53 protein-coding genes and 1 tRNA gene (2 of these 54 cut by a window edge) are annotated in these 56,473 nt (G+C 63.3%); 28 read left to right on the top strand and 26 right to left on the bottom strand.

The window, feature by feature from the left end:
• From J3E64_RS11540 to rpmE, 7 genes are all read left to right on the top strand, one after another.
• On the top strand, window positions 1–427 hold the 3' portion of the coding sequence (locus tag J3E64_RS11540; RefSeq protein WP_253342935.1) for a phosphatidate cytidylyltransferase. Its footprint begins 350 nt before the window's first position; the window shows 427 of its 777 coding nt (coding positions 351–777); its start codon lies off the left edge, out of view; the stop codon is at window positions 425–427.
• Window positions 427–1,584, top strand: a complete 1,158-nt coding sequence (locus J3E64_RS11535; protein WP_253342933.1) for a 1-deoxy-D-xylulose-5-phosphate reductoisomerase — start codon at window positions 427–429, stop codon at window positions 1,582–1,584. Before J3E64_RS11540 ends, J3E64_RS11535 begins: the two co-directional genes overlap by 1 nt.
• Window positions 1,581–2,714, top strand: coding sequence for an RIP metalloprotease RseP (rseP, locus tag J3E64_RS11530; RefSeq protein WP_253342931.1), 1,134 nt, complete (start codon window positions 1,581–1,583; stop codon window positions 2,712–2,714). Before J3E64_RS11535 ends, rseP begins: the two co-directional genes overlap by 4 nt.
• A gap of 89 nt (window positions 2,715–2,803) precedes the next feature.
• Window positions 2,804–5,518 carry an outer membrane protein assembly factor BamA gene (gene bamA, locus J3E64_RS11525; protein ID WP_253342929.1) on the top strand — a complete coding sequence of 905 codons (2,715 nt, stop codon included), beginning with the start codon at window positions 2,804–2,806 and terminating at the stop codon, window positions 5,516–5,518.
• Window positions 5,518–6,162, top strand: a complete 645-nt coding sequence (locus tag J3E64_RS11520) for an OmpH family outer membrane protein (protein WP_253342928.1) — start codon at window positions 5,518–5,520, stop codon at window positions 6,160–6,162. Before bamA ends, J3E64_RS11520 begins: the two co-directional genes overlap by 1 nt.
• A gap of 7 nt (window positions 6,163–6,169) precedes the next feature.
• Complete coding sequence (gene fabZ, locus J3E64_RS11515; protein WP_253343027.1) at window positions 6,170–6,649, top strand: 3-hydroxyacyl-ACP dehydratase FabZ; 480 nt, start codon at window positions 6,170–6,172, stop codon at window positions 6,647–6,649.
• Between the two features lie 109 nt (window positions 6,650–6,758).
• The gene (gene rpmE, locus J3E64_RS11510) at window positions 6,759–6,983 is read left to right on the top strand and encodes a 50S ribosomal protein L31 (RefSeq protein WP_253342926.1); all 225 of its coding nucleotides are present in this window, start codon (window positions 6,759–6,761) and stop codon (window positions 6,981–6,983) included.
• Between the two features lie 93 nt (window positions 6,984–7,076).
• Here the strand turns inward: rpmE and aroB are convergent, their stop codons facing one another.
• A complete protein-coding gene (aroB, locus tag J3E64_RS11505; RefSeq protein WP_253342924.1) occupies window positions 7,077–8,183 on the bottom strand; it encodes a 3-dehydroquinate synthase in 1,107 nt (368 codons plus the stop codon).
• The gene (locus tag J3E64_RS11500) at window positions 8,174–8,722 is read right to left on the bottom strand and encodes a shikimate kinase (protein ID WP_253343025.1); all 549 of its coding nucleotides are present in this window, start codon (window positions 8,720–8,722) and stop codon (window positions 8,174–8,176) included. Before J3E64_RS11500 ends, aroB begins: the two co-directional genes overlap by 10 nt.
• A 94-nt stretch (window positions 8,723–8,816) precedes the next feature.
• Between J3E64_RS11500 and J3E64_RS11495 the strand changes: the two genes are divergently transcribed.
• The 5 genes from J3E64_RS11495 to J3E64_RS11475 all read left to right on the top strand — a co-directional run bounded on the left by J3E64_RS11495 (window position 8,817) and on the right by J3E64_RS11475 (window position 14,288).
• Window positions 8,817–9,005 carry a hypothetical protein gene (locus J3E64_RS11495; RefSeq protein WP_253342922.1) on the top strand — a complete coding sequence of 63 codons (189 nt, stop codon included), beginning with the start codon at window positions 8,817–8,819 and terminating at the stop codon, window positions 9,003–9,005.
• A gap of 5 nt (window positions 9,006–9,010) precedes the next feature.
• Window positions 9,011–10,849, top strand: coding sequence for a hypothetical protein (locus tag J3E64_RS11490; RefSeq protein WP_253342919.1), 1,839 nt, complete (start codon window positions 9,011–9,013; stop codon window positions 10,847–10,849).
• Window positions 10,849–11,778, top strand: a complete 930-nt coding sequence (locus tag J3E64_RS11485) for a tyrosine recombinase (protein WP_253342917.1) — start codon at window positions 10,849–10,851, stop codon at window positions 11,776–11,778. The genes J3E64_RS11490 and J3E64_RS11485 overlap by 1 nt, the downstream gene beginning before the upstream one ends.
• Window positions 11,779–11,789: 11 nt before the next feature.
• Complete coding sequence (locus tag J3E64_RS11480) at window positions 11,790–12,734, top strand: acetyl-CoA carboxylase carboxyltransferase subunit alpha (RefSeq protein ID WP_253342915.1); 945 nt, start codon at window positions 11,790–11,792, stop codon at window positions 12,732–12,734.
• Window positions 12,735–12,815: 81 nt separating this feature from the next.
• Complete coding sequence (locus J3E64_RS11475; protein WP_253342913.1) at window positions 12,816–14,288, top strand: M48 family metalloprotease; 1,473 nt, start codon at window positions 12,816–12,818, stop codon at window positions 14,286–14,288.
• 64 nt (window positions 14,289–14,352) lie between these two features.
• Here the strand turns inward: J3E64_RS11475 and J3E64_RS11470 are convergent, their stop codons facing one another.
• Window positions 14,353–14,514, bottom strand: coding sequence for a Flp family type IVb pilin (locus J3E64_RS11470; protein WP_253342911.1), 162 nt, complete (start codon window positions 14,512–14,514; stop codon window positions 14,353–14,355).
• Between the two features lie 138 nt (window positions 14,515–14,652).
• Complete coding sequence (locus J3E64_RS11465; protein WP_253342909.1) at window positions 14,653–14,838, bottom strand: Flp family type IVb pilin; 186 nt, start codon at window positions 14,836–14,838, stop codon at window positions 14,653–14,655.
• Window positions 14,839–14,920: 82 nt separating this feature from the next.
• On the opposite strand from J3E64_RS11465, the gene J3E64_RS11460 reads away from it, so the two are divergent.
• On the top strand, window positions 14,921–15,328 hold the full coding sequence (locus tag J3E64_RS11460) for a (deoxy)nucleoside triphosphate pyrophosphohydrolase (RefSeq protein WP_253342907.1): 408 nt from the start codon (window positions 14,921–14,923) through the stop codon (window positions 15,326–15,328).
• Window positions 15,329–15,374: 46 nt separating this feature from the next.
• Here J3E64_RS11460 and bfr read toward each other — a convergent pair whose 3' ends face one another.
• The 3 genes from bfr to J3E64_RS11445 form a co-directional block, all read right to left on the bottom strand.
• Complete coding sequence (gene bfr / locus J3E64_RS11455) at window positions 15,375–15,854, bottom strand: bacterioferritin (RefSeq protein ID WP_253342905.1); 480 nt, start codon at window positions 15,852–15,854, stop codon at window positions 15,375–15,377.
• Window positions 15,855–16,001: 147 nt separating this feature from the next.
• Window positions 16,002–16,172: a bacterioferritin-associated ferredoxin gene (locus J3E64_RS11450; RefSeq protein ID WP_253342903.1), complete on the bottom strand. Its 171-nt coding sequence runs from the start codon at window positions 16,170–16,172 to the stop codon at window positions 16,002–16,004.
• 64 nt (window positions 16,173–16,236) lie between these two features.
• Window positions 16,237–17,454, bottom strand: coding sequence for a DUF418 domain-containing protein (locus tag J3E64_RS11445; protein WP_253342901.1), 1,218 nt, complete (start codon window positions 17,452–17,454; stop codon window positions 16,237–16,239).
• A 59-nt stretch (window positions 17,455–17,513) separates the two neighbouring features.
• On the opposite strand from J3E64_RS11445, the gene J3E64_RS11440 reads away from it, so the two are divergent.
• The gene (locus J3E64_RS11440; protein WP_253342899.1) at window positions 17,514–18,296 is read left to right on the top strand and encodes a methyltransferase domain-containing protein; all 783 of its coding nucleotides are present in this window, start codon (window positions 17,514–17,516) and stop codon (window positions 18,294–18,296) included.
• Here J3E64_RS11440 and purT read toward each other — a convergent pair.
• The 3 genes from purT to J3E64_RS11425 all read right to left on the bottom strand — a co-directional run bounded on the left by purT (window position 18,284) and on the right by J3E64_RS11425 (window position 22,154).
• Complete coding sequence (gene purT / locus J3E64_RS11435) at window positions 18,284–19,453, bottom strand: formate-dependent phosphoribosylglycinamide formyltransferase (protein WP_253342896.1); 1,170 nt, start codon at window positions 19,451–19,453, stop codon at window positions 18,284–18,286. The genes J3E64_RS11440 and purT overlap by 13 nt on opposite strands.
• Window position 19,454: 1 nt before the next feature.
• A complete protein-coding gene (gene purL / locus J3E64_RS11430; protein WP_253342894.1) occupies window positions 19,455–21,632 on the bottom strand; it encodes a phosphoribosylformylglycinamidine synthase subunit PurL in 2,178 nt (725 codons plus the stop codon).
• Window positions 21,633–21,770: 138 nt separating this feature from the next.
• Window positions 21,771–22,154, bottom strand: coding sequence for a hypothetical protein (locus tag J3E64_RS11425; protein ID WP_253342892.1), 384 nt, complete (start codon window positions 22,152–22,154; stop codon window positions 21,771–21,773).
• Window positions 22,155–22,320: 166 nt separating this feature from the next.
• On the opposite strand from J3E64_RS11425, the gene J3E64_RS11420 reads away from it, so the two are divergent.
• The 5 genes from J3E64_RS11420 to queA all read left to right on the top strand — a co-directional run bounded on the left by J3E64_RS11420 (window position 22,321) and on the right by queA (window position 25,912).
• Window positions 22,321–22,575 (top strand): exodeoxyribonuclease VII small subunit, encoded by a 255-nt coding sequence (locus J3E64_RS11420; RefSeq protein WP_253342889.1) that lies wholly within the window; start codon window positions 22,321–22,323, stop codon window positions 22,573–22,575.
• A 6-nt stretch (window positions 22,576–22,581) separates the two neighbouring features.
• The gene (locus tag J3E64_RS11415) at window positions 22,582–23,496 is read left to right on the top strand and encodes a polyprenyl synthetase family protein (RefSeq protein WP_253342887.1); all 915 of its coding nucleotides are present in this window, start codon (window positions 22,582–22,584) and stop codon (window positions 23,494–23,496) included.
• A gap of 3 nt (window positions 23,497–23,499) precedes the next feature.
• Window positions 23,500–24,012 (top strand): pantetheine-phosphate adenylyltransferase, encoded by a 513-nt coding sequence (gene coaD / locus J3E64_RS11410; RefSeq protein ID WP_253342885.1) that lies wholly within the window; start codon window positions 23,500–23,502, stop codon window positions 24,010–24,012.
• A 100-nt stretch (window positions 24,013–24,112) separates the two neighbouring features.
• The gene (locus J3E64_RS11405; protein ID WP_253342883.1) at window positions 24,113–24,856 is read left to right on the top strand and encodes a peptidylprolyl isomerase; all 744 of its coding nucleotides are present in this window, start codon (window positions 24,113–24,115) and stop codon (window positions 24,854–24,856) included.
• Between the two features lie 27 nt (window positions 24,857–24,883).
• Window positions 24,884–25,912: a tRNA preQ1(34) S-adenosylmethionine ribosyltransferase-isomerase QueA gene (gene queA, locus J3E64_RS11400; RefSeq protein WP_253342881.1), complete on the top strand. Its 1,029-nt coding sequence runs from the start codon at window positions 24,884–24,886 to the stop codon at window positions 25,910–25,912.
• Window positions 25,913–25,918: 6 nt separating this feature from the next.
• On the opposite strand, the gene J3E64_RS11395 is transcribed toward queA, so the two are convergent.
• The 3 genes from J3E64_RS11395 to J3E64_RS11385 form a co-directional block, all read right to left on the bottom strand.
• On the bottom strand, window positions 25,919–26,257 hold the full coding sequence (locus J3E64_RS11395; RefSeq protein WP_253343023.1) for a DMT family protein: 339 nt from the start codon (window positions 26,255–26,257) through the stop codon (window positions 25,919–25,921).
• 262 nt (window positions 26,258–26,519) lie between these two features.
• Window positions 26,520–29,123 (bottom strand): TonB-dependent receptor, encoded by a 2,604-nt coding sequence (locus tag J3E64_RS11390; RefSeq protein WP_253342879.1) that lies wholly within the window; start codon window positions 29,121–29,123, stop codon window positions 26,520–26,522.
• 55 nt (window positions 29,124–29,178) lie between these two features.
• Window positions 29,179–31,500, bottom strand: coding sequence for an arylsulfatase (locus J3E64_RS11385; RefSeq protein WP_253342877.1), 2,322 nt, complete (start codon window positions 31,498–31,500; stop codon window positions 29,179–29,181).
• Between the two features lie 95 nt (window positions 31,501–31,595).
• Between J3E64_RS11385 and J3E64_RS11380 the strand changes: the two genes are divergently transcribed.
• A complete protein-coding gene (locus tag J3E64_RS11380; RefSeq protein ID WP_253342875.1) occupies window positions 31,596–32,906 on the top strand; it encodes a TetR/AcrR family transcriptional regulator in 1,311 nt (436 codons plus the stop codon).
• 108 nt (window positions 32,907–33,014) lie between these two features.
• On the opposite strand, the gene J3E64_RS11375 is transcribed toward J3E64_RS11380, so the two are convergent.
• Window positions 33,015–33,641 carry a hypothetical protein gene (locus J3E64_RS11375; protein ID WP_253342873.1) on the bottom strand — a complete coding sequence of 209 codons (627 nt, stop codon included), beginning with the start codon at window positions 33,639–33,641 and terminating at the stop codon, window positions 33,015–33,017.
• A gap of 65 nt (window positions 33,642–33,706) precedes the next feature.
• Entirely contained in the window at window positions 33,707–35,155 is a 1,449-nt protein-coding gene (locus J3E64_RS11370) for a sigma-54 dependent transcriptional regulator (protein WP_253342871.1), read from the bottom strand.
• Between the two features lie 151 nt (window positions 35,156–35,306).
• Here J3E64_RS11370 and J3E64_RS11365 point away from each other — a divergent pair, with 151 nt between their 5' ends.
• The 5 genes from J3E64_RS11365 to J3E64_RS11345 all read left to right on the top strand — a co-directional run bounded on the left by J3E64_RS11365 (window position 35,307) and on the right by J3E64_RS11345 (window position 39,190).
• Window positions 35,307–35,432, top strand: a complete 126-nt coding sequence (locus tag J3E64_RS11365) for an aa3-type cytochrome c oxidase subunit IV (protein WP_253342869.1) — start codon at window positions 35,307–35,309, stop codon at window positions 35,430–35,432.
• Between the two features lie 36 nt (window positions 35,433–35,468).
• Window positions 35,469–36,590, top strand: a complete 1,122-nt coding sequence (locus J3E64_RS11360; RefSeq protein WP_253342867.1) for an NAD(P) transhydrogenase subunit alpha — start codon at window positions 35,469–35,471, stop codon at window positions 36,588–36,590.
• Window positions 36,591–36,676: 86 nt separating this feature from the next.
• Window positions 36,677–36,961 carry an NAD(P) transhydrogenase subunit alpha gene (locus J3E64_RS11355; protein WP_253342865.1) on the top strand — a complete coding sequence of 95 codons (285 nt, stop codon included), beginning with the start codon at window positions 36,677–36,679 and terminating at the stop codon, window positions 36,959–36,961.
• A complete protein-coding gene (locus tag J3E64_RS11350) occupies window positions 36,961–38,415 on the top strand; it encodes an NAD(P)(+) transhydrogenase (Re/Si-specific) subunit beta (RefSeq protein WP_253342863.1) in 1,455 nt (484 codons plus the stop codon). Before J3E64_RS11355 ends, J3E64_RS11350 begins: the two co-directional genes overlap by 1 nt.
• A gap of 85 nt (window positions 38,416–38,500) precedes the next feature.
• A complete protein-coding gene (locus J3E64_RS11345) occupies window positions 38,501–39,190 on the top strand; it encodes an aspartate/glutamate racemase family protein (protein WP_253342861.1) in 690 nt (229 codons plus the stop codon).
• A gap of 16 nt (window positions 39,191–39,206) precedes the next feature.
• Here J3E64_RS11345 and J3E64_RS11340 read toward each other — a convergent pair whose 3' ends face one another.
• From J3E64_RS11340 to J3E64_RS11305, 8 genes are all read right to left on the bottom strand, one after another.
• The gene (locus J3E64_RS11340) at window positions 39,207–39,626 is read right to left on the bottom strand and encodes a DUF2147 domain-containing protein (RefSeq protein WP_253342859.1); all 420 of its coding nucleotides are present in this window, start codon (window positions 39,624–39,626) and stop codon (window positions 39,207–39,209) included.
• A 132-nt stretch (window positions 39,627–39,758) separates the two neighbouring features.
• Complete coding sequence (locus tag J3E64_RS11335) at window positions 39,759–40,748, bottom strand: type II secretion system F family protein (protein ID WP_253342857.1); 990 nt, start codon at window positions 40,746–40,748, stop codon at window positions 39,759–39,761.
• Between the two features lie 19 nt (window positions 40,749–40,767).
• On the bottom strand, window positions 40,768–41,766 hold the full coding sequence (locus J3E64_RS11330; protein ID WP_253342855.1) for a type II secretion system F family protein: 999 nt from the start codon (window positions 41,764–41,766) through the stop codon (window positions 40,768–40,770).
• A gap of 46 nt (window positions 41,767–41,812) precedes the next feature.
• Window positions 41,813–43,105, bottom strand: a complete 1,293-nt coding sequence (locus J3E64_RS11325; protein WP_253342853.1) for a pilus assembly protein CpaE — start codon at window positions 43,103–43,105, stop codon at window positions 41,813–41,815.
• A gap of 1 nt (window position 43,106) precedes the next feature.
• Complete coding sequence (locus tag J3E64_RS11320; protein WP_253342851.1) at window positions 43,107–43,766, bottom strand: CpaD family pilus assembly protein; 660 nt, start codon at window positions 43,764–43,766, stop codon at window positions 43,107–43,109.
• A gap of 16 nt (window positions 43,767–43,782) precedes the next feature.
• Entirely contained in the window at window positions 43,783–45,285 is a 1,503-nt protein-coding gene (locus J3E64_RS11315; RefSeq protein ID WP_253342849.1) for a type II and III secretion system protein family protein, read from the bottom strand.
• Window position 45,286: 1 nt separating this feature from the next.
• Window positions 45,287–46,300, bottom strand: coding sequence for a Flp pilus assembly protein CpaB (gene cpaB / locus J3E64_RS11310; RefSeq protein WP_253342847.1), 1,014 nt, complete (start codon window positions 46,298–46,300; stop codon window positions 45,287–45,289).
• Window positions 46,301–46,351: 51 nt separating this feature from the next.
• Window positions 46,352–46,825 carry a prepilin peptidase gene (locus J3E64_RS11305; RefSeq protein ID WP_253342846.1) on the bottom strand — a complete coding sequence of 158 codons (474 nt, stop codon included), beginning with the start codon at window positions 46,823–46,825 and terminating at the stop codon, window positions 46,352–46,354.
• A 51-nt stretch (window positions 46,826–46,876) separates the two neighbouring features.
• Here J3E64_RS11305 and J3E64_RS11300 point away from each other — a divergent pair, with 51 nt between their 5' ends.
• The 3 genes from J3E64_RS11300 to J3E64_RS11290 are packed head-to-tail and all read left to right on the top strand — an operon-like array spanning window position 46,877 to window position 49,131.
• Window positions 46,877–47,830, top strand: a complete 954-nt coding sequence (locus tag J3E64_RS11300) for an alpha/beta fold hydrolase (RefSeq protein WP_253343021.1) — start codon at window positions 46,877–46,879, stop codon at window positions 47,828–47,830.
• Complete coding sequence (locus J3E64_RS11295) at window positions 47,827–48,930, top strand: FAD-binding oxidoreductase (RefSeq protein ID WP_253342845.1); 1,104 nt, start codon at window positions 47,827–47,829, stop codon at window positions 48,928–48,930. Before J3E64_RS11300 ends, J3E64_RS11295 begins: the two co-directional genes overlap by 4 nt.
• A gap of 24 nt (window positions 48,931–48,954) precedes the next feature.
• Window positions 48,955–49,131 (top strand): DUF1508 domain-containing protein, encoded by a 177-nt coding sequence (locus J3E64_RS11290; protein WP_253342844.1) that lies wholly within the window; start codon window positions 48,955–48,957, stop codon window positions 49,129–49,131.
• 118 nt (window positions 49,132–49,249) lie between these two features.
• Here J3E64_RS11290 and rpoC read toward each other — a convergent pair whose 3' ends face one another.
• From rpoC to rpoB, 3 genes are all read right to left on the bottom strand, one after another.
• Window positions 49,250–53,503 carry a DNA-directed RNA polymerase subunit beta' gene (gene rpoC, locus J3E64_RS11285; RefSeq protein ID WP_253342843.1) on the bottom strand — a complete coding sequence of 1,418 codons (4,254 nt, stop codon included), beginning with the start codon at window positions 53,501–53,503 and terminating at the stop codon, window positions 49,250–49,252.
• A gap of 48 nt (window positions 53,504–53,551) precedes the next feature.
• Window positions 53,552–53,630: transfer RNA gene (locus J3E64_RS11280), tRNA-OTHER, on the bottom strand.
• Window positions 53,631–53,638: 8 nt separating this feature from the next.
• Window positions 53,639–56,473 carry the 3' portion of a DNA-directed RNA polymerase subunit beta gene (gene rpoB / locus J3E64_RS11275; RefSeq protein WP_253342842.1) on the bottom strand. The gene runs 1,329 nt beyond the window's last position, so only the last 2,835 of its 4,164 coding nucleotides appear in the window; its start codon lies beyond the right edge, outside the window — the gene reads right to left on this strand; its stop codon occupies window positions 53,639–53,641.

Below are 56,473 nucleotides of genomic sequence, written 5' to 3'. Positions count from 1 at the left end.
TCTGCGCGGGCAGGAACCCAATCTGTTCGGCCTGTTGCTGGCCTTCTGGACGTTGGCGCTGGTGTGGGCGACCGACATTGGCGCCTATTTCGCCGGTCGCGCCATCGGCGGGCCAAAATTGGCGCCGCGCGTCAGCCCGTCGAAGACATGGGCGGGATTGGGAGGTGGTGTGCTCGCTGCCTTGATCCTGGGCTTCCTGCTGCACCGGTTTGCCGGCCTGCCGATCCAGTTGGCCGCCGCCAGCGGACTGCTTGCCGTCACCGCGCAACTGGGGGATTTGCTGGAAAGCTGGATGAAGCGGCGGGCCGGCGTGAAGGATAGCGGGACGCTGCTTCCCGGCCATGGCGGGGTGATGGACCGGCTGGATGGCGTCGTTGCGGCAGCGCCGCTCGCCGCCGCGCTGTACATGCTGCTGGTGGTGCCCTGATGCGCCGGGTGTCGATCTTCGGTGCGACCGGATCGGTCGGGGTTTCCACGCTTGACCTTATCGGGCGGGAACAGGGCCGGTACGAGGTTGTCGCGCTGACGGCCAACCGCGATGCGCAGGGATTGGCAGCGGCGGCGTTGGCATGCGGCGCACAAATGGCGGTGGTGGCCGATCCCGCTTCCTATCCGGCACTCCGGGATGCACTGGCCGGTTCCGGTATCTCTGCGGCCGCCGGCGAGGACGCCCTGGTGGAGGCCGCGCGCGCGGGCGCCGACTGGACGATGGCGTCGATCGTCGGCTGCGCGGGGCTGCGTCCTACCATGGCCGCGCTGGAAGCCGGCGGCACCGTAGCGCTCGCAAACAAAGAATCTCTGGTATCCGCCGGGGATCTGATGATGCGGACGGCGACGGCATCCGGCGCGACGCTGTTGCCGGTGGACAGCGAGCATAATGCGATCTTTCAATGTCTGGCGGGCAGCGCGCTGGATGAGGTGGCGCGCATCATCCTGACCGCCAGCGGCGGACCATTTCGCACCCGCAGCCAGGCGGAAATGGCGGAAATGACGCCCGCACAGGCGGTCGCCCATCCCAACTGGTCGATGGGAGCGAAGATCAGTGTCGACAGCGCCACGATGATGAACAAGGGACTGGAACTGATCGAGGCGGCGCACCTGTTCCCCGTGGGGCTTGATCGCATCGAGATCCTCGTTCACCCGCAGTCCGTAATCCATTCGATGGTCGAATATCGGGATTGTTCGACTTTGGCGCAACTGGGCTCTCCCGACATGCGCATACCGATCGCGCATGCACTTGCCTGGCCGGACCGTATCGCTACGCCGTGCCAGAAGCTGGATCTCGCAAGAATTGGCAGGCTCGATTTCGAAGCGCCCGATGAACAGCGCTTTCCCGCCATTCGACTGGCGCGCGCCGCGGCGTCGGCGGGCGGCGCGGCGCCGGCCGTTCTGAACGCCGCGAACGAGGTAGCCGTTGCGGCGTTCCTGAATTGCGGCATCGGCTTCCTTGATATCGCCATGATTGTGGAGGATGTGTTGAACCGCTATAGCGCGCCCACGCCGCTGAGCATCGACGATGTACTCGCGGTGGACGCCGAGGCGCGCGCCGTGGCGGGCGACGTGATGGAAAGAATGACGGTTTGATCCAGAATCCTGGTTTCCTGCTGACCCTCGTCGCCTTCGTGGCGGTCATCGGACCGCTCGTTTTCGTGCATGAGCTTGGCCATTATCTGGTCGGTCGCTGGTGTGGCGTGAAGGCCGAGGCCTTTTCCCTGGGGTTCGGCCCGGAACTTTTCGCCTGGGTCGATCGCCGGGGCACGCGCTGGCGCGTGGCGGCATTTCCGCTGGGCGGCTATGTCCGTTTCAAGGGCGACATGAATGCAGCCAGCATGACAGACCCTGCCTGGCTGGAAATGTCCGCGCAGGATCGGGCTGAAAGTTTCCCGGCCAAACCCCTGTGGCAACGCGCGGCGATCGTGGCTGCCGGGCCTGCGATCAATTTCATGTTTGCCATGCTGATCCTCGCCGCATTCGCCTTCGCCTACGGCGAAAGCCGTACCCCTGCCGTGGCCGGCATCGTCCAGCCGGGCAGTGCAGCCGAGCAGGCAGGCATCCATGTGGGGGATCGCATCCTGTCCTTCAACGGGCGTCCCATGGCCACCTATACCGACATGGTCATGTATACCCGCATCCGTCCCGACGAACCGATCGAGGTCGTCATAGAGCGGGCGGGGCGGACGATGCAGATCGAAGCCCGGATCGGCTCGGTCATGGAAGATGACGGGTTCGGGCAGAAATTCCGCGTCGGTCGGCTGGGTATCGGTGCGGGAAAGCCCGTCGTGGAACCGGTCGGACTGCTGCGCGCGCCGGTCGTCGCGCTCGAACGCACGGGGCAGATCGTCCGCACTATGGTCGAAACACTCGGACAGGTGCTGGGCGGGATGCGATCGGTCAAGGAACTGGGCGGGCCGCTGAAAATCGCGCAGGTGTCGGGACAGGCCGCTACGCTGGGGCCGGAGAGCTTCATCTTCTTCATCGCGCTCATCTCGATTAACTTGGGGTTCATCAACCTGTTGCCAATTCCGATGCTGGATGGCGGGCATCTGCTCTTTTACGGAATCGAGGCGGTGCAGCGGCGACCGGTGAGCGCTCAGGCGCAGGAATGGGCCTATCGGTCCGGTCTTGCGCTGCTGATGGCGATGATGCTGCTGGTGACTTTCAACGATTTGTCGTCTTTCGGGCTGTGGCAAAGCCTGTCCGGCTTGATCGGTTGACGCGCATGGGGCAGGGAAGCGCTGCCTGACGCCGTCTGTTACGGCGGAAACATATTGCGACTTTTTTTGAGGTGGAGCGGGTGACAGCGATGATGAGCAGCAAGAGGCAGCGTCCGGTTGTCGCGGCCCTGTTGGCAACGACGATGATCGCAGGCCTTTCGGCGATCCCCGCCGTGGCACAGGATGCTGCCGTGTCCGCGTCGCCGGAGGCTGCGTCTCCCGTCGCACCGCAGGGTACGATCAGCCGTATCGACGTTACCGGCACCCAGCGGCTGGAACAGGGGACGATCCTTTCCTACACGAAGTTGCGCGTGGGGCAGGCCTTCACGCAGGAAAGCCTCGATCAGGCCCTGCGCGACCTGTACGAAACCGAATTGTTTGCAGATGTCCAGATCCGCAACGACAGCGGTGTGCTGACCATCGAAGTCAAGGAAAATCCGGTCATCAACCGGATTGTGCTGGAAGGTAACAAGCGCCTGAAGGACGAAAAGATCCGTCCGGAAATCAAGCTGTCGCCGCGCCAGATCTACACCCGCTCGAAGGTGCGCGCCGATGTGGCGCGCATCATCGAACTCTACCGGCGTCAGGGCCGTTTCGCCGCGACCGTCGAGCCCAAGATGGTGCAGCTCGACCAGAACCGCGTCGACATCGTGTTCGAAATTTCCGAAGGGCCCAAGTCCAAGGTCCGCCAGATCAACATCATCGGCAATGAAAAGTTCAGCGACGGCGATCTGCGCAGCCAGATGGTGACCAAGCAGGCCCGCTGGTTCCGCATCTTCTCCTCAGGCACCAGCTACGATCCCGACCGCCTGGCCTACGACCAGCAGAAGCTGCGCCAATATTATCTGACCGAAGGCTATGCCGACTTCCGTGTGATTTCGGCCGTGGCGGAACTGACGCCCGACAAGCAGGATTTCATCATCACCTATGTCGTCGAGGAAGGCGACCGGTACAAGTTCGGCGACGTGAAGGTCGAATCGGATATTCGCGACCTTTCGGGCGAAAGCCTGACCAAGCGCCTGCCGATGAAGAAGGGCGACTGGTACAATGCCAAGCAGGTCGAGGATACGGTCGACACGCTGAGTGAGACGGCCGGCCTGTTCGGCTACGCCTTCGCCGACGTCCAGCCGGACTTCAACCGCAACAAGGAAGATTTGACGATGGGGATTAATTTCCGCATCGCCAACGCACCGCGCGTCTACGTCGAAAGGGTCGACATCAACGGCAACACGCTGACGCAGGACAAGGTCATCAGGCGCGAATTCCGTCTGGCAGAGGGCGACGCCTTCAACAGTTTCCAGGTCAAGCGGTCGAAGGATCGCATCAATTCGCTAGGCTTCTTCCAGGAGAAGCTGGATGTGGAGCAGAAGCCCGGGTCCGCGCCGGATCGCATCGTGCTGGAAACCAACGTTCAGGAAAAGTCGACCGGCGAACTGTCGCTTTCGGCTGGTTTTTCCTCACTGGAGCGCTTCATCGTCGCGGCATCCATCACGCAGCGTAACTTCCGCGGCAAGGGGCAGGAACTGCGGACTTCGGTCAATTATTCGGCCTATTCGAAGTCTGTGGAAGTAGGTTTCACCGAACCCTATTTCATGGACAAGAATATTGCGCTGGGCGGCGACATTTATCGCCGCGATCTCAACAGTTTCCGGTATCTGACCAGCAATACGCGCGATACCACCTATGAACAGAGCACGACAGGCTTCCAGATCCGGGCCGGTGTGCCGCTGACGGAATATATGTCCCTCGCCCTGCGCTACAGCCTCAATTTCGACGACGTGACGCTGGACAAGGACACCTATTATTCCGACACGAACGGCGACGGGACTATCGAATGCGATCCGCTTATCGCCGGACGATATCTGTGCGACGCGATCGGCAAACGCACGACTTCGTCCGTCGGTTATTCGCTGATCTACGACACGCGCGACAACCGCATTCGTGCGACGCGCGGTCATAATGTCGTGCTCAGCCAGGATTTTGCCGGCCTGGGCGGCGACGTCAAATATGTGAAGACGCGCCTGTCCGCATCCAAATACTGGCCGCTGGGCAGTGGCTTCATCTTCTCCCTGTCGGGCGAAGGCGGTTATATCCACAGCCTTGAAGGAAAGCGGATCGACGCCTCCGGCGCGGAAGTGGACAAGGTCCGGCTGACCGACCGCTTCTTCCTGGGCGAACCGCAGATCAGGGGCTTCGACATCCGCGGCGTCGGCCCGCGCGTGAAGCGCTATTATCTGGTCGAGGATCCGGATAACGCGGGCAGCTACATTCGCAACAGCAGCAACAACAATGTCTCCGACGACGCGCTGGGCGGCCGTATCTATTATATGGGCCGCGCCGAACTGGAAATTCCGCTGGGATCGGGCGCGCGGGAAATGGGGCTGCGGCCATCCATCTTCGCCGACATCGGCGCTGTCGCGGGATTGAAGAGTCCGGGATTGATCAACGGGGACGGAAAGTTCGCTGGCTATTGTTCGGTGGTTACCGGCACGATCGCGCCGGGCACCGGGGGTACGCCAGTCAAGACGCCGACATCCTCTACTACAGAGCGCGCGAAGACTCTGGGCAGTTGCAACAGCACCTCCGTATCGACGCCGACGACCTATACCGACGTGACCTATTCGGGCGGCGGCTTTGAGGAAGTCTATCTCGGCGACACGCTCAAGCCGCGCGTCTCGGTCGGCTTCGGTGTCAACTGGAACTCGCCCTTCGGCCCGTTCCGCATCGATATCGCCAAGGCGCTGCTGAAAGAACCAGGGGACGACGCAAAACTCATCACCTTCAATGTAGGAACCCAATTCTGATGAAGATCTTTGTTAATGCCGCAGCGTTCGCTCTTGCGCCGCTGACCGCCATCGCACTGACCGCCGCGCCGGCCGCCGCCCAAACCAAGTCGGGTCTGGCCGTGGTCGATCTGGAAGAAGCCGTCGCCAAAAGCACGGCCTACACCACCGCGATGACGCAGATGCAGACCACCTACAAGCCGCAGATCGATCAGATCGGGACCCGCCGCACAGCGATCGAGGCCGATCTCAAGGCAAAGAATGACGCGCTTCAGGCGGCCTACAAGGCGGCCGGCAACAAGTCGACGCCTGCGATCGAGACCCAGTTCCAGCAGCTTCAGCAGGCCCAGCAAAATGGTCAGGCTGAATTGCAGCGTCTGACCCAGCCGGTGGCTCTGGCCCGCGCTTATGTCGAACAGCAGATCGTCGACAAGCTGGACGATGCGCTGAAATCCGCGACCGCCAAGACCAAGGCCGAGATCGTCTTCAAGAAGGGCGCGACCGAAAGCTTCGCCGCCGGCGCCGACATCACGCCGAGTGTCATTACCGAACTGAACGCGCTCGTGCCGAGCGTCAGCATTACGCCGCCGGCCGGCTGGCAACCCGGTCAGGGCCAGGGTGCGGCGGCTCCGGCTGCCGCAACGCAGGCACCGAAGTCGCGCTGAAACAAGAATGAACGGAGAGTTGGAAAAGGATAGCGCCCGTGGTCCGATGGATGTCCGTCGGATCATGGCCGCGCTCCCGCATCGCTACCCGATGCTTCTTGTTGATCGGGTTGTGTCGCTGGTGCCTGGGCAGTCGATCCATGCGGTCAAGGCTGTCACCATGAACGAGCCTTTTTTCCAGGGGCATTTTCCGTCGCGGCCGATCATGCCGGGAGTCTTGATCGTGGAGGCGATGGCGCAGGCTGCAGGCGTTCTCGCGGTCGATTCGATGGATCTCGCCGACAGCGGAAAGCTCGTTTATTTCATGAGTATCGACGGCGCGAAATTCCGCTCGCCCGTCGAGCCGGGCTGTCTGCTCGACCTGTTTGTTGAAGCGACCCAGTTCCGGGGCGCTGTCTGCAAATTTTCGGGCAAGGCGATGCTGGGCGACAAATTGGCAGCGGAAGCCAATTTCGTTGCCATGATTGCCGATCCGCCCAAGGATTGAGCCGGCACCAACGGACTTGCACTGGCGCGCCGAAACCGCTAACGGCGCGCCTTCGTATATTTTCGCATCCGGCCGTTCGGAAACCGGCCATATAAGGAGCATAGTCGCCATGAAGGCCGATACCCATCCCGATTATCATTTCATCACCGTCCAGATGACCGACGGCACCACCTTCCAGACCCGTTCGACCTGGGGCAAGGAAGGCGATACGATGGCGCTCGACATCGATCCCAAGTCGCATCCGGCCTGGACCGGCGGACAGCGTCAGTTGGAGCAGGGCGGTCAGGTTGCGCGTTTCAACAAGCGCTTTGGCGGCCTGACGCTGAAGAAATAATCGGCCTTTCGGACCGGATGAAGGGGGCGCCTGTAAAGGCGCCCTTTTTATTTCGGGCGCGGGTTCCGATTTCCGGCCAGCCGCGGGAGGCGCTCAGGCTGCGCGTTCCTCGTCCAGAAATGCCGCCACATCGGACAATGCAACGTCCTTGGACAGGAAGGTCTGGCCAATCCCTCGCGCAAGAAGAAAGGGAAGGGTGCCGGCCGCCATTTTCTTGTCGTGGAGCATATGGCCAACCAGCGTCGGTCCGTCGGCGGTGACGTGCGCGCTGGAAAGGTCGTGGGGTAACCCTACCGATTTGAGGTGCGCGGTGACGCGCTCGGCATCGCCGGCGGAACACAGGCCGAGCCGCGCCGAATAGCGGAAGGCAAGCGCCATGCCCGCCGCGACGCCTTCCCCATGCAGCAGCATGTCCGAAAATCCGGTGTCGGCTTCCAGTGCATGGCCGAACGTATGGCCAAGGTTGAGCAGCGCGCGGCGCCCCGATGTTTCCCGCTCGTCGTCGGCGACGATCGCCGCCTTGGCCCGCACGCTCCGTTCGATTGCCCGGGTACGCGCTTCGGGGTCGCCCGCCAGAAGGTCGCCGCCATGCCGTTCGCACCAGGCGAAGAACTCCGCGTCGTCGATCAGCCCGTATTTCACGACCTCGGCATAGCCGGCGCGCGTTTCACGGTCCGGCAGGCTGTCCAGCGTTGTCGGGTCTATCAGCACGAAGGCGGGCTGATGAAAACTGCCGATCAAATTCTTGCCGGCTTTCGCATTGATCGCGGTCTTTCCGCCGACCGAGGAGTCGACCTGTGCCAGCAGGGTGGTCGGCACCTGCACGAAATGGCAGCCGCGCTTGAGGATCGAAGCGGCAAAGCCGACCAGATCGCCGATCACGCCGCCGCCAAGCGCAATCACGTGATCGCCACGCTCGATCTCCAGCGCCAGCAGTGCATCGAGCAATTGTTCGAGATGGTGCCAGCTCTTGGTCTGTTCGCCGGCCGGCAGGAGGATCGGCGCAATCCTTGTCTCGGCCGCTCTCAGGCCGGCGTCCAGCCGTGGCAGTTGCGCGGCGGCCACGTTGTCATCCGTGACCACGACCAGTCGGCCCTTCCGCGCATATTTGGCAAGCAGGGCGCCGGAGCGATCCAGCGACCCCGATTCGATCAGTATGTCGTAACTGCGCTCCCCCAGGGCGACGTTGACTATTGCCATTGGGTCAGTTGCTCCATGATCCGCTCGACCGCCGTTTCGTGCGGCGCGGCTATGCTTTTGACGTGAATAGGGGCGAGCGCGTAGACCGGGTTGCGCAGCGCCGCCAGTTCGGTGAGCACGGCGCGCGGATCGCGATTCTTGAGCAAGGGACGGCCTTCGCGGCGGGATACGCGATCGACCAATATGTCGATGTCGGCGTCCAGCCATATGGCGGTCGCCTGATCGAGGATCAGCGCGCGCGTGTCATCCTGCATGAACGCGCCACCGCCGGTCGCGATGACTTTCGGTGCGCCGTCGAGCAAGCGGGCGATGACACGCCGCTCCCCGTCGCGGAAATAGGGCTCGCCATAGCGTTCGAATATTTCGGTCACGCTCATGCCGGCGGCCTTTTCGATCTCCTCGTCGGCATCGACGAAATGAAGGCCCAGACGGGCCGCAAGCCGGCGCCCCACCGTGGATTTTCCGACACCCATCATCCCCACAAGGACGATGGGGCCGCGCCTGGCCGGGCTCACCGGGATTTTGCTGTTTCGCTGCATGGCTTGCGGGGCTATACAGCCCCCCGTCACGGACGCAAATCGCATCTTTCCGGCTCTTTCAGGCCGTCTTTCGGGTCATCCGCAGTAAGGACATATGAAAAAGAACCGCAGCTACAGCAGTTTCGAAGGCAGCGCGCGGCGTCGCGGCCGGGGACTGCCGATAATCCCCATCGCTCTTCTGATCCTCCTTGTCGCGCTCCTGGCGTTTCTTTGGTCGCGTGGCGGCGAAAGGCCGCAGCAGCCGGTTGAGAAAGTCATTCCCGCCGACAAGTTGGGCAAGTAATCCGCATGCGGCGTTTGGGGGGCAATGCGAAATGGGCGGTGGGCAGCTTCGCGCTGGCGTTGACCCTGCCGGTAATCGCACAACAGGCGCCTGAATCCCTTTTGCCACCCGGCTTCGGGGATCCGCCCGAGGCGCCCGCACCCGCATCGTCGCCAACCGTCCCGCAGCCGGCCCGTCCCGCCGGGCAAGCGCCCGCTGCGCTCAATCCGAGCACGCCGCCGAACCTGGCGCTGACGCAACCGGGTGACGCGGGGGACGAGCCGGATCGGGATGCGACGGCAGAGGAGGAACTGACGCCTGCGGAACTGGCCGCGCAGCGGGCCAAATATGACTTGCCCGATGGCGCGCGCCGGTCGCTCGACCGCATCGGCCCGTTGACGCCCGAGACGCGCGGGTTTGAACCGGACGCTTTCGGACAGCAATCGGGCAAATATCTCGCGACTTTGATGAAGCTGACGCACGCGCCCATCGTGTCGCGCTGGGCATCCATCCTGCTTCGCCGTGCGCTGCTGACCGCGACCGATACGCCGGGCGATATCAACGGCGCTGACTGGGCGGCGGAGCGTGCATGGCTGTTGCTGCGCATGGGCGAGGCGGACAGCGCACGCCTGATCGTGCAGAGCGTCGATCCCGATCAGTATAGCCCGCGTCTCTACGCCATCGCGATGCAGACCTATCTCGCGACCGCGGATCCGGCGGGACTGTGCCCCTTGTCCGATGGTGCGTTGCGAACCAGCAAGGAACCGGGCTGGGACATGACGCGCGCCATCTGCCCGGCCCTGTCGGGGGATCAGGGAACCGCCAGCGGAGCGCTTAATCAGGCGCAAAGGCGCGGTGTCGTCCGCGGGGCCGACTATCGACTCGCGGAAAAGGTGGTGGGCGCCGGTTTCAACGCGCGCCGTTCGGTCACTGTCGACTGGGAGGGCGTCGACCGACTGACCGCGTGGCGCTTTGGTCTGGCGACGGCCCTCAATGTCGAAATTCCCGAAGCGTTGTATGCGACGGCCGGACAGCATGTGCGGGCATGGGAAGCCCGCGCGCCCGCGCTGACAGCGGCGCGTCGCCTGCCCGGTGTGCAGGTTGCCGCGCGACTGGGTGTGTTCTCGAATGCGGCTCTTGTCGGATTCTACGGAGAATTGGGTACGGAAGGGGACGCCCCTTCGGATGCTACTGACCGGATCGATGCGTTGCGGACGGCTTATGCCGGCGCGACCGTGGGGGATCGTATTGCCGCCATGCATCGCTGGTGGGGTGATACGGCCGAGCCCGACTATCTCGGACTGATCGCGACCGCGCGTGCCGCTGCCGCGCTGCCGGTTGCGCAGGCGGACGCCCAGGATGCCGCGAACCTTGTCGCGGCGATGCTGACAGCCGGCTATGATCGCAATGCGGCGCGCTGGGGGCGGGCAATCGGCCGCTTGAGCGGAGACGGCCAAAGCCGTTTCTGGGCGTTGCTGGCCGTTGGTGCGCCCAGCCCCGTGGTGGAGATCACCCCCGGTCGCGTGTCGAGCTTCATCGACGATGCCGGCGCTGAAAAGGGACGCATGGTCATTGCCGCCCTGGCCGGACTGGCGCGGCTGTCCGCCGATCAGGCGGCTTCGCTCGCGCAGGATCAGGGTTTCAGTCTTGCCGCCAACAGCCGCTGGGCGCGCACGATCAACGCCGCCGCGCAGCGGGGCGAGAAGGCGACGGTGGCGCTGCTCGCTGCCGTAGGGATGCAAACGCGCGACTGGGATCGCCTGCCACCCGCGCACCTCTATCATATCGTCGCCGCCCTGCATCGCGTGGGCCTTGATCCCGAAGCCCGCATGATCGCGGCCGAGGCGATCACACGGACGGGCTGATGGATGATGATCGTGCCTTGATCGACCGCTTCCTGGAGATGATGGCGGCCGAACGAGGGGCGTCACGCAACACATTGCTGGCCTATCGCCGCGATCTGGAGGGTGTCCGCGCGACCGTTGGCTCGCTCGCATCGGCGTGCAAGGCGCAACTGGGCGGTCTTGCTGCGGCCTGGGAGGCTTTGGCTGCGTCCTCGGTGGCGCGCAAGGTATCGGCGCTGCGCGCCTTCTATTCCTTTCTGGAGGAAGAGGGCATGCGCGGCGACAATCCGTCTTCCGCCTTGCCGCGTCCGGTTACGAGAAGGCCTCTGCCCAAGATACTCTCCACCGGGGAAGTCGATTCCTTCTTTGCCGTGATTGCCGAACGGATGGCCGTGGAGCACCCGGCACCGCTGGATATACGCCTGTCCGCGCTGATCGAACTTCTCTACGGGTCGGGCCTGCGCGCGACTGAACTCATATCCTTGCCGCGTCGCGCGCTGGCGACGGATCGGCCATTTCTCATTTTGCGCGGCAAGGGGGCACGGGAACGGCTCGTTCCGATTTCGGACCGGGCGCGCGCGGCGGTCGCGACCTGGCTTCCTTATGTTCCCGTCGACAGTCCCTGGCTTTTTCCGTCCGGGAAGTCGCATCTAAGTCGTATTCGCCTTTACCAGATGGTGAAAGCGCTCGCCGCGGCGGCGGGTATTCCGCCAGAACGGGTCAGTCCGCATGTGCTGCGGCACGCGTTCGCGACCCATTTGCTGGAAGGGGGGGCGGATCTTCGCGCCCTGCAATCGATGCTGGGTCATGCCGACATCGCCACCACGCAAATCTATACGCATGTCGATAGCCGCCGCCTGGTGGAACTGGTTAACCGGCGGCACCCGTTGGCCGCGATGACGACGGTCAGGCCGCATCGCCGCGTTGACGGCGACGCACAGGCGCCCTAACGCCATGCGCCATGGTTAGCTTTCTGGAATTTGAAAAGCCCATCGCGGAACTGGAATCGCGGATCGTTGAACTGCGTTCCACCGCCGATGCGAGCGAGATCGATATCGACGGCGAGATCGCGACGCTGGAGCAGCGCGCGGCCAAGATGTTGCTGGATACCTATGCGAAATTGACGCCCTGGCAAAAGACACAGGTTGCACGCCATGCCGACCGCCCGCATTTCAAGGATTATGTCGCGGGCATGTTCGACAATTTCATGCCGCTGGCAGGCGACCGCGCGTTCGCGGACGATCAGGCGATATTGGGCGGATTTGCGACGCTGGGCGAGCGGCGGCTCATGGTTATCGGCCACGAAAAGGGCGACGACACCGCCAGCCGGGTCCGGCACAATTTCGGCATGGCGAAACCGGAAGGGTATCGCAAGGCGATTCGCCTGATGGAACTTGCCGACAGGTTCAATCTGCCGGTCGTGACGCTGGTCGACACATCGGGTGCCTTCCCCGGCGTGCAGGCGGAAGAGCGCGGCCAGGCAGAGGCGATTGCGCGCTCGACCGAAGCCTGCCTGAAGCTGGGGGTGCCCATGGTAGCCGCAGTAGTCGGTGAGGGCGGTTCGGGCGGAGCGATTGCACTGGCTGCGGCGAACCGCGTATTGATGTTCGAACATGCGGTCTATTCGGTGATTTCGCCCGAAGGGTGCGCCTCCATTCTCTGGCGAACCGCGGACAAGGCCAGCGATGCCGCCACGGCGATGCAGGTCACTGCGCAGCATTTGAAGGCCCTGGGCGTGATCGACCAAATCGTCGCCGAGCCGGTCGGCGGCGCCCATCGGGACCCCGTACAGGCGATCGCCAATCTGGGCGCTGCCATCGAAGCGGAACTGGAAGCGCTGGCGAGCATGGACCGCGATGCGCTGCGGATCGACCGGGCTGACAAGTTTCTGGCTATCGGTGCCTGACAGGTAGCGGTAGCGGCTCCGCCCGACGCGGAACGATGCCCCTGCCTGTTTGTTGCTTGTCTGCAACGGTAAGGGATAGGGATGGACTGGAAACATAATATGGGCCTGACGATGGCCAGCTTGCTGGCGCTCGTCGCGCCCGGGGTCATCGGACAACAACGGGCGATTCGGACCGTCTCCTCCATCAGCGCCGCGGACAAGACGAGCGGAGCGAAACAGCATCCGGAATTGCTGAAGGAATTTGGCGGCGCCTATTCTGGAGGTCAGGCCGCCTATGTAGAAACGGTCGGTCGCCGCATCGCCGTCCAGTCCGGGCTATCGAATGCGCAGGGCGACTTTACGGTCACCTTGCTCAACTCTCCGGTCAACAACGCGTTCGCGATACCGGGAGGATATGTCTATGTGACCCGGCAGCTCATGGCCTTGATGAACGACGAAGCCGAGCTGGCGGGAGTGCTGGGTCATGAGGTAGGCCATGTCGCGGCCCGCCATGGTCAGCGGCGGCAACAGGCGGCGCAGCGAAATGCCATAGGCGGAGCCCTGTTACAGGTGCTGAGCGGTGCCCTGTTGGGAGATTCCGGATTCGGCAGCCTGATCCAGAAGGGAATCGGGACCGGCAGCCAGTTGCTGACGCTCAAATTTTCGCGAAGCCAGGAATATGAGGCGGACGATCTTGGCATCCGCTATCTTGCGTCGGGCGGATACGATCCGCGCGCCTTGTCGGACATGCTGGCGTCGCTTGCCGCACAAAGCAGTCTGGACAGCCGGGTAGCGGGCGGCGCTCGGTCTATGCCCGAATGGGCGAGCACGCATCCCAACCCGGCAGCACGCGTCACGCGGGCCGAACGCAATGCCCGCAATACCAGCTCAACCAGCACGGTTCGCAACCGCGATGCTTTCCTGAACGCACTCGACGGCGTTCTTTATGGTGACGATCCGAAGCAGGGCGTGATCGAAGGCAGTCGCTTCCGCCACCCCGACCTGCGGATCAGCTTCGTGGCGCCCGACGGATTTGGCATGGAAAACGGGACGAACGCCGTTTCCATCACCGGTTCGGGCGGGCAGGCGCAATTTGGATCTGCGCCCTATGGCGGCGACCTCAACGCTTATGTCGCGCAGGTTTTCGCGACGCTCGGCGGGAACGGAGCCGTTCCCCCGGGAGAGGTCAGTCGCCTCGTCGTAAACGGCATCCCGGCAGCATGGCGGACAGTGCGTGCGACCGCCCAGTCATCCCAGGTTGACGCAACGGTGTTCGCCTACGACCTTGGTGGCGGGAAAGCCTATCATTTTCTTCTTCTGACCCCGGCGGGACGCGGCATAGGCCCCTTTGCCTCTATGGTTCAGTCTCTCCAGCGCTTGTCCGCGGCGGACGCTGGCGCGATCAAGCCGCGCCGCGTATCCGTCGTCACCGTAAAGGCGGGTGATACGGTGCAATCGCTGAGCAAACGCATGGCCTATCAGGACTATGCGCTGGATCGATTTCTGACGATCAATGCCCTTACGGCCAACAGCGTGCTGCGGCCCGGGCAACGAGTGAAGATCGTCACCTGGTAGGCAGACACGAAAAAGGCGGCGGACATGAAGCCCGCCGCCTTCCGATTTCGACAAAGTGCCGGGCTTACTTCAGGTTGCCCGAAACGTTGTTGAAGGTGCTGCCGAGCTTCGAGCCCAGGCTGGTCATGGCGCCGATGGCGGCGACGGCGATCAGAGCGGCGATCAGGCCGTATTCGATCGCGGTTGCACCCTTTTCATTCTTCAGCATCTTACGGACGAACTGCATGTGACGTCTCCTTGAGATAAAACTATGATCAACTACCCGGCCGCCCCGCATGAATTTTGGTGGTCAGCAAGGACGGCATTAGAGAAAGTCGGTTGAGAAAAGTTTAATGGGGAAGGAGGTATTGTCAGATATTGATGGTTAACGAGCCAATACTTCATTCGATACGTTACCCCACATCCCCGTGGTCTTGTTTGCGACGTTGGTCAGGGCGGTAATCATCGCCAAAACGACCATGGCAAGAATGAGTGCATATTCTACGGCCGTCGCACCGCGCTGACTGCGCACCAGCGCAGATCGGACAAGGATGTGAATGATCCGGCGCATACAGCCCCCATTTCGCTACAGACAGTCCCCATGGGAGATGTAAAGCAGCGAGGGTTAACAAAGCCCTTTCATCAGGAACGATATGACTGCTAATTCTGCCCTGCTTGTCGTTGCCGCCGCTTTGATCGATCCGGACGGCCGCATCCTGTTGCAGCAAAGGCCCCCGGGCACATCCATGGCCGGGCTGTGGGAATTTCCCGGAGGCAAAGTGGAACCGGGCGAAACGCCCGAAGCGGCGCTGGTGCGCGAATTGGAAGAGGAACTTGGCATCGCTACCCATGCAAGCTGCCTTGCGCCCGCCTGTTTCGCCAGCGAACCGATCGGCGACCGGCATTTGCTGCTGCTGCTCTATGTCTGCCGCAAATGGCAGGGGGTGGCGCAGGCGCGCCATGCAACGGCCCTCACATGGGTGCGACCGGCGCAGATGTACGGGATGCAGATGCCGCCTGCGGACTTGCCGCTGATCGGCCTGCTTGAAGCGTTGCTGTAATTTTGCCTGGTGGAGGGAGGAGGCCGGAATGCCTCCCCGCTTACCCTCAGTCTTCCGCCGGTTCGCTCTGAAGCTGGATATAATTATGGATGCCCATACGTTCGATCATCTCGAACTGGGTTTCCAGCGTGTCGATATGCTCCTCCTCGCTTTCGAGGATGTTCTGGAACAGATCCCGGCTCACATAGTCGCGGATCGATTCGCAATAGGCGATCGCGTCCTTGAGCGCCGGCAGGGCTTCATATTCCAGTTCCAGGTCCGCCTTCAAAATCTCCTCGACGGTCTCGCCGATCTTCAGACGGCCCAGCAATTGGAAATTGGGCAGCCCGTCGAGAAACAGAATGCGCTCCGCCAGCTTGTCGGCATGCTTCATCTCGTCGATAGACTCTTCATATTCGAATTTGGCCAGCTTCTTCACGCCCCAATGGCCCAGCATGCGGTAGTGCAGGAAATATTGGTTGATCGCCGTCAGCTCATTCTTGAGCACGTCGTTCAGAAATTCGATGACCTTCGGGTCGCCTTTCATGGCGCATTCTCCGGCTATGGTGAAACACCGGGAGCATAGGCGCTCTGCTGGCCGCTGTTAAGCCGCAAAGCCCATGATTTCAGCGGTTTTCTGCAACGCTAATGCGTCGGCTTCGCGTTTTGGAACGCGGGCACGCAGCGATATTGTTCAGACGGATGCGCGCTCGGCGGCGATGATGCTGCGGGCGAAGGGTACGCATTGGCCGCATTTCGGGCGACGCCCAAAACGGGCATAGGCGCTGCACGGCGTATCCGCGCCATCACGCACGGCTTCCTTCAGATCTTTCTCACGAATCGCATTACACACGCAAACGACCATCGAGCGGCTCTCCTGATGAGCAGGAGATAGCGCGACTGCTAATGGGTCGCAATAGTAAAATCACTTACGGTGCGGTCGGTCTGCCGATGCGGGCCAGCGCCCGCCAAAGGCGCTCCGCCGGCCCCTGGCCGAACCGTGCCGTCCACCAGGGTGACCAGAGCAGCATGATACTCCATGCCGGCAGCACGAACATGGGAAGCAGCGCGGGACGGACATGGCCGAAATTGCCGAGACCCCAGCCGTAGAAGATCGTCGTCATGATCAGGCTGGTGCCGAGATAATTGCTGAGCGTCAGTCTGCCCGTAGCAGCCAATCGAGCGACAAGGGGATGCTCCCGGTAGCGGAGAAAAAGCCACAGGATCAGCGAGGCCCAGGCTACGGTCAGCGGAATGCGGAACGGCAGCGACCATGCCAGCGCGACACCATAGGTCGTCAGGGGAGCGAAACCGCTCAACACCACCCATGAAGCCATGGTCGTCATGGCGATGAGGCCGATGGCGAAGCCGTGCCTTGCCGTGCGTCGATATTCTTCCCTGTCCCAACCCCCGGACAGAAAGCCCGATTTGAGCATCGCCATGCCCAGCAGCATGAAGCCCAGCGTCTCAAACGCGTTGAACAGAAAACCCCAAAGCCAATCGCCGGGTATCGCGAGAAGCTTCTCCCCAAGGATGCCACCGAAGCCGCCGCGATACAGTGCGATTTCGCGCTGATTGGTCGCCGCGTCGGGACTGGACAGCGCGGCCATGAAGCGGGCGAACCCGTCATGTGCGGTGCCGCCCGTGTCATGCCCCCACAGATAGAGACTGGCGACGAAAGCGGCGAGAATCAGGAATTGCAGCAGGAAGCAAAGAAAGGCGCGCTTGACCAGATCGAGGGGGTCAAGCTGGACAAACAATAATGCGATCAGCCCGGCCACCGCATAGACGCGCAGTATATCGCCCCACCAGAGCAGGAAATAATGCGCGCAGCCGATGACGAACAGCCATCCTGCGCGGACGATCTGTGCCCTGCGCCCGTCGCGCCCCGCCATCTCCTCCCGGTCGATCAGGAGCAGCATGGAGGCCCCGAACAGCAGGGCGAACAGGCCGCGCATCTTCCCGTCGAACAACAATAGGCCGATAGCCCAGAACAATATGTCCCCGGCCGAAAGCGATCCGCTGACCGCCGGATTGAAATAGGCGTTCTGCGGCAGGGCGAAGGCGGTGATATTCATCCACAATATGCCCATCACGGCGCAGCCACGCAGCACGTCCATGGCGGGGTTGCGATATGCGGTGGTCATGCGGCGACTTTCTTCAAGGGACTGGTCAGACGTGCGAGGCTCTGCCAAGGGGCCTAGCCATGATTGAGCGTCGCAAGCAACGGATAAGCGATGCGTTCGGCGCAGCGGTCGAGCGGTATGAAGATCATGCCGGGCCACAGCGATTTGCCGCCCGGCTGGTCGCCGACCTGGCCTACAGGCAACGGCCCGACCATGTAGGCCATATTCTGGAAATCGGGTGCGGAACGGGCATCCTTACCCGCGACATTCAGGCGCGTTGGCCCGGAGCCGATCTGATGGTGACCGACCTGTCGCCCGCGATGCTCGCCAGGGCGTCTTCCGGGGGGCTGGTCGCGGGCACTTTCCTGACTATGGATGGTGAGGCGCCGGGTTTCGACGGGGAATGGTTCGACCTCATCCTTTCCAGCCTGGCCTTCCAGTGGTTCGACGATCTCCATAGCGCGATCGCCCGTCTTGCCGGATTGCTGCGCCCGGGCGGCAGCCTGATTTTTTCCACCATGGGGCAGGGGAGCTTTGCGCGCTGGCGTGCCGCCCATGCGGCCTGCGGCCTTGGCGTCGGAGTGCCGGACTATCCCGGCCTGGACAAGCTGCGCACTATGCTGGCGCGCTATGACGATGCTTTCGCCTTCGACGAGGATTATCCGCTCGCTTGCGGCGGCGCGCGCGGGCTGGTCGCGCATCTGAAGGGCATCGGCGCGGTGGTACCGAGCGAGGGCCGCAAGCCGTTGCCGCCGGGGGACTTGCGCCGTGTGATGGCTGCCTTTGACGATGCGGGCGGGGAGGATGGCTATCAGTTGCTGTTCGGCCGCGTGACGCGGGCGCCGTCAACTCACTTCCCGTAAAGGATCCGCACCTTGTCGGCGGCTTGCCTGGCCAGGACACGCGCCTGATCGGCAGTGTCGGCTTGCGCCAGTGCCACGCCCATGCGGCGCCAGGGACGCGTCGCCGGCTTGCCGAAAAGGCGGACGTCGACTTGCCCGCCGGGCGTCGCCAACGCGTCGGCCACGCCATCGTAACTGAATTCCACCGATTCGCGGTCCGCCAATATCACGGCCGAGGCGGAAGGACCGCGCAGCAGGATTTCGGGTAGCGGCAGGCCCATTATGGCGCGGGCGTGCAGGTCGAATTCGCTGAGATTCTGGGACATCAGCGTCACCATGCCGGTGTCGTGCGGCCGGGGTGACAGCTCGGAGAAGATCACGTCTTCGCCCTTCACGAAATATTCGACCCCGAAAATGCCGTAACCGCCCAGATTGTCGACGACCTTGCGCGCCATGTCCTGCGCGGCGGCGAGCGCGGCGTTCGACATGGGCGTGGGTTGCCAGCTTTCCTGATAGTCGCCGCGTTCCTGCCGGTGGCCGATCGGCGGGCAGAAATGCACGCCGTCGCGGGCGCGGACGGTCAGCAGGGTAATCTCATAGTCGAAGTCGATGAATTCCTCGACGATGACCCGCTGCCGGTCGCCGCGCATGTTCGCGACCGCATAATTCCACGCGGTATCCAGTTCATCGGCGGACCGGACGGTGGTCTGTCCCTTGCCGGATGAGGACATGACCGGCTTGATGACGCAGGGCAGGCCTGTATGCGCCGCGCCTGCCAGCACTTCGTCCAGCGTTTCGGCATAGCGATAGCGGGAGGTGCGCAAACCGAGTTCCACGGCGGCGACTTCGCGGATGCGGTCGCGGTTCATCGTCATGATGGTGGCGCGGGCGGAAGGGACGATGGTGACGCCGCGCGCCTCGAAATCGGCCAGGACTTCGGTGCGGATCGCCTCGATTTCGGGCACGACAAAGTCGGGCCGATGCTTCTCGATCGCCTGCGCCAGCAGGTCGGCGTCGAGCATCGGGAAGACTTCGCACCCGTCTGCCACCTGCATGGCGGGTGCACCCGCATAGCTGTCGCATGCAATGACCTGCGCGCCCAGCCGCTTGGCGGAGATCACGAACTCCCGGCCCAGTTCGCCCGAACCGAGGAGGAGGATCTTCGCCGTGAAGGCCATCTTAGAGCTCGGCGTCCATCAGCGCGGGGAAAAAGCCTTCATGCGCGCTGCGCAGGTCGGCCAGCGCGACGCCGGCGACCTTGTCCCCGCCGGTCGTGCCGATGCGGACTGCGCCCGGAATCTCGACGCCTGCCGCCGCAGTGACGATGTAGCGGCCCTGATCCTCGCCAAATGCGCTCGCGGTGGTGAGCGCAATGGCCAGCTCCGCGCCGATCTTCCCGGCCAGCGCCATTTCGGTCACGGCAACGATCAGGCCGCCGTCAGAAACGTCGTGCACCGCATTGACCTTGCCTTCTGCGATCAGCGCGCGCACGGCTTCTGCGTTGGCGCGCTCGGCGGCCAGATCGACCTTGGGTGCCTCGCCCGCTTCACGGCCCGCAATTTCGCGCAACCAGATCGACTGGCCCAGATGCGTTCCTTCCCCGCCGATGACCCAGATTGCGTCGCCCGCATTCTTGAAGGCGATAGTTGCCATCACGTCGACATTCTTAAGCAGGCCGATGCCGCCGATCGCAGGCGTAGGCAAAATGGCCGAGCCGCCGCCGGTCGCCTTCGATTCATTGTAGAGGCTCACATTGCCCGACACGATCGGGAAGTCGAGCGCGCGGCAGGCGTCGCCCATGCCTTCCAGGCAGCCGGTGAACTGTGCCATGATTTCGGGGCGCTGCGGATTGGCGAAGTTCAGGCAATTGGTGACCGCCAGCGGCGTCGCGCCCACCGCCGAGATGTTGCGATAGCATTCCGCGATTGCCTGCTTGCCGCCCTCATAGGGATCGGTATAGCAATAGCGCGGGGTGCAATCGGTGCTGATCGCAATGCCCTTTTGCGACCCATGGACGCGCACCACCGCTGCGTCGCCGCCGGGGCGCTGCACCGTGTCGGCGCCGACCATGTGGTCATATTGCTCCCAGATCCAGCGGCGCGAGGCGATGTCGGGGCAGCCCATCAGCGCGACGAGGTCGGCGCCGATGTCGGTGCTCTCGGGCAGGTCGCCCAGCGGTTTCACGCCTGACCAGGCCTTATACTCGTCCCTCGGCATGGCCGGGCGGTCATAAAGCGGCGCGTCGTCGGCCAGCGGCGCGAGCGGGATATCGCACACCGTCTCGCCCTTGTGGATCAGCACCATGCGGCCGGTGTCGGTCACATGGCCGATGACCGCAAAGTCCAGTTCCCATTTGCGGAAAATCGCCTCGGCGAAGGCTTCGCGGCCAGGCTTCAGAACCATCAACATGCGCTCCTGGCTTTCGGAGAGCATCATTTCATAGGCGGTCATGCCGGTTTCGCGCTGGGGCACATCGTCCATGTTGAGCTGGATGCCGACGCCGCCCTTCGACGCCATTTCGACGCTGGAGGAGGTGAGGCCCGCCGCGCCCATGTCCTGAATGGCGACGATGGCGTCCGACGCCATCAGTTCGAGGCACGCTTCGATCAGCAGCTTTTCGGTGAAGGGGTCGCCCACCTGCACCGTCGGGCGCTTGGCGTCGGCGTCGTCGCCGAAATCGGCGCTGGCCATGGTCGCGCCATGGATGCCGTCGCGGCCGGTCTTCGATCCCACATAGACGATGGGGTTGCCGACTCCGCTGGCGGCCGAATAGAAAATCTTGTCGGTGTCGGCGACGCCCACGGTCATGGCATTGACCAGGATGTTGCCGTCATAGGCGGGATGGAAATTCACTTCGCCGCCCACGGTCGGCACGCCGACGCAATTGCCATAGCCGCCGATGCCGCGCACCACCCCGCTGATGAGGTGGCGCATCTTCGGATGGTCGGGCCGCCCGAAACGTAGCGCGTTCATGTTCGCGACCGGCCGTGCGCCCATGGTGAACACGTCGCGCAGGATGCCGCCGACACCCGTCGCCGCGCCCTGATAGGGTTCGATATAGCTGGGGTGGTTGTGGCTTTCCATCTTGAAGATCGCCGCCTGCCCGTCGCCGATGTCAACGACGCCGGCATTTTCTCCCGGACCGCAGATGACTTGCGGTCCTTGCGTCGGCAGCTTCTTCAGATGGATTCGCGAGGATTTGTAGGAACAATGCTCCGACCACATCACCGAAAATATGCCCAGTTCAGTCAGGTTGGGTTCCCGCCCGAGCGCATTCAGGACGCGCGCATATTCTTCAGGACTGAGGCCATGTTCAGCGACGACGTCCGGGGTGATCTGGGTGGCGGTGCTCGACATGAGCGCGCCTTTAGCGAGGGCGCGATGGAATCACAATGGAAAGGCTGCGCCCGCGAAAATTCATGGCCGGATGACAAAGAAAAGGGCCGGTCCCCCGAGGGAAGCCGGCCCGGTTATTCCAGAAAATTGATCGCAGGCTCAGACGTGGCAGGCCTGTGCGCCCTTGCCGGGAACGGTGATCGTCACATCATCGCCCGATCCGCTGACATCATAGCCGCCCTCGGCGGTAAAGGGCTGGCCGGCCTCGGGCGCCGACAATTTGGTCGGCGAGCCGTTCTTGTCGGTGCGCAGGTTGGCCGTCTTGTCGTCGCTCATGAAGTCGACGAAGATCAGGCTGTTGTCCTTGCAGCGATATTGCTTGGTCGCCTTGACCGAAGGCGGCAGCTCGACCGGCGCGGCGTTAGCAAGTTCCGCAGCCATGGGATCGGCGGGGCCGCCCACAACTTCAGGCTCGTCACTCTTGTTACAGGCTGAGAGCAGGCCGAGGGTCGCGGCGGCGATCATGGGGAGATAATATTTCATAGCGATCCTTTTATGTGCATGTGCAACATGATGCGTCAACGCAAAAACGCCATCTTTCCGCCATGGCCGTTGAATTGGCGGTATGACGTCATGATGACCGTCCGCAGGCAGCTTGTCGAACGGCTCTGCTCTTGACCGGGGGCGTGGCGGCGGCCAATGCAGGATCATGGCCGAGGACAGTCCGCAAATCGATCCCGCAAACCTCTCCTTCGAGGATGCGCTCCGTGCGCTCGAACAGATTGTGCGCCGTCTGGAAAGCGGCGATGTGCCGCTGGACCAGTCCATTTCGCTGTATGCGCAGGGCGAGGAACTGCGCAAGCGCTGCGCGGAACGGTTGCAGGCGGCCGAAGCGCGGATCGCGAAACTGACGGTCGACGCAGGCGGGGCCGTCACCGGCACCCAGCCTTTCGACGCGGGCTGACGCGCGATGGGCGAGGGAGGGGAGGCTTCCGCCACCCGATTGGTGCTGCAACGGGCTGCCGGCGTCGCAGCCGACATAGATGCCGCGTTCGACCGGCTGCTCGCGGTTCCCGAAGATGGACGCGACAGGCTCTACCAGGCGATGCGTCACGCCGCGATCGGCGGCGGAAAGCGGTTGCGTCCGCTGCTGGTGCAGGCCGCGAGCGACCTGTTTCACATATCCCGCGACTCGGCGCTCCGCGTCGGTCTGGCCGTGGAATGCATCCACGTCTATTCGCTGATCCACGACGATCTGCCGGCGATGGACAATGACGACATGCGTCGCGGCAAGCCGACGGTGCACAAGGCGTTTGACGAGGCGACGGCTGTTCTGGCGGGGGACTGCCTGCACGATCTGGCCTTTCAGGTTCTGGCGGATGAGGAAACCCACCCCGACCCTTTCGTGCGCATCGAACTGGTGAAGGCGCTGGCATATGCCAGCGGACCGGCCGGCATGGCGGGTGGACAGATGATGGACCTGGAAGCGGAAAGGACCCGGTTCGACCTGCCCACCGTTACGCGCCTCCAGCACATGAAAACCGGCGCCCTGATCGCCTTCTGCGTTGATGCAGCGGCCATCATGGCGCGCATTCCTGTCGATGCGCGGACGCGGTTGCACGGTTATGCGCGCGACATCGGCCTTGCCTTCCAGATTGCCGACGACCTGCTCGACGTCGAGGGCAATCCCGATCTGGCTGGCAAGGCATTGGGCAAGGATGCGGCCGCGGGGAAGGAAACCTTCATCTCCCTTCTGGGCGTCGATCGCGCGCGGGAGCAGGCGCACATGCTGGTGGATCAGGCCAAAACGCACCTGCACGGCCATGGCGAGGAAGCCGATCTGTTGCGCGCCATTGCAGACTATATCGTGGAAAGGGACCGCTAAGCCATGACCAAGCCGCGCGTGGGTGTTTACCCCGGTACTTTCGATCCGATCACGCTGGGGCACATGGATATCATCCGGCGCGGGGCCAAGCTGGTCGACAAGCTGGTCATCGGCGTGACCACGAACATCGCCAAGTCTCCTATGTTCTCCGACGAGGAGCGGCTGGACATGGTTCGGCGCGAATGCACGGACATCGATGCCGACATCGTCGTCACCGGTTTCAACTCTCTGCTGATGGACTTTGCCGAATCGCAGGGGGCCAATGTCATCATCCGTGGACTTCGGGCGGTTGCCGACTTCGAATATGAATATCAGATGGCGGGCATGAACCAGCAGATCAACAGCCGCGTCGAGACGGTTTTCCTGATGGCGGACGTGTCGCTGCAACCCATCGCATCGCGTCTGGTCAAGGAAATCGCGCTATATGGCGGGCCTATTCGCAAATTCGTCAGCCCCGCGATCCGTGCCGAGGTGGAGGCACGGGTGGCTGCGGTCGGCCGCAAGGGACAAGGCTGAAGGGTCGGCTCAGCCTGCGTTCAGTTGCCAATCGCGAACAGGGCGTTATCAGGGCTGCAAACACCCGGTGCAGATGTTCATTTTGAGGAAAGCGTCATTCATGCGTCTTAACTGCGCGTTCAAGACCGTTGCGATCGGCTTCGCCCTGTCGGTGTCCGGTGTGGCCTTCGCCCAGGGCGGGGGCGGCAAAGCCGAGGAACTCAAGAAGGCGGAGGCGGCCGCGCGCGCGCAGGAAAATGTCAAGTCGCTGGGCACCGATCCCGCGCTCAAGCTGCCGCCGGCCACGGTTCCGGCCGATCCCGAGAATATCTGGGACCTCGACCTGTCCAGCGGGGGGCGCGTGCGTATCCAGCTCCGGCCCGACATAGCACCCAATCATGTGGAGCGGATCAAGACGCTGACGCGCCAGGGTTTCTACAACGGGCTGAAGTTTCACCGCGTCATTCCCGGCTTCATGGCGCAGGGCGGCGACCCCAAGGGAGACGGGACGGGCGGATCGAGCCTTCCCGACCTGCCGGCCGAATTCAATCCGATGCCGCATCTGCGCGGGACCGTGTCGATGGCGCGCGCCCAGAGCGACGATAGCGCGAACAGCCAGTTTTTCATCCTTTTCCTGCCGCGGATGCAGCTCGACAAGAAATACACCGTCTTCGGTCGCGTGATCGAGGGGATGCAATATGTCGATGCCATCGCCCAGGGTGAGCCGCCGGCCAATCCGACGGTGATCCTCCAGGCATCGGTGGAAAGCGACGGCAAGCCGCCGGTGACCGCGCCGCTGCCTTCCACCGCGCCGGCCGCCCCCGCGATCCTGCCGTCCGGGCCGCTCAGCCCCACCGGGGAATAAGGTCGCGCGCCTGCGCACCCGATAGTCATGCGCGTCGATCTTTTCGATTTCGATCTGCCTGCGGAGAATATAGCGCTCCGGCCCGCCGATCCCCGCGATTCGGCGCGCTTGCTGCTGGTCCCGGGGGGCGGCGCTTTTGCGGATCGCGTCGTGCGCGATCTTCCTTCGTTGCTGCGGGCCGGCGATGTGCTGGTGTTCAACGACACCAAGGTGATCCCCGCACAGTTGGAGGGCACGCGCGGCGAGGCCCGGATCGGCGCGACCCTGCACAAGCGGCTCGGGACGCGCGATTGGCAGGCCTTTCTTCGCAATGCGAAGCGGGTGCGCGCCGGTGACCGGATCGACTTCGGGTCGGACGTGACGGCGATTGCCGGTGCGCGCGATGCCGATGGCGGCGTCACCTTGTCTTTCGAAGGTGACGAGCCGGTCGAGATATTGCTGGAAAGGGCGGGGCGGATGCCATTGCCCCCCTATATTGCCAGCAAGCGTCCGGCCGACGAGCGCGATCTGAGCGATTATCAGACGATGTTCGCGCGTCAGGAAGGGGCCGTCGCTGCGCCGACTGCCGCGTTGCACTTCACGCCGACGCTGATGGCGGCACTCTCAGATGCGGGTATCGTGACCGAAACGCTGACCCTGCATGTGGGGGCGGGCACGTTCCTGCCGGTGAAGGCGGACGATACCGACGATCATCGCATGCATGCCGAATGGGGGTGCATCGATTCCGACGCAGCGGACCGTTTGAACGCGGCCCGATCTGCTGGCGGTCGCGTAATCGCGGTGGGGACGACCTCTCTGCGGCTTCTGGAAAGTGCCGCCGATGAAAATGGCGTCATACGCCCCTTCGAGGCCGACACCCGCATCTTCATCACGCCCGGTTATCGGTTCCGGGCGGTGGATGGGCTGATGACCAATTTCCACCTGCCCAGGTCGACGCTGTTCATGCTGGTCAGCGCACTGATGGGGCGGGAGCGGATGCAGGCGGCCTATGCCCATGCAGTCGCGGGCGGCTACCGCTTCTACAGCTATGGGGATTCCAGCCTGCTTCTTCCCTGATGCCGCTCAGTTCCGACCCACGAACAGAAACGCCACCGCCGCCATGATGCAGCCGAACGCGGCGAAATGGCGCCAGTGCAGCGGTTCGCCCAGCACTGTCACCATGAACCCGCCGAAGATGATGAGCGCGATCGCTTCCTGCGCAACCTTGAGCTGTCCCGCGGTCCAGCCATGGGCGTAGCCGATGCGGTTGGCCGGTACCGCCAGGCAATATTCGAACAAAGCGATGCCCCAACTGATGAGGATGACGAGGAGGATCGGCTTTTCCATCCCGCCCTTGAGATGCCAGTACCAGGCGACGGTCATGAACAGGTTGGAGACGATCAGGAGCAATATGGTGGGCATGGCGCGCTCGGCAGGGGGAAGGCGCTGCTGTAGGGCCGGCCGCATCGCGAAGGCAAGCGCGCATGAAAGGCCCGGCGTCTCCACCGGGCCTTTCCGATCCTTGGGAAGAGGTATTACCGCTCGCGCCTGCCGTAGCCTGGTGCTGGTGCTGCCGGCATGGCTCTGACTGCTCCAGCCACCGCGCTCCCCGTCGCGACCGCCGAACATGGCGCCGACAGCGGTGGCCGGTCACCCTTCCGGTCGAAGGATGACCCGGTGCTTGTCATTCTCCGAAATGATATCGCAAGCTGAGGCCATACATGCGCGGCTCGCCATAGATGCTGGTGACATAGCCCAGAGACGTGCTGTAACCCGGCGCGCTGCTGATGCGATATACCTTGTTCGTCAGGTTGGTGCCGAAGATACGGGCATCCAGTCTCGTTCCCATGATCCCGTTCCATTCCACGCCCGCACCCAGCAGCCCAAAGGATTCCAGCCGGCCGAACGGTTCGTCCGCAGGGGTCGAGGATGGTGTCTGGTACCGCGGTCCCATCCAGCTATAATTGATCGAGAATGCCAATATGCCCGCGACACCGGGAAGGGGCTTTTCGTATCGGCCATTCACGCTGAACTGGTTTTTGGCCACGTTGGAAAACGGAATGCAGTTCAGGTCGACAATGTTCGGGCCGGCCGGCGTCAGCGTCACGGGACCGTTGCAGGTATCCTTGACCGGTGCGAGCGGGTCGAACGCCACGCCCAGCTTGTAGTCGGTATATTTGCCCTTCGTATAGGCATAGTTGCCGCTGATCGTGACATCGGGGAACGGCTTGATACTGGCTTCCAGTTCGATGCCGCGGATGCGGGCGCCGCCGATATTATAGGTGATTTGACCTTGGTCCAGCCCGGTTTGGGGGTTCGCGCTGGCCACCGCATCCCCGAATGCGCGCTGAATATTCTTATAGTCGAGATTGTAGGCGTTGAGATTGAGACGGACGGGCATGGCGCCCAGGCGAAAGTCGGTTTTCATGCCGATTTCGTAGCTGCGGACATGTTCGGGCTGATAGGTCAGCCCTTCGGCCCTGACGGCAAGGAAGTTGAAGCCCCCGCTTTTATAGCCCTTGCTCGCCTTGCCATAGAGCAGGATGCCGGACGTTACCCGATAATCCAGTCCGACATTCCAGGTGAAGGCGGAACTGTCGAGCGAAGCCGTTGCGAACGGAATATTGTAGAAGCTGGGCGCGGATCGGGACCCGCGTGTTTCGTCCCAGGTCTGCCGCCCTCCCAATGTTACCTTGAGGTCCTTCAACGAAGGCGCGAGCAGGCCCAGGTCGATGCTGGTCTGGCCGTAGACTGCCTTGCTCCGGGTACGGACGGCAAAGGCGGTAGTTCCGAATGTGGCACCGTTGTAACTTCCGATGCCTTGCGGGCCCTGCGGCCGGACATAGGAATAGAAGCCGCCCAGCACGAATGTCGCCTGGTCGTCGAACAGCCGTCCCTGAAGCTGCGGTTCGGCCGTTACCTGGCTAAGGTCGGTTATGCGCGTCGCCGTCCCGGCGACGTAGCTGTCCGCCGGAAAATCGGCGGGCATGGCCGTTCCCGCGCGCGGGGGGAGAACATATCCGGGCACTTGTCCCAGCACGGGAAAATAGGACCCGTCCAGGTCCCAGGCATAATTTTGCGTCATGCGCTGATAGCTGACGATATTGCGGAATGTGAGCGAACTGGACAGGTCGACGCTCAGCGTGTCGATGAGGCCCCAGACTTCAAGCTTTTCGAACTGGTCGTTGTTCAGGGATACACGACGCGGTCCCATGGCCTGCTGACGGGCCAGATAGGCAGCCACGTCCGCGTTTGGCAAAGGCAGGAACGTACCGTTGCCGCCATAGGCGTTCGAAATCAGGTTGATCAGCGAAGTGCCATTGGGTCGCACCGCGGTCAGCACCTGACCGGTGCCGTTGTTGTGGGCGTTGGTATAAAAAGCCTGAAAATAGTTTTCGACGCCTTCGGCCGGCTTCCACACGACCCCCAGCCGGACGTTGGTATAATGCCTGTCGTCATAATCCTTGCCGGCATATCCAGAGCGGGCATTGTCGACGCCGGGCAGGTTCGCGATGCCGGTGTTGCGGAAATTGCCGGGCAGCAGCATTCCCGGCAGAACCGCTGTGGTGAAGCCCGGGCCCTGAAAGGGCAGGGACAACTTTAAATCGTCGACACCTACGTCGCGCGTGAAGCCGTTACGGTCGACCTGATTAAATCCGACGCGCACGAACAGCCGATCGGGAACAACCGGTGCGTTCACGACCGCCTCAAATTCTCGGTCACGATAATTGCCGATTTGCGCAGACACATAACCTTCCGCGCGGTCTACCGGCTTCGTCGGCGAAATCAGCAAGGCACCGCCCGTTGTATTGCGGCCGAACAAGGTCCCCTGCGGTCCGCGCAGAACCTGAACGGACCCCACGTCGAAAAAGGTGCCGGGACCGCCCTGGTTGCCAATAGCCGCGCCCGTGATCAGCGGCACTTCGTCAAAATATTTGACCACGCCTGGCGCGGCCAGACTGGTCTGACCCTGACCGCGAATGGTAACGGCTTCGGCGCTGCGCTGGGTCGCGTTGGGGCCGACCACGACTGAGGGGATCTTGCTCATCAGGTCCTGGCTCGACACGACGCCCTGCTGGCGCAGTGCGTCAGCGTTCAGCACGGTGACGGCGATGGGCACGCGCTGGCCGCTTTCCTCGCGCCGATTGGCAGTCACTACGATGTCGGCAATGCCCGCTTCGCCATTGCCGGCCGCTTCCTGGGTCGTTTGCGCGGCGACGGGTATCGCTGCGCCTGTCATGACGGCGGTCAGGCACACGCCAGACACCATAAAAGTCCTGAATTTCATTAACTTCCTCCCCGAGTTTCGTTCTTCTGCCCTGGTTGGGCAGGGCCTTGTCCCGCTATTTCCGACGGACTGCGACATGCCGGATTTCACCCGGGAATTCCGATGGACCGCCGTAATCGACGACCGGCGCGCCGGTATCGCGGCCCGTATCGAATGTCTCTCCCAGGCCAGCCATGAACAGCGCCGTTCGGCCGATATCGCCTTGCGCCACGATGGCATTGTCGACGCTGATGGTCATGAACCCGCCCCGCATCATGCCGCGCGATCTGAAATCAAACCGAAGATGCGATGGCCCCGCCTTCAGGGGGACGGAGCCCGCTACCCGATAGCTGTCGCCTTCTTGCTGGGACGCGGCGTGCACGACGGTCGGCCGCCCCTGGTCGAGGTAGAAGGACCAGCCGCCGAACAGGCTGCCGGTAGCGACGATGGCGCCGCTCGCACCGTCGTTCGGAACGACAATGTCGGTATCCAGTGTCCATGATCCTATACCCAGCGCCGGCGCGGCCGGTTGCGCCACGCTGATGCCGGCGCCCCAATAGTCATAACGGTTGCGCGGCGGGGCGGGCACGGGTCCCGACCGGGTAAGCCGGTCGTCCAGCGGATATACATTGTTCGCCCTGGCCTGCGCGGCCCACGCGCGCTGCATGTCCGCAAGCAGATCGCGATGCGCTGCGGAAACATCCTTCGATTGGCTGAAGTCGCTTCGCAGATCGTACAGTTCCCACCGATAGTCGGCCGGCGAATTTGCTGTACCGACGGGGGTCCACGGGAGCCGGGCCGGTACCGTGTTCGCCCACCATCCGTCGCGGTACAGCGCGCGATTGCCCAGCATTTCGAAATATTGGGTGCGGGGCCTTTCCTTCGCGCTGGCTGCAAAACTGTACGCCAGGCTGACCCCGGCAAGCGGCTGCTGCGTTACCCCGTCCACAGAGGAGGGCGCGGGAATTCCCGTAACTTCCAGGATGGTCGGCACTATGTCGACGACGTGGCCGAATTCCGTGCGAACGCCACCTGTCTCGCGGATCTTTTCCGGCCAGGATATGACCATGCCGTTGCGGGTTCCGCCAAGATGCGACGCTATCTGCTTTGTCCACTGGAATGGTGCGTTGGTCGCCCAGGCCCAGCCGACCGGGAATAATTGATAGCTGCGCGGGCCACCCATCTCGTCGATTGCGGCGATCTTGCTCTCGGCACTCTCCTTGACCCCGTTCGCCATGGTGCCAAGTTCGTTCATGGACCCTTCCGGGGTTCCTTCGGCACTCGCGCCGTTGTCGCCTTCGATGAAGATCACCAAAGTGTCCTCGGCGACGCCCATGCGCTCCATTTCGTCCAGCAGCCGCCCGATCTGGGCATCCTGATATGCCAGCATCGCCGCATAGACCTCCATCATCCGCGCATCGGCCCGCTTTTCGTCGGGCGACAGGCTGGACCAGGCAGGAATGGCGCTGGGGCGTGCCGTCAACCGCGTCCCGGGCGGCGCGATCCCGGAGGCGATCTGACGCTTCAGGCTGGCTTCGCGCAGTGCATCCCAGCCCGCGTCGAAATGGCCCTTGAACCGGTCGATCCAGGCCTTGGGTGCCTGATGCGGTGCGTGCGCGCTGCCGGGGGCCAGATACAGGAAAAACGGCTTGCCGGGTGCTGCGGCCTGTTGCTGGTGCAGCCAGTTGACAGCATCGTCGACCAGCAGATGATCCAGCGTCTCTCCCGGCGGAGGCTGGTCGGCGACGGCTTCATGCCCGCGATACAGGCGGGGCTGCCATTGGTTGGTATCGCCGCCGATGAAACCGTAGAAATGTTCGAAGCCCAGGCCCGATGGCCACAGGTCGAACGGTCCTGCCGGCCCCTGGTCGCTGGCAGGAACATTGTGATGCTTGCCGATCCATGCGCTGTTGTAGCCGTTGGCCGTCAGGATCCGGCCGATCGATGCCGCGCTGCGGGGAATGCGGCCGTCATATCCGGGATAGCCATCCGCCGAATCGGTCACGATGCCGCTATGTGCCGCCTGTGCATTGCGGCCCGTCAGCAAGGCTGCGCGCGTCGGCGAACACATTGCGGTCGTATGGAAGCGGGTATAGCGCAGCCCATTTCTGGCCAGGCGGTCCAGATTTGGGGTGGGGACCGGCCCACCAAAGGTACTGGCGGCAGCAAAGCCGACATCGTCGGTCAGCACCAGCAGGATGTTGGGCGCCCCCGCAGGCGCGGTCACCGGCCTGTGTGGCTGGGGAGGATCGGTATCGCGATATGTTTCGCCCAAGCGTCCGGAATAGGCCGGTGAACTTATCGGCAAACTCGTGCGATCGGGTTCCGCTGCCTGGACGGTGGCCAGCGAAAGGCCCGCTGTCGTCCACAACGCCGTAAACCGGCTCCACCTGCGCATCCTGTCCTCCCTGATATTTTCGAGCACAGTACAGTATGGTATCGTATCGGTCAACTTGGTTGCGTCCAGCGCCGATGCAACCGATAAGCGCGAGCATGGTTGTGTCGGGAGCAGTCGAGAAGCGCGCGAGCGGGCCGCAACCCTCATCGCTCGACGCGATCCTGGATGCGGCGAGCAGGGAATTGCTCGCACATGGTTTCGATGGGATGAGTGTGGAGCGGATCGCTGCCGGCGCTCGGGTCAGCAAATCCACGATCTACGGCTTCTTTGCGTCCAAGGCGGAGATATTGGAAACCACGGTGGACCATGTGACCGCGCGGGCCAATGTGGCGGTGGGGCTTCCCAGTCTGGCGGGCGACATGTCGACCGACCTTGCCGAATTGGCCCGGTGGGTGCGGTCGGTGACATTATCCTCCGAAATGATAGGCCTTTATCGCGTCAGCATCGAACTGGCGGCTCGCCTGCCCGAGCGGGCGGACGCGATTCACGCGCTCTGGAAAAGCAGAGCCGGTCCCTTGCGGGATTTTTTCGACACGCAAGTGCTGACGGGGCTTTCGCGCGATGTCGACATATCCTTTTTCCAGACCGCGTTCGGTTTCGTGTCGATCAACGGCCTTTGGGACGTGGTTGGCCTGCCCATGTTGACCGGACCGCTTGAGCAGGCGTGGCTGGAATCAGTCTCGACATTGTTCCGCCGGGGGTACCGGGCGCGCGCTGGCGTATCGTCGCACCGCGATGGCTTGGCACTGCCGCAGATCGATGTGGACGACATGTCGGATCTTTATGACCGTCGCAGGTCGGCGGGGATGCGCCTGTCCCGCGACCAGTTCGAGGATCTGTTGCAGACATGCGTCGATATTTTCCTGGAGCACGGATATTTGCGGGCAAGTCTCCAGATGATTGCGGACGCGACCGGCGTTTCGAAAATGACACTCCTGCGCCAGTTCAGGAGCAAGGAAATCCTCTTTGAACAGACGATGCTCTGGCATGCTCAGAGATTGTACGACGCCCGCAAGCCTTTGGCGCTGTCGGGCGATGTTCAGGAGGCCCTGCGCGCCGCTGGGCGGATCTTGAACATGCGGTTCAGGGACCATGACAATATCAAGCTGCTTCGCTTGGCCGTAGCCGAGGCGCAGAGGTTCCCAGCCCTTTGTTCCGGCATCTATGCCTTGAGCCGGCGCGGGGAAATCGCGGCGTTATCGCGCAAATTCGATGAAGCGCGGCGCGAAGGATTGCTGTGCGTGGATCATGTCGACTTTGCGGCAGAACAGTTTCGCCTGCTCTCGATCCGCGGAAATCAGGCGCTTTTCCGGGAAAGCATGTCCGCAGGCGGCATGTCGCCGTCGGTCGAGATCGACGCCGTCCGCATTTTCCTCAATGGCATGGGCAACGTCGGCGTCGGTTAGGCGAAGTATCCGGCCATGACGGACGTCGCTGCCGGGCGGTCCGAAGCCGGAAATGGAAAAGCGGTTTGTCGCGATCCAGCTTGCCAGACTGACGGCGACAGGGCCGTGTCAGGGCCGGGTTGCGTTGTCGGCCTGACTTTCAGGGTCGGTCAGGACGTCTTTCTGGCTCGGGACGAAAACATGCAGGCTGTCGAGCAATTTTTCGGCGATCCCCTGATATTGTTCGCTCAGCATTTCGGGGTAGACGAAGGTTGCGGTGACGATCGATCCGTCCGGCCGTCGCAGCAGGCGAACCGCGACATTGTTGCCTTCGCCGTCATTGGCCGTGCCGCGATATTCGTTTTCGCCCACGAAATCGCCGTCGACGCCTTCGGCGCCGCTGCTCACCGCCTCCACGATCTGCTGCAACGTCTGGTCGTCGTTGTTTTTCTGCCAGAATATGCGGACGTCCGCGCCCGCGCCGGGATCCTGATAGACGATGCCGTCGGCGTTGCTGGCCTGTTCGTCCTTGCGCCATCCTTCGGGCAGCGTCACGGAAAACCCACGCTCCTGATTGACGTAGGTCCGATTTTCAGGCTCGTCGGCGGCCTGCGTATTCGCGATGGCATTGGCTGCGGCGGCATTGGCCGCGGCCGCCAGCTCTTCCTGGGTCGGCATGTCCGCTACGGGTTCGGCACGGCCGCATCCAACGAGCAGCAGGGCGGGGAGGCACGCGACGATCAGACCATGTTTCATCCCTGATCCAAAGCATAGGCGGAACGAGATTTCAACGTCGTAACCGCACGGGCACGGTGGCCGGTTCAGGCCGCGCTGTCGATTCCCAACTCCGCCAGCTTGCGGTAGAGCGTCGAACGCCCGATGCCGAGCCGGCGCGCAACCTCTGTCATGCGTCCCCTGTAGTGCCCGATGGCGAGGCGTATCACATCGGCCTCTATCTCCGCGAGCTGGCGGACATGGCCGTCGCCCTCGAACAGGGTGATGCCGGCGCCGTCACGATGCGGATGCGCGCTCGCATGCGGCCGCAGCGCGACCGGTTCGGCGGCCTGTCCGGCCGCGATCTGGGTCGCGATCTGCGGGAAATCCTGGGGCGTGAGCGCATCGCCCTCGCATAGCACCGCCGCGCGGAACAGGGCGTTCTGCAACTGGCGAACATTGCCGGGCCAGGGGTGCTTGATCAACAGTTCAAGCGCCTCGTCGGTCAGGCCCAGGCTGCGCAGTCCGGGCTGTCCCGCGATGCGGGCGAGCAGATGACGGCACAGGGCGGGGATGTCGCCCGACCTTTCGCGCAGTGGCGGCACCGTCAACTGCACGACATTCAGCCGGTAATAGAGGTCTTCACGGAAGCGGCCGGCTTCTATCTCCTCCGACAGGCGCTTGTTGGTCGCGGCAATGACGCGAACATCGACGTGGAGGGGGCGACGGGCACCGATCGGTTGCACTTCACCGTCCTGAAGGACGCGAAGCAGCTTCACCTGGGCGTCGAGCGGCATCTCGCTGACTTCGTCAAGGAAGATGGTGCCCATGTCGGCTGCGGCGAATTTGCCCACATGGCGGTCGAAAGCGCCGGTAAAGGCGCCCCGTTCATGGCCGAACAGTTCCGATTCGACCAGATTTGCGGGAATGGCGCCGCAATTGACGGTCACCATCGCCTGCCGGTAGCGGGGCGAGGCCGCGTGAATTGCGCGCGCGATCACGTCCTTGCCCACGCCGCTTTCGCCTTCGATCAGGACAGGGACGCGCGCGCGTGCGGCTTTGGCCGCAATCGCCAGCGCGGCACGGAATTGGGGTGCGGACCCGACAACATCCTCGAATGACAGCGGTGCGGTGATCTTTTCCGTCAACGGACGCAGTTCGCCGCGCGCCGCTTCGTCGGCCAAGGTCGCGTTGAGCGCCGCGAGCAGACGGTCGGGCGCAATGGGCTTCGACAGATAGTCCGTCGCGCCCGCCCGCATGGCATCGACGGCAACGGCCACACTATTATGCGCGGTCAGGATCAGGATGGGTAGCGCAGGGCGACGCGCTCGGATTTCGCGGATCAGGCCGGACGGTTCATAGTCCGGGCTCCACTGATCCAGCAGCACCGCATCCAGCATCATGCCGTCTTGCGTGCCCAGCATCGCTATGGCGGTTTCGCCGTCGCCCGCGAAGACGGTGCGCCAGCCGGCGCGCGCGGCGAGCGCCGACACCAGCCGTCTCTGCGCCGGTTCATCGTCGATCAGCATCAGCATCGGTACGCCCTCGCGCGCCATTCCTACCCCTCGATTGCCACAGGCGGATGACGCTAGCGCGCGCCGGTAAAAGTGCGCTTAACCGCAAAAGATTTTCTTGTGCGTCTTCGGGTTGAGGGGGAAGGCGGGACAGGATAAGAGGACCGCCACAGTCGCAGGAAGGGGAAGGCGTATGACGTCCGAGGGACAAATGAAGAGCGCGAACCAGACCTATCATTCGTTTGTTGGCCTCATGAAATGGGGCACTATCGCCAGCGTTGTCGTCGCTGCCATCGTCGTGCTGCTGATTTCGAGCTGAATATAAGGCCGACGATAAGAGGGGGTGCAGGTTAGAATGAAAATCGCAGTGGTTAAGGAACTGGCGCCTGGCGAACGCCGGGTTGCGGCGACACCGGAAACGGTCAAGAAATTCAAGGCGCTGGGTGCCGAAATGGCGGTCGAGCAGGGGGCTGGCCTTACCGCCTCCATCGCCGATGCCGACTATGCGGCGGCCGGTGCCGTCGTGGCGGATCGCGCGGCGACGTTGGCGGGCGCTGACATCATCCTGGGCGTGCAGGGTCCCGAACCGACCAGCCTGGCCGGCGCGAAGCCGGGCGCCTGGATCGCGGCGGGCCTCAATCCGTTCGGGGATCGCGCGCGCGTCGATGCCTATGCATCTGCGGGGTTCGAGGCGCTGGCGATGGAATTCATGCCGCGCATCACCCGCGCGCAATCCATGGACATCCTCTCGTCGCAGTCCAACTTGTCGGGCTACAAGGCGGTACTCGACGCGGCCTATGAATATGGCCGCGCCTTCCCGATGATGATGACGGCAGCCGGCACTGTGTCGGCCGCCAAGGTCTTCGTGATGGGCGTGGGCGTTGCGGGTCTCCAGGCGATCGCCACCGCCAAGCGGCTGGGCGCCCAGGTGTCGGCGACCGACGTTCGCTCCGCCACCAAGGAGCAGATAGAATCGCTTGGTGCCAAGGCGATTTTCGTCGAAAGCGTCAAGGGTATCGAAGGCGAGGGTTCGGGCGGTTACGCCACCGAGATGTCGGACGAGTACAAGGCGGCTCAGGCCGAACTCGTGTCCAGCCACATCGCCAAGCAGGACATCGTCATCACTACCGCGCTCATCCCCGGCCGGCCCGCGCCGCGCCTGATTTCGGACGCGCAACTGGCGTCGATGAAGCCGGGCAGCGTGATCGTCGACCTGGCGGTCGAGCAGGGCGGCAATGTCGAGGGCGCGGTCGCCGGCGAAGTGGTCGAGCGCCACGGCGTCAAGATCGTGGGGCATCGCAACGTGCCTTCGCGCCTCGCCGCCGACACGTCGGCACTGTTCTCGCGCAATCTCTACAATTTCCTGTCCGCCTTCTGGGACAAGGAAAAGAATGCGCCGGTACTGGACGAGGAAATCGGCAATGCCATTCGCCTGACGCAGGGTGGCAAGGTCGTCAACGAGCGGCTTCTGGGCTGAGTGCATGGGGCGCGCGGCTGTCCGCAGGGGACGGCGCGCGTGGTAACGCCTCTGCCTTGAACGGGGGCGAACAGGGAGTAGGAACGATGGACTTCATCTCCATCCTGTCGATTTTCGTGCTGGCGTGCTTCGTCGGCTATTATGTGGTGTGGTCGGTGACGCCGGCGCTCCATACGCCGCTGATGGCCGTAACCAACGCCATCTCTTCCGTCATCATCGTCGGCGCGCTGGTCGCATCGGCCGAAGCGGGCAGCATGGCCGCCAAGGTTCTTGGCCTGCTCGCGGTCGTCTTCGCCAGCGTCAACATCTTCGGCGGCTTCGCGGTCACCGAACGCATGCTGGCCATGTACAAGAAGAAGGAGCGCAAGTGATGCTCCAGACCATCACCGCCATGGCAGCCGCCGGCGCGGAGGGGGTGGCAGCGTCGCCCTTCGTCGCGCTTGCCTATCTGATCGCCGGCATCCTTTTCATCCTGGCCCTGCGCGGCTTGTCCAGCCCGGCCTCGTCGCGGCGGGGCAACCGCATGGGCATGGCCGGCATGGCGATCGCCGTCGGGACGACGCTCTACACGCATGACGTTGTAAGCCTGCCGGAAATCATCGGCGCCATCGTCGTAGGCGGCGGCATCGGCTTTGTCATCGCACGCAAGATCGAGATGACGGCGATGCCGCAATTGGTCGCCGCGTTCCACAGCCTCGTGGGCCTGGCCGCCGTGCTGGTAGGCGCCGCCGCCTATCTCAATCCCGGTGCTTTCGGCATTCTGGATGCGCTGACAGGCGAAATCCACAACGCCAGCCGGATCGAGATGGGACTGGGCGTGGCGATCGGCGCGATCACCTTCTCGGGTTCGGTCATCGCCTTCCTGAAGCTCAACGGCAACATGTCGGGCAAGCCGATCATGCTGCCGGGACGCCATGTGCTGAACTTCGGTACGCTGGCAGTCATCCTCGGCCTGATCGCCTATTTCGTCACCGATCAGAGCCCCTGGGTATTCTGGACCGTGACGGCCCTCAGCTTCATCATCGGTTTCCTGCTGATCATCCCCATCGGCGGCGCGGACATGCCGGTCGTGGTTTCCATGCTGAACAGCTATTCGGGCTGGGCCGCCGCCGCCATGGGCTTCACCCTTGGCAACACGGCGATGATCATCACCGGCGCGCTGGTGGGTTCGTCGGGTGCGATCCTGTCCTATATCATGTGCAAGGCGATGAACCGCGGCTTCCTGTCCGTGATTGCCGGCGGCTTCGGATCCGAAGCCGGTCCTTCCGGTGCCGGTGGTGCGGCCATCGACCGTGCGTACAAGCGCGGTTCGGCGGAGGATGCCGCATTCCTCATGGCGCAGGCCGACAGCGTCATCATCGTGCCGGGCTATGGCATGGCGGTCAGCCAGGCGCAGCATGCCCTGCGCGAGATGGGCGACATGCTCAAGAAGGAAGGCGTCAGCGTCAAATATGCCATCCATCCGGTGGCAGGCCGCATGCCCGGTCACATGAACGTGCTGCTGGCCGAGGCGAACGTGCCCTATGACGAGGTGTTCGAACTCGAGGACATCAACAGCGAATTCGGTCAGGCCGACGTCGCCTTCGTCATCGGCGCCAACGACGTGACCAACCCGGCGGCCAAGACCGACAAGAGCTCGCCTATCTACGGCATGCCCATCCTGGACGTCGCCAACGCCAAGTCGGTGCTGTTCGTGAAGCGCTCCATGGGCGGTGCCGGCTATGCCGGCGTCGACAATGAAGTCTTCTACATGGACAACACGATGATGCTGCTGGCCGATGCGAAGAAGATGGTCGAGGAAATCGTCAAGGCGCTTGCCCACTAAGGGGGGCTTCCCCTAACCATCGAAGGGACGGCGGGGCAGTTCGCCCGGCCGTCCCTTTTTCTTTTCTGGCGCGCAAGGGGACGGAATGCGGAAACTGGGTCTGATCGGCGGCATGAGCTGGGCATCCACCGCCCGCTACTACCAGATCATCAACGAAGCCGTGCAGCGCGCTCGTGGCGGCCTGCACAGCGCCCCGTTGGCGATAGAGAGCCTGGATTTCGCCGCTGTGGCGCGGTGTGTGTCCGACGACGATTGGGATTGCGCCTCCGGACCGCTGGTCGCGGCGGCCCGGCGCCTGGAAGCGGCGGAGGCGGGTGCGCTGCTGATCTGCGCCAATTCCATGCACCGCGTCCATGACCGGGTGCAGGCGGCCGTATCGATCCCCGTCATTCACATTGCCGATGTCGTGGGGCAGGCGATGAAGGCGGACGGCGTGACCAGTGCGGCGCTGCTGGGTACCCGCAATGTCATGATGGAGAAATTCTACCGCCAGCGGCTCGTCGGCCACGGCATCTCCCTGCTACCGCCCGATGCCGGACTGGCCGATCACATCAACAGCATCATGTATGACGAACTGTCGGTGGGGCGGATCAACAAGGCGTCGGAACGCTTCATGAAAACCGCCCTGACCGACATCGCCAAGCAGGACGTGCAGGCTGCTGTTCTGGCCTGCACGGAACTGGAACTGATCGTCGACGTGAAGGCCAATGTCCTGCCGATCTACGATTGCACCAGCATTCACGCCAAGGCAGGCGTCGAATTCATCCTGGGCTGACAGGGGGCGTATCGCTTCATCGCATAGGCGTCCACGTTTGCGTCTTGCAGAAAAAGGCGATGCAGCCCTGTACCTTCAGCGTCCCGTCCTTGTTGCGGCTGACCTTGCTGTTGTAGCTCTTGCCGCTTTCCGGATCGTAGATCGTCCCCTTCCACAGATCCCCGGCGTCGGAGAAATCGGATAGCAGGGCGAGGCCGGTCAGCGGCTTGGATCGAAGCGCGGGGTTCGGATTCTTGATGTCGGTCTGCGGGCGTCCGGGCGTCGGCTTGACGATTTTCTCGATCCGGCCGCACAGTTGCCGTCCACAGGGCGCAATATTGACGATGGCCTTGCCGTCGACCGTTGCCCAGCGACCGGTGATGGGTTGCGCGGCCATGGCCGGCAACGCGCCCAGCGTGGCAAGCGCGACGGCGGCGACGATACGAATGGGTGTCATGCGATCCTCTCTCATGATTATCGACGCCATGAAATAGGATGAAAATCGCCCTGTCCAGTAGGCTGGATGGAACGATCCTCCGCGGGAAAGAGGCGACGCTACGGCAGCGTCCCCTCTTTCTCGCGGATTTTTTTAGAAAGCGGTGCTGATCGAACAGGCGGCCGGACCCAGGATGACGACGAACAGCGTCGGCAGAATGAAGAGAATCAGCGGCACTGTCATGATCGCGGGCAGCCGTGCGGCCTTTTCTTCCGCGCGCATCATGCGTTCATGGCGGAACTCGGCGGACAGAACGCGCAGCGCGCTGGCAAGCGGCGTACCGTATTTTTCGGTCTGGATCATGGTCGTGACCACGCCCTTCACCGCGTCCAGTTTTACGCGGGTCGCCAGGTTTTCGAACGCCATGCGGCGTTCCGTCAGGAAGCTCAGTTCGATCGCGGTCAACTGGAACTCGTCGCCCAGCTCGGGATAGGCCTTGCCCAGTTCGCGCGCGACGCGGTTGAACGCGGCGTCGACCGTCAGGCCAGCCTCGGCGCAAATGACCAGCAGGTCGAGCGCGTCCGGAAGACCCTTGCGGATCATCGCGGACCGCTTCTGCACCTTGTTGTCGATGTAGATGTCCGGGGCCTTGTAGGCGAGCAGCAGCACCACCGCGAAGGCGAAGAAGCGCTTCATCGGCCCCCATTCGGGCTGAATGCCGACGCCGTAGAGCAGGATAGCTGCAAGACCGCCCAGCAGAATCGGCAGGATCATGCGACCGAAGATGACCGCGACGGCCCAATCCTTCGATCGGATACCCGCTTGCGCAAGACGAATCTGCGCGTCCTTGAGCTGGTCGTCCTGCAACACCTTCAGGCTGGAAAGGAAGGACCGCATCTGGTCGGTCGTCTGGTTCTTGCGAACCAGGCTGGCACGGCGCTTGGCGGTAGAAGCGGTGATGCCGGCCTTCAACTGTTCGCGCCGTTCGTTGAGCGCCTTCACGCGCTTGGCCATCGGATCGCGTACCGTCATCACGGCATAGAGCGCGAACAGTACGGCCAGGGTCGCGAGCGCAGCCAGCAGCGTCCCGAAATCGGTTGCGGTCAGGCCGAAGAGCGTGCCTGCGGGGGTGGGCGCATCCATTGTCTTTCTTCCCTCCCGCTCAGATTTCGAAATTGACCATCTGGGCCATGATGAATGCGCCAATGCCCATCCAGCACATGCCGCCGATGCCGATGACCTGCATCGTGGACAGGCCGAAGAGCCCTGCCGGATCCGGCGTGAAGAAGGGGCTCATATAATTGTAATTGATGTAACAGATCATGCCGAACACCAGGAACGGCAGCACGCCGATAATATAGGCGGAAGCTTTCGATTCCGACGACATGGCACGTATCTTCAGCTTCATCTGCGCGCGCTGGCGCAGGACGGTGGCCAGGTTGGACAATGTCTCGGCCAGATTGCCGCCCGTTTCCCGCTGGATAGCCAGGGTGATGACGAAGAACTGGAACTCCGGCGTGCCCAGGCGATCGGCAGTTTCCTGGAGCGCCTGCTCCATGGTCCGGCCGATCTTGATGCGTTCGGTGATTAGCTTGAACTCTTCGCCCACGGGGCCGGGAATTTCGGTCGATACCACGGTCAGGGTTTCGGCGATCGGCAAGCCCGATCGCAGGCCGCGGGTCAACAGTTCGAGTGCGTCGGGAAATTTGGCGTTGAACTGATTGATGCGCCTGCTGATCAGTCGTCCGACCCACCAGTGGGGCAAGCCCAGACCCGCGAGCAATCCAACCATGAAGGCAAGCAGGAACGGCATTCCACGCGTCAGCAGAAGCAGGGTGACGACCAGGAAGATAACGGCGCTACCGGTCATATACTGACTGAGCGTCCATTTCTTGCCGGTCATCCGGATACGCTTGGCCAGATTTTCCGGATTGGGTACGAGGGAGACGAGCATCTTCAGCTCGGTGCCGGTGGCCCGGTTCGAAATGGCCTTGCGCATCCTGGCTTCAAGCAGTGCCTCGGCGGATTCGCTATGACGCCCGCGGATCAACGCCACACGGCGTTTGCGGGCCTTGTCCGGCGAAGGGCCGGCAAAGGCGATCAGGACCAGACCGCATAGGGTCATCGCCAGAATTGCGATCAGGATGATATTGCCGTCCATCAGTTCGCCCGCTTCTTGGCGGCCACCACGAAGGCGGCGCGCACCGTCAATCTTCCAGTTCCGCCGTCTTGGCCTTGCGACGCGACCCGATCATGCCCTTGAGGTCGAACTTGCCGAGTAGGGAGTCGCCCTTCTTCGCCGCGTTCTTGCCGCCTGCGACCGGTTCTTCGGATTCCGCGGCGCCAAGCACCTCGTTCAGCATCGCCGTGCATCCCGCGCCGACCTTGCTGCCCTTGGCGGTTTCGGCCAGTGTCTTGCCCAGCTTCGATGCCTGCGACGCAACGCGCAGATCGAACGGGATGATGACATCCACCTTCCGCTCGATCGATGTTTCGAAATCCTTGCGGCTGATTTCGGGTGATCCGGGCTGCACGCGGTTGGCGACAACCACGACACGCGCCTGGGGTGCGTTCGATTTCAGCCAGGACAGGATGCGGATCGTGTCGCGGGCGCCTGCCAGCGTCAGTTCGGTCACGGCGACGGCGACATTCACGTCGCTCACCAGATGCGGATGCTGGATCAGCATGCTGCGCGGCAGGTCGATCACGCTGCATTCGAACGCCAGCCGGAATTCTTCCAGCAACTGGTAGAACGCGCCGCCATCGGTCAGCATCGGCTGACTGATAGGCGCTTCGGCGGACAGGATCGCCAGCGTGTCGCTTGCCCGCACCATGGCCCGTTCAATGAACAGCCCATCGATGCGGCTGGGATTTTCGATCGCATCGGTCAGGCCGCGGCCGGGCTCGAGATCCATCGCCAGCGCGTTGGTGCCGAAATGCACGTCGAGATCGAGCAGCGCGGTGGGGCGCTTCTTTTTTTCGCTCAGCAGCCATGCCAACGAAGTCGCCAGGGTGGAAGCGCCGACGCCGCCGCGCGTGCCGATCACCGCGACGGTGCAGTGCGGGCGTTCCGGTCCCGCGTCGCGCGGCGCCATGAACACCGCCTGCGCCTGCGTCAGCGCGTCACGCAGCTGGTCCGCGCCGAAAGGCTTCAGCAAATAATCCTGAATGCCGCTGGCAACCAGATCGCGATAGAGGCGCACGTCGTTGACCTGTCCGGCCGCGATGACGACGGTGCCGGGTTCGCACACTTCGGCCAGGCTGTTGATGTCGTTGAGCGGATCGCCGCTCTCCGACATGTCGACGAACAATATCTGGGGCGAGGCGGTGATCGACAGGCTTTGCACCGCATTGCGCATGCCGCCCTTGTTCACCTTTTCGGGCGCCCAGCCCAGTTCCGACGCGACAGCGCGCAGCATGTCGTAGCTGTGGTCGTCGCAGACGAAGGCGTGGAACGGGTCGCGCTGACCGTTCATGCCCGGTTTCCAGGGTGCGTTCATATTACTGGCCTCCTGCCGTCACTTGCTTCAGCTCGCCCGAGCCGGACGGAGTCTTTTCGCGATAGGTCGAAATGGCCCGGTTGGACGTGGCGACGCGCAATTCACTGTCCGACACCTGGCCGCGCACCAGATCTTCGGGATTGGCGATCATGGCGGCCAGATTGCCGTTGGTCGCGCAGCCATAGTTGGACGACGTGCCAAGGCTAGGATCGGTTTCCACCTTCGACCGCCAGTCGGGGCAGCCCGGCACGCTGGCCGTTGCACGACGCACGATCAGGCGGACGCTGCCCTGCGGCGCGACGCCGGCGGCGGCTGAACTGTCCTCACCGACAAGCAGGCCGCGGCGCGCGGCGACATTGGCGATGCCGTCGCGCAGGGCGGGGCCATAATAGCCGTCCGACACGATGGCGACCTGATCGCCATAGCCCAGGTCGATCGAGGTGAACCAATCGTCCAGGCGCCGGGCTTCGGGCGCCGTCAGCGTGTCGCCGGGACCAGCCTGCACGTCATAGGTATAGGAAGCATAGCTGACCACCGGCTGATGGACGGATTCCATGCTGCGATTGGGACTGTCGGTGACGCAGGCGGTCAGCGGCAGCGCCAGCACGGCCAATGCGCCAAGGGTCCGGATGGACAGACGGGTCGGGATAGAAGAAGTCATGTCGGTCGTCCTTCCGTCAGAAGCTGAAGCCAGGCGTTGCCTTGCCGTCCTTGCCCGGCGCCTTGGGCTCGGCGCGGGCGATCGGCGGCAGGGGTGATGCCGTCGCTTGTGGTCCCGGCGCGGGCACCGGGCCGCTGGGAATGCGGCGCGGCGTTTCGCCCCTCTTGCCGCTGATGCCGTCTGCACCCTGCTGCAACAGCAGTCCCTGCGCCTCATTGGCATTGCGGAAGCCGTCGGTCGGAAGGTGCACGTCCGATGCGTTCATCGGCTTGACCAGATAGGGCGTGACGACGATCACCAATTCGGTTTCGTTGCGCTGGAACTGGCGCGACTTGAACAGGCTGCCCAGGATGGGGACATTGCCCAGGCCCGGCACCTTGTTGATGTTGTTCGACGTTTCGTTGTTCAGCAGCCCGGCGATCATGAAAGCCTGTCCCGAACCCAGCTCCACCGTGGTTTCGGCGGTACGGCTCTTGAGCGCAGGAACGTTGGCGTTGATCGAGAAATCGAGGCTCGAAACGGTCGGGCGAACGCGCAGGGAGATGCGGCCGTCAGCCAGGACGGTCGGCGTGAAGGCCAACTGCACGCCATATTGCTTGAACTCGATGCTGTTGCCCTGCGTGCCGTTGCTGACGGTGTAGGGATATTCGCCGCCCGCCAGGAAGCTGGCGGTCTCGCCCGACAGCGCCGTCAGGTTCGGCTGCGCCAGCGTGGTGGCCAGGCCGCTCGATTCGGCAAGGTCCAGCGCGCCGGCAATGTCCATGCCCAGGATGCGCGCAACGCCGCCGAGGCTATAGCTGCCATCCAGCGGATTGTTGAACGTCCAGTAGCCCGGTTCGGTAGCGCTGCCGCGTGTGTAGTCGGCGAAATTGCGCGTGCCGCCACCTAGGTTGCCGGCAATCTTCCCGCCATTGCCATCAATGCTGGCGAAGTTCGTGCCGATCTTGTGACCGACATCTTTGACCACTTCGGAAATCTTCACCTGCAACATCACCTGGAGCGGCGTCGCCATGCGAAGACGGCTGACAACGGTTACGTCCTTGCCGACGAAGGCCTGCGTCAGCCGTTCGGCTTCCGCGGCGTCCTCGGGCGCCTGGATCGTGCCCGTCAGCAGCACCATTCCGTTCATCTTGTTGACCGCGATATTCGCGCCCGGCATTGCCAGCCGCAGCATGTCGTCGATGCTGGTCAGGTTGTTGCCGACGCGGACATTGCCCGAAAACAGCACCTTGCCGTTCGATGCGGTGGCGAACACGGTGGTTTCGCCCGGCTTCTTCGCGATCAGGTAAAGCTGGTTCTGCGAGCGGACATGAACGTCGACCACGTCGGGATCGGCGATCACCACGTCCGACATCTTTGACGGCAGGTTGATGACCTTGCTCCCACCGACCGACAGCAGGATGGCATTATCCTGCGCCGAGGAGGGCGCCGCATTCACCGCGCTGGTGGGCGCGGCGACTGCCGCGACTGCCAGGCCGAGCGCAACCGCCGGACCGGCGAATTTGTGCATGGACTTCATCTTACTTCCCCCCGACCGGAACTTCGGTCACGTTGGTGCCGCGGGCGATCCGGATGACGGGGCCCTTGAAGGCGACGGTGCCCACGGGTGCTCCATTGGCGGCCACCATCGGCGGCATGGAGGCGTCGGGCTTGGCTGGGACGCTGCTGCGCTGGTAGCGCGAAACGTCGGCGCCGGTCGAATAGGTGGAGCCGCGGTCGACCGGGCGTGCCGCCAGCTTGGCGATGATCGCCTTTTCATCCTTCGGATTGGCGTTGCCCGGCAAATCGACATCCGTGCCCGCAATGGCTGCGTCGAGATCGGACGTCGTGTCGGCCATGGAGCGCAGCGACATCGACAGCGAACCGATGGTCTGCGCCACAGCGATCTTCTCGGCGATCTTGGGCGTCACTTCGAAGGTGACGTTGGAATAGGTGCGCACTTCCGGCTTGCCGTCGGCGCCCATCGCATCCATGCGCTGGTCGGTGGCGAGCACGCGCAGGTTGCGCAGGATGGTTTCGGATACCTTGAGCGGATCACCTTCGCCGCCGCCGTTCACGCTCTGCGTCAGGACCAGATCGATCCGGTCGCCCGGAAACACGAAGCCCGCAACCGAATTCTGTGCCGACACGGGCACTGTAACGGCGCGCATGCCCGGCCCCAGGGCGGCTGCCAGGAAACCGCGATCGCCGGGCTTCACCAGGGCACCCTGCGTCAGCGGCTGGCCGGCCGTGATGGCCGTGCGCACGACGCTGCCCGCCAGCTTGACGGGATCGGCCTGTCCCTTGAGATAATAGGCCTGCTCGATCAGATCCTTGGGCCAGGGCTGGAAGCGGAAGCTTTCAGCGTCAAGGATGGTCCCCACCGGCAACGCCTTGGTGGCCACCAGCACATGCGGCTGGTCGGCTTCCTGCGGCATCGAGGCGGCATTGACCTGCGGTGTGCCGGACGAACTCAGCATGCTGCGCGCAAGCAGAGCCGTAGTGACGGCTATGATGAGCGCTCCCACCAGCAGCACGATCTTCTTAGCATCCATGACGAAATTCGCCTCCCTTAAGTGGGTGCACTGCCCCCAGCACCCTACTCATCACGCAAATTGGTTAAGATATCGTTCGCCAAGCACCCATAGCGCGGCGAATGAAATGGCTATTCCATAAGGAATTTCGGGTTGGCCAAGCCGCCGGGTCATCCGGTGATGCGTCACGGTGACAATGGTCACCAGACCGCCGAGCAGGGCCATCAGCACCAGCAGTGTCACTATCGCCTGCCAGGGAAACCAGAGCGCCAGTGCGCCGAGCAGCTTGACGTCGCCACCGCCCATCATCCCCATAGAGAAAAGCCCGGCGAACAGGATGAACACCAGCGTGCCGACCAGCAGTTGCACCGCCATGCCGGGCCAGGGTTCCAGGCCGCAGGCCAGCCACCACACCGGCGCCAGTATCGCGACGGCCAGGTTGAGCCGATTGGAAATGATGCGCGATCGCAGATCGGTGATCGCCGCCGCGATCAGCAGCGTGCCCAAGGCGACAATGAGCGCCAGACGGAAATATTCCCCCAACATGGGCACTATTCCCTAGACCCCATGGCTTACCAAACCGTAACCATGCGGCGCATGGATTCGCCCATTTCCTTTTCAGCGCCCGTGGACCGTCGTGCGTGGCCGATGGACGGCAAACTCGACTACTGGACGGCGCCGGACGGTTGGGCATTGCGCCGCTATCGCCTTGGCGACGGCGCACGCGGGCGCATGTTGATCCTTAACGGGCGCGGCGACATGATCGAGAAATATCTCGAGGTGATCGATCATTGGGCAGGGAAGGGGTGGGCGGTCACCACCTTCGACTGGCGCGGACAGGGTGGGTCGGGCCGTATGACGGACGATCCGCTCGTCGGCCATGTCCGCGACTTTTCCGATTATATAATTGATTTGAAATCTTTTTCTGCGGAATGGCAAGGTGGCGGCGACGGTCCTTGTGTCATCCTGGCTCATTCCATGGGTGGGCATATGCTGCTGCGGGCTCTGGCGGAGGGCATGCCGCCGCCCGACGCGGCGGTGACGGTCGCGCCGATGCTGGGCCTGCACAGCGCGCCGTTACCCCGCTGGCTGGCCGTGGCAATCGCACGGATCATGGTCGGCCTGGGCCGGGGCGCCCGCCGCGCATGGACGCAGAAGGAGGAATCGGAGCGGCACCGGCGCATTCGTCAAAGGCGACTGACGCACGATCCCGAACGCTATGCCGACGAATTATGGTGGCGCGACCATAGTCGGGATGTCGCGCTGGGTCCGCCGAGCTGGAACTGGGTAGCGCAGGCTCTCGAATCGACTGACCGGCTGGCGCGGTCGCCCGGCGTGGAAAGGATCGCCTGTCCGCTGCTTATCCTGGCGACGCGGGCGGACCAGCTCGTGTCCACGCCCGCGATCCGCCGTATCGCGGCGCGCCTGCCGCACGCACGCCTGCACGTCTACGGCCGGGAGGCGGCGCATGAGATATTGCGGGAACTCGATCCCGTGCGCCTCGACGCGCTGGCGCGGATCGACGATTTCCTGGACGAGGTTGCCCCTTGACGCAGTTCGATATCGTCATCGTGGGCGGCGGCATTGCCGGCGCCAGTCTCGGCGCGCAACTGGCCGGCGAAGCGCGCGTGCTGATGCTGGAGATGGAGGCGCAGCCGGGCTACCATGCCACTGGCCGGTCGGTCGCCTTCTGGGAAGAAACCTATGGCGGCCCCTTGCTCCAGCCGCTCACCACGGCGTCGGGTCCGCTGCTGGCGAAGCCCGACCCCGACTTTCACGACGGCAGTTTCCTGTCGCCACGCGGCACGCTGCATATCGGTCGGCCAGGGGACGAACCCCTGAGGGACGCGCTTCTGGCGGAATTCGCGCGGACCGTCGAACTGCTGCCTGTAAATCCGGCCGACCTGGTTCCCGGATTGCGCCCGGACTGGACGCTTGGCTTGCTGGAGCCCAGTTGCCGGGACATTGACGTCGCGGCCTTGCACCACGCCTATCTGCGGCGATTCCGGCTGCTGGGCGGCGAAACCTGGCTCGAATCGAGAATGGAAGGCGCGCGGGCCGGGCCGGGCGGCTGGCGGATCGAGACGCCGCGCGGGCCGGTTTCCTGCGGCGTGCTCGTCAACGCGGCGGGCGCGTGGGCCGATGACGTCGCCGTGCGCGCCGGCGTGGCGCCCATTGGCATCCGGCCGCTGCGGCGCACGGTGGTTCAACTCCATGTGCCCGCCCTGCCGTCTCCGGAATTGCCGTTGATCATGGACATGGAAGGCGGTTTCTATTTCAAGCCCGATGGGCATGACCGCATCTGGCTGACGCCGCATGATGAGGAACCGTCCGCCCCCTGCGACGCTGCGCCCGAAGAGATGGCGGTGGCGCAGGCGATCGCCCGGTTCGAAAGCGCTGTCGACTGGCCGATAGGCCGCGTCGAACATAAATGGGCCGGCCTGCGCAGTTTCGCGCCCGATCGCGTGCCCGTATTCGGCTTCGATCCCGGCGTGCCGGGATTTTTCTGGTTCGCAGGGCAGGGTGGCTTCGGCATCCAGACCGCGCCCGCGGCGGCTCTGATGGGCGCGGCGCTGCTGACGGGAAATGCGCCCCCCGTGACCGTTGCCGCTATCGACGTCATGCCTTATCGTCCCGATCGGTTTCGATAGGGTAACGACTCCGGGAGAAGGTCCATGGCGCACAAGTTCGTGATCGAAAAGAACAAGGCCGGCGAGTTCGTCGCCAAGTTCAAATATAATGCGGAGGTGATCTTCTGGACAGAGGGTTACACCTCCAGGGCCAGTGCCCGCAACGCGATCGAGTCGATATTGAAGAACGGCCCCGGCGCACCGGTCGAGGAAGCGGAATAGCCCACATTTCGGAATGAAAAAGGCCCGCCGACGCCGATAGCGTCAGGCGGGCCTTTTCATTGCCGGGCAAGGTCCGGAAAGGGCAGGGGAAACCGACTGGTCGCCCCTGCCGCCCTGATTATTCCATGCCTTCGGTGGTGAAGTCCTCACCCTGAACCGCGCCCAGCGGATCGTCTCCGATCGCGGCTTCGGGACCCTGCGCCAGTTCGGCGGCATGTTCCTCGGCGGCGGTCTTCGGCGCGATCAGATGTGCGTCATTGGTTGCCCGCAGCGCAGCGCGCAGCGCGGCGTCGCGGGACGAGGCGGCCACGCGCATACGGTTCATGCCTGCGCCGGTGCCCGCGGGGATGAGGCGGCCGACGATGACATTTTCCTTCAGGCCGACCAGCGTGTCCTTCTTTCCCTGAACCGCCGCTTCCGTGAGGACACGGGTCGTTTCCTGGAAGGACGCGGCCGAGATGAACGACCGGGTCTGGAGCGAGGCCTTGGTGATGCCGAGCAGCACGGGCTTGCCTTCGGCGGGCTGGAAGCCAGGCGCGAGCTTCACGTTGATCTCGTCCATTTCCTCGCGGTCGATCTGCTCGCCCACCAGCAGGGTGGTGTCGCCGGACGCGGTGATCTCGACCTTCTGCAACATCTGGCGAACGATCGTTTCGATGTGCTTGTCGTTGATCTTCACGCCCTGCAAGCGATAGACTTCCTGGATTTCCGCGACCAGATATTCGGCCAGCGGCTCGATGCCGAGCACTTCCAGAATGTCGTGCGGATCGGGGGATCCACCGATCAGGTTGTCGCCACGCTTCACGTAGTCGCCTTCCTGAACGTCGATCACCTTGCTCTTGGGGATCAGATATTCGACCGGTTCGCCGCCATCCTCGGGATTGATGGCGATCTTGCGCTTCGCCTTGTAATCCTTGAGGAACTGGACGCGGCCCGACACCTTGGCAATGATCGCATTGTCCTTGGGCTTGCGGGCTTCGAACAGTTCGGCGACCCGCGGCAGACCGCCGGTGATGTCACGGGTCTTCGCCGCTTCGCGAGAGACACGCGCCAGCACGTCACCGGCCTGAACCTGGGCACCGTCGTCGACCGACAGGGTCGCACCCACCGCCAGCATGTAGCGGGCGGCTTCGCCGGATTCGTCGTCCAGCAGGGTAAGGCGGGGACGCAGATCCTCCTTGGTGCGGGCGGAACCGCGATGCTCCGTCACCACGCGCTGGGCGATGCCGGTGGCTTCGTCGGTCTGCTCGGTCAGCGTCTTGCCGTCGATCAGGTCCTGATACTTCACGATACCCGGCTTTTCGGTGATAACCGGCATGGTGAAGGGGTCCCACTCGGCGAAGCGGTCGCCCTTCTTCACGGCATCGCCATCTGCGAACAGGATGGTGGCGCCGTAAGGCAGGCGGTGCGTTTCGCGCTCGCGGCCTTCGCTATCGATGATCGCGATCTCGCCGTTACGGGCGAGCGACAGGCGACGGCCATTCTTGTCGGTGATGGTCGGCATGTCGCGCAGCTCGATCGTGCCGTCCGACATGGATTCCAGGTTCGACGTTTCGTTGAAGTTCGCCGCGCCGCCGATGTGGAAGGTCCGCATGGTAAGCTGCGTACCGGGTTCACCGATCGACTGTGCCGCGATGACGCCGACCGCTTCGCCAATGTTCACCGGCGTGCCGCGGGCGAGGTCACGGCCATAGCATTTGCCGCAAACGCCCATCTTGCTCTCGCAGATCAGCGGGCTGCGGATCTTGACCGACTGGGTGCCGATGGCCTCGATCTGCGCGATCAGCGCTTCGTCGAGCAGCGTGCCGATGGGCACGATGACGGAACCATCCTTGCTGTCCACGATGTCCTGCGCCGTCGTGCGGCCCAGGATGCGCTCGCCCAGCGAGGCGATGACCGAACCGCCCTGGACGATGGCCTTCATCTCCAGCGCCTTTTCGGTGCCGCAATCCTCCTCGACGATCGTGCAGTCCTGGCTGACATCGACCAGACGACGGGTCAGGTAACCCGAGTTCGCCGTCTTGAGCGCGGTATCGGCAAGGCCTTTGCGAGCACCATGGGTGGAGTTGAAATATTCAAGGACGGTCAGGCCTTCCTTGAAGTTGGAGATGATCGGCGTCTCGATGATCTCGCCCGAAGGCTTGGCCATCAGGCCGCGCATGCCCGCAAGCTGCTTCATCTGGGCCTGCGAACCACGGGCACCGGAATGGGCCATCATGTAGATGGAGTTGATCGGCGCCATCCGGCCGGTCTCGTCCTTGGGCTGGGCGCGGATCTCGTCCATCATCGCATTCGCGACCTGATCGCCGCAACGCGACCAGGCGTCGATCACCTTGTTGTACTTTTCCTGCTGGGTGATCAGACCGTCCTGATATTGCTGCTCATAGTCGGCCACCAGCGCCTTGGTCTCGTCGACCAGCGTCACCTTGCTGTCGGGGATGACCATGTCGTCCTTGCCGAAGCTGATGCCGGCCTGGAACGCGTGGCGGAAGCCCAGCGCCATGATGGCGTCTGCGAACAGCACCGTGTCCTTCTGGCCGGTGTGGCGATACACCTGGTCGATGACGTCCCCGATTTCCTTCTTGGTAAGAAGGCGGTTGATGACGTCGAAGGGCACCTTGTGGCTCTTGGGCAGGCACTCGCCGATCAGCATGCGGCCCGGTGTGGTCTCGTACCGCTTCATATACTGCTGACCGTTTTCGTCGGTCTGCGGCACGCGCGTCACGATCTTGGAGTGCAGTGTCACGGCCTTGGTGTAGAGCGCCTGATGCACCTCCTGCATGTCGCTCAGCAACATGCCTTCGCCCGGTTCGCCCTCGCGCTCCATCGACAGATAATAGATGCCCAGCACCATGTCCTGCGACGGCACGATGATCGGCTTGCCGTTCGCGGGCGACAGGATGTTGTTGGTCGACATCATCAGGACGCGCGCTTCCAGCTGCGCCTCAAGGCTCAGCGGAACGTGGACGGCCATCTGGTCACCGTCGAAGTCGGCGTTGAAGGCCGAACAGACCAGCGGGTGAAGCTGGATCGCCTTGCCTTCGATCAGCACGGGTTCGAACGCCTGGATGCCGAGGCGGTGGAGCGTGGGCGCGCGGTTCAGCAGTACCGGATGTTCGCGGATCACCTCGTCCAGGATGTCCCAGACTTCCTTGCGTTCCTTCTCGACCCACTTCTTGGCCTGCTTCAGGGTCATGGACAGACCCTTGGCATCGAGGCGGGCGTAGATGAACGGCTTGAACAGCTCGAGCGCCATCTTCTTGGGCAGGCCGCACTGGTGCAGCTTGAGTTCCGGACCGGTCACGATGACCGAACGGCCCGAATAGTCGACGCGCTTGCCGAGCAGGTTCTGGCGGAAGCGGCCCTGCTTGCCCTTGAGCATGTCGGACAGCGACTTCAAGGGACGCTTGTTCGCGCCGGTGATGACGCGGCCACGGCGGCCATTGTCGAACAGGGCGTCGACGGCTTCCTGCAACATGCGCTTTTCGTTGCGGACGATGATGTCCGGCGCGCGCAGTTCCATCAGGCGCTTGAGGCGGTTGTTACGGTTGATGACGCGGCGATAGAGGTCGTTGAGGTCAGACGTCGCGAAGCGGCCGCCGTCCAGGGGAACGAGCGGGCGCAGTTCGGGCGGAATGACCGGCACGACGTCCAGGATCATCCATTCGGGACGGTTGCCCGACTCCAGGAAGCTCTCGACGACCTTCAGCCGCTTGATGATCTTCTTGGGCTTCAGTTCGGACTTGGTGACGGCCAGTTCGTCCAGCAGCGCCTGCTTCTCGCCCTCAAGGTCGAGGTCCATCAGCATCTGCTTGACCGCTTCCGCGCCGATGCCGGCGGAGAAGGCGTCTTCGCCATATTCGTCCTGCGCGTCGAGCAGTTCGTCCTCGGTCAGCAGCTGGAACTTCTCCAGCGGCGTCAGGCCCGGTTCGGTGACGATATAGCTTTCGAAATACAGCACGCGCTCAAGCTGCTTGAGCTGCATGTCGAGCAGCAGGCCGATGCGGCTCGGCAGCGACTTCAGGAACCAGATATGCGCGACCGGCGCGGCCAGTTCGATATGGCCCATCCGCTCACGACGAACTTTCGAGACAGTAACCTCGACGCCGCACTTTTCGCAGACGATACCCTTGTATTTCATGCGCTTGTACTTGCCGCACAGGCACTCATAATCCTTGATCGGACCGAAGATGCGCGCGCAGAACAGGCCGTCACGCTCGGGCTTGAACGTGCGATAGTTGATGGTTTCCGGCTTCTTGATCTCGCCGAAGGACCAGCTGCGGATGCGCTCGGGCGAGGCAAGACCGATCTGGATCTGGTCGAAGGTTTCCGGCTTGGCGACCGGGTTGGCGAAGTTGGTCAGTTCGTTCATTTCTCAATTCCTCACTTGGAGGGAAAATTCTTCTGCGAAGTCTTCAGTTGCCGGTGGTAGGGAATTGAACCCTCACCCCTTTCGGGGACCATTGCGATGGTGCGTCTACCAATTCCGCCACACCGGCCCTGATTTTTACTCCGCCGCCGCCGCGAAGCCGTCGTCATCCTCGGCCGCGTCCATCGCGGCGAGTTCGACGTTGAGGCCCAGCGAGCGCATTTCCTTGACGAGCACGTTGAAGGACTCCGGAATGCCGGCCTCGAACGTGTCGTCGCCCTTGACGATCGCCTCATAGACCTTGGTGCGGCCGACCACGTCGTCCGATTTCACCGTCAGCATTTCCTGGAGCGTGTAGGCAGCGCCATAAGCCTGAAGCGCCCACACCTCCATTTCACCGAAGCGCTGGCCACCGAACTGCGCCTTGCCGCCCAGCGGCTGCTGGGTGACGAGGCTGTAGGGGCCGATGGAACGGGCGTGGATCTTGTCGTCGACCAGGTGGTGCAGCTTCAGCATGTAGATGATGCCCACGGTGACCTTGCGGTCGAACCTGTCGCCCGTGCGGCCGTCGAAAAGGTCCGACTGGCCCGACGAGTGGAGGCCCGCCAGTTCCAGCATCCGCGACACATCCGCTTCGCGGGCGCCGTCGAAGACCGGGGTCGCCATCGGCACGCCGCTTTGCAGATGCTCGGCAAGGTCGACGATCTGCTCGGCGGTGCGGCCGTTGATCTGGTCCACATAATGTTCGCCATAGGTTTCCAGCAGGCGCGTCTTCACCGCATCGGGCATCTCGCCGGCCTGCGCGTTCGGATTGGCGTCGCGCCATTCCTCCAGCGCATGCTTGAGCTGCTGGCCAAGGCCGCGTGCGGCCCAGCCCAGATGCGTCTCGAAAATCTGCCCGACGTTCATACGGCTCGGCACGCCCAGCGGGTTCAGCACGATGTCGACGTGGGTGCCGTCTTCCAGGAACGGCATGTCCTCGATCGGCAGGATGCGGCTGATGACGCCCTTGTTGCCGTGACGGCCGGCCATCTTGTCGCCCGGTTGCAGCTTGCGCTTCACCGCGACGAAAACCTTGACCATCTTCAGCACGCCGGGAGGCAGCTCGTCGCCGCGCTGCAGCTTGTCGACACGATCCTCGAACTTCTCGACGATCGACTTCACTGCCTCGTCATACTGCGCCTTGACGGCTTCGATGCCGGCCTGACGCGTGTCGTCCTCGACGGCGAACTTCCACCATTCATGGCGCTCCACCTCGGCCAGCTGGGCTTCGTCGATCACCACGCCCTTCTTGACGCCCTTGGGAGCGGCCGAGGCGGTCTGGCCGATCAGCATTTCCTGGAGGCGATTGAAGGTCGCGCGGTTCAGAATGGCGCGCTCGTCCTCGCGATCCTTCGCCAGACGGTCGATTTCCTCGCGCTCGATCGCCATCGCGCGCTCGTCCTTGTCGATGCCGTGGCGATTGAACACGCGGACTTCGACGACCGTGCCGGCGACGCCCGGGGGCAGGCGCAGCGACGTGTCGCGCACGTCCGAAGCCTTTTCACCGAAGATCGCGCGGAGCAGCTTTTCTTCCGGGGTCATCGGGGATTCGCCCTTGGGCGTGATCTTGCCGACCAGAATGTCGCCCGGCTCCACTTCGGCGCCGATATAGACGATGCCCGCCTCGTCGAGGTTGCGCAGCGCTTCCTCGCCGACGTTCGGAATGTCGCGGGTGATGTCTTCCGGCCCCAGCTTGGTGTCGCGGGCCATGACCTCGAATTCTTCGATGTGGATCGAGGTGAAGACGTCATCCTTCACGATCCGTTCGGAGATCAGGATGGAGTCCTCATAATTGTAGCCGTTCCAGGGCATGAACGCGACGAGCGCGTTGCGGCCCAGCGCCAGCTCGCCGAATTCCGTCGACGGGCCGTCGGCGATCACGTCGCCGGCTTCGATCAGGTCGCCCACCTTTACCAGCGGACGCTGGTTGATGCAGGTGTCCTGGTTGGAGCGCTGGAACTTCTGGAGCGTGTAGATGTCGACGCCCGACTGGCCGGGTTCGACATCGCCCGTCGCGCGGATGACGATACGGGTGGCGTCGACCTGGTCGACGATGCCTGCCCGCTTGGACGCGACCGCCGCGCCCGAATCGCGCGCGACCGTGCCTTCCATGCCGGTGCCGACGAACGGCGCTTCGGCACGCACGAGTGGCACCGCCTGGCGCTGCATGTTCGATCCCATCAGCGCGCGGTTGGCGTCGTCATTTTCCAGGAACGGAATGAGCGAAGCCGCGACCGACACCAGCTGCTTGGGGCTGACGTCCATCAGCGTGATGTGATCCTTGGGCGACATCAGGAATTCGCCGGCCTCGCGCGCGGAGATCAGGTCTTCCGCGAAGCTGCCGTCGTCGTTCAGCTCGGCATTGGCCTGCGCGATCGTGTGCTTGGCCTCCTCCATTGCCGACAGGTAGACGACGTCGCCCGAAACCTTGCCGTCCACGACCTTGCGGTAGGGGGTTTCGATGAAACCATATTTGTTGACGCGGCTGAAGGTCGCGAGGCTGTTGATCAGACCGATGTTCGGGCCTTCGGGCGTTTCGATCGGGCAGATGCGGCCATAATGGGTCGGGTGGACGTCGCGGACTTCGAAGCCCGCGCGTTCACGGGTCAGACCACCTGGCCCAAGCGCCGACACGCGGCGCTTGTGGGTGACTTCCGACAGCGGGTTGGTCTGGTCCATGAACTGCGAGAGCTGGCTGGAACCGAAGAACTCGCGCACCGCGGCCACGGCGGGCTTGGCGTTGATCAGGTCGTTCGGCATCACCGTCGACACGTCGACGCTCGACATGCGCTCCTTGACGGCGCGTTCCATGCGCAGAAGTCCGACGCGATACTGGTTTTCCAGCAGTTCGCCGACCGAACGGACGCGGCGGTTGCCGAGATTGTCGATATCGTCGATCTCGCCCTTGCCGTCCTTCAGGTTCACGAGTTC

It is taken from the genome of Sphingobium sp. OAS761, assembly GCF_024168485.1.
In the GTDB taxonomy this organism is placed as follows: Bacteria; Pseudomonadota; Alphaproteobacteria; order Sphingomonadales; family Sphingomonadaceae; genus Sphingobium.
Note: the sequence above shows the minus strand (reverse complement) of the source record. Positions and strands in the feature narration are given on the sequence as shown.

Coding starts and splice junctions, on each gene's coding strand:
- J3E64_RS11535 (WP_253342933.1), top strand. CDS start 427: ATGCGCCGGGTGTCGATCTTCGGTGCGACCGGATCGGTCGGGGTTTCC.
- bamA (WP_253342929.1), top strand. CDS start 2,804: ATGATGAGCAGCAAGAGGCAGCGTCCGGTTGTCGCGGCCCTGTTGGCA.
- J3E64_RS11520 (WP_253342928.1), top strand. CDS start 5,518: ATGAAGATCTTTGTTAATGCCGCAGCGTTCGCTCTTGCGCCGCTGACC.
- fabZ (WP_253343027.1), top strand. CDS start 6,170: ATGAACGGAGAGTTGGAAAAGGATAGCGCCCGTGGTCCGATGGATGTC.
- rpmE (WP_253342926.1), top strand. CDS start 6,759: ATGAAGGCCGATACCCATCCCGATTATCATTTCATCACCGTCCAGATG.
- aroB (WP_253342924.1), bottom strand. CDS start 8,183: ATGGCAATAGTCAACGTCGCCCTGGGGGAGCGCAGTTACGACATACTG.
- J3E64_RS11500 (WP_253343025.1), bottom strand. CDS start 8,722: ATGCAGCGAAACAGCAAAATCCCGGTGAGCCCGGCCAGGCGCGGCCCC.
- J3E64_RS11495 (WP_253342922.1), top strand. CDS start 8,817: ATGAAAAAGAACCGCAGCTACAGCAGTTTCGAAGGCAGCGCGCGGCGT.
- J3E64_RS11490 (WP_253342919.1), top strand. CDS start 9,011: ATGCGGCGTTTGGGGGGCAATGCGAAATGGGCGGTGGGCAGCTTCGCG.
- J3E64_RS11485 (WP_253342917.1), top strand. CDS start 10,849: ATGGATGATGATCGTGCCTTGATCGACCGCTTCCTGGAGATGATGGCG.
- J3E64_RS11480 (WP_253342915.1), top strand. CDS start 11,790: ATGGTTAGCTTTCTGGAATTTGAAAAGCCCATCGCGGAACTGGAATCG.
- J3E64_RS11475 (WP_253342913.1), top strand. CDS start 12,816: ATGGACTGGAAACATAATATGGGCCTGACGATGGCCAGCTTGCTGGCG.
- J3E64_RS11470 (WP_253342911.1), bottom strand. CDS start 14,514: ATGCAGTTCGTCCGTAAGATGCTGAAGAATGAAAAGGGTGCAACCGCG.
- J3E64_RS11465 (WP_253342909.1), bottom strand. CDS start 14,838: ATGCGCCGGATCATTCACATCCTTGTCCGATCTGCGCTGGTGCGCAGT.
- J3E64_RS11460 (WP_253342907.1), top strand. CDS start 14,921: ATGACTGCTAATTCTGCCCTGCTTGTCGTTGCCGCCGCTTTGATCGAT.
- bfr (WP_253342905.1), bottom strand. CDS start 15,854: ATGAAAGGCGACCCGAAGGTCATCGAATTTCTGAACGACGTGCTCAAG.
- J3E64_RS11450 (WP_253342903.1), bottom strand. CDS start 16,172: ATGGTCGTTTGCGTGTGTAATGCGATTCGTGAGAAAGATCTGAAGGAA.
- J3E64_RS11445 (WP_253342901.1), bottom strand. CDS start 17,454: ATGACCACCGCATATCGCAACCCCGCCATGGACGTGCTGCGTGGCTGC.
- J3E64_RS11440 (WP_253342899.1), top strand. CDS start 17,514: ATGATTGAGCGTCGCAAGCAACGGATAAGCGATGCGTTCGGCGCAGCG.
- purT (WP_253342896.1), bottom strand. CDS start 19,453: ATGGCCTTCACGGCGAAGATCCTCCTCCTCGGTTCGGGCGAACTGGGC.
- purL (WP_253342894.1), bottom strand. CDS start 21,632: ATGTCGAGCACCGCCACCCAGATCACCCCGGACGTCGTCGCTGAACAT.
- J3E64_RS11425 (WP_253342892.1), bottom strand. CDS start 22,154: ATGAAATATTATCTCCCCATGATCGCCGCCGCGACCCTCGGCCTGCTC.
- J3E64_RS11420 (WP_253342889.1), top strand. CDS start 22,321: ATGGCCGAGGACAGTCCGCAAATCGATCCCGCAAACCTCTCCTTCGAG.
- J3E64_RS11415 (WP_253342887.1), top strand. CDS start 22,582: ATGGGCGAGGGAGGGGAGGCTTCCGCCACCCGATTGGTGCTGCAACGG.
- coaD (WP_253342885.1), top strand. CDS start 23,500: ATGACCAAGCCGCGCGTGGGTGTTTACCCCGGTACTTTCGATCCGATC.
- J3E64_RS11405 (WP_253342883.1), top strand. CDS start 24,113: ATGCGTCTTAACTGCGCGTTCAAGACCGTTGCGATCGGCTTCGCCCTG.
- queA (WP_253342881.1), top strand. CDS start 24,884: ATGCGCGTCGATCTTTTCGATTTCGATCTGCCTGCGGAGAATATAGCG.
- J3E64_RS11395 (WP_253343023.1), bottom strand. CDS start 26,257: ATGCCCACCATATTGCTCCTGATCGTCTCCAACCTGTTCATGACCGTC.
- J3E64_RS11390 (WP_253342879.1), bottom strand. CDS start 29,123: ATGAAATTCAGGACTTTTATGGTGTCTGGCGTGTGCCTGACCGCCGTC.
- J3E64_RS11385 (WP_253342877.1), bottom strand. CDS start 31,500: ATGCGCAGGTGGAGCCGGTTTACGGCGTTGTGGACGACAGCGGGCCTT.
- J3E64_RS11380 (WP_253342875.1), top strand. CDS start 31,596: ATGGTTGTGTCGGGAGCAGTCGAGAAGCGCGCGAGCGGGCCGCAACCC.
- J3E64_RS11375 (WP_253342873.1), bottom strand. CDS start 33,641: ATGAAACATGGTCTGATCGTCGCGTGCCTCCCCGCCCTGCTGCTCGTT.
- J3E64_RS11370 (WP_253342871.1), bottom strand. CDS start 35,155: ATGGCGCGCGAGGGCGTACCGATGCTGATGCTGATCGACGATGAACCG.
- J3E64_RS11365 (WP_253342869.1), top strand. CDS start 35,307: ATGACGTCCGAGGGACAAATGAAGAGCGCGAACCAGACCTATCATTCG.
- J3E64_RS11360 (WP_253342867.1), top strand. CDS start 35,469: ATGAAAATCGCAGTGGTTAAGGAACTGGCGCCTGGCGAACGCCGGGTT.
- J3E64_RS11355 (WP_253342865.1), top strand. CDS start 36,677: ATGGACTTCATCTCCATCCTGTCGATTTTCGTGCTGGCGTGCTTCGTC.
- J3E64_RS11350 (WP_253342863.1), top strand. CDS start 36,961: ATGCTCCAGACCATCACCGCCATGGCAGCCGCCGGCGCGGAGGGGGTG.
- J3E64_RS11345 (WP_253342861.1), top strand. CDS start 38,501: ATGCGGAAACTGGGTCTGATCGGCGGCATGAGCTGGGCATCCACCGCC.
- J3E64_RS11340 (WP_253342859.1), bottom strand. CDS start 39,626: ATGACACCCATTCGTATCGTCGCCGCCGTCGCGCTTGCCACGCTGGGC.
- J3E64_RS11335 (WP_253342857.1), bottom strand. CDS start 40,748: ATGGATGCGCCCACCCCCGCAGGCACGCTCTTCGGCCTGACCGCAACC.
- J3E64_RS11330 (WP_253342855.1), bottom strand. CDS start 41,766: ATGGACGGCAATATCATCCTGATCGCAATTCTGGCGATGACCCTATGC.
- J3E64_RS11325 (WP_253342853.1), bottom strand. CDS start 43,105: ATGAACGCACCCTGGAAACCGGGCATGAACGGTCAGCGCGACCCGTTC.
- J3E64_RS11320 (WP_253342851.1), bottom strand. CDS start 43,766: ATGACTTCTTCTATCCCGACCCGTCTGTCCATCCGGACCCTTGGCGCA.
- J3E64_RS11315 (WP_253342849.1), bottom strand. CDS start 45,285: ATGAAGTCCATGCACAAATTCGCCGGTCCGGCGGTTGCGCTCGGCCTG.
- cpaB (WP_253342847.1), bottom strand. CDS start 46,300: ATGGATGCTAAGAAGATCGTGCTGCTGGTGGGAGCGCTCATCATAGCC.
- J3E64_RS11305 (WP_253342846.1), bottom strand. CDS start 46,825: ATGTTGGGGGAATATTTCCGTCTGGCGCTCATTGTCGCCTTGGGCACG.
- J3E64_RS11300 (WP_253343021.1), top strand. CDS start 46,877: ATGGATTCGCCCATTTCCTTTTCAGCGCCCGTGGACCGTCGTGCGTGG.
- J3E64_RS11290 (WP_253342844.1), top strand. CDS start 48,955: ATGGCGCACAAGTTCGTGATCGAAAAGAACAAGGCCGGCGAGTTCGTC.
- rpoC (WP_253342843.1), bottom strand. CDS start 53,503: ATGAACGAACTGACCAACTTCGCCAACCCGGTCGCCAAGCCGGAAACC.